The organism is Oerskovia jenensis (assembly GCF_016907235.1).
In the GTDB taxonomy this organism is placed as follows: Bacteria; Actinomycetota; Actinomycetes; order Actinomycetales; family Cellulomonadaceae; genus Oerskovia; species Oerskovia jenensis.
In genome coordinates this window covers 1,321,958-1,378,134 of sequence record NZ_JAFBBO010000001.1, presented here as the reverse complement: position 1 = coordinate 1,378,134, position 56,177 = coordinate 1,321,958, and the positions used below count along the sequence as shown (strand labels likewise).

The window sequence follows — 56,177 nt, the reverse complement described above, 5'->3', positions numbered from 1 at the left end:
ATCGAGATCGAGGGCAGCGTGGTCGAGGCCCTGCCGAACGCGATGTTCCGCGTGGAGCTGGCCAACGGGCACAAGGTTCTGGCTCACATCTCGGGCAAGATGCGACAGCACTACATCCGGATCCTCCCCGAGGACCGAGTGGTGGTGGAGCTGAGCCCGTACGACCTGTCCCGTGGCCGGATCGTCTACCGCTACAAGTAGTCGTCAAGAATCCACCACTCGAAACAACTGCTGCCGCAGGCTTGGGTTCGCCCGCGCGTGCGTGCGGCGGCGGAGGAACAGACTGATGAAGGTCAAGCCCAGCGTCAAGAAGATCTGCGACAAGTGCAAGGTGATCCGCCGGCACGGTCGCGTCATGGTGATCTGCGAGAACCTGCGCCACAAGCAGCGCCAGGGCTGAGTCCCCGGCGCTTCGGCGCACGGTGATCCAGGTCCGCGAGAGCGGACCGATCGCCGGCACCCTCGGGTGCCAACCAGCGCACCACCACGAACCTCACGGTCGGGCCGCACAGGCCCACTGAGGGGAACCCCCGGCTCGGAGGCCGGGGCCCGCAGCTCCGCGGGAAGATGGTGCGGTAGACCTCCGAACGAAGTAACAGGAGCCGGAAGGCACATGGCACGTCTTGTCGGCGTCGACCTCCCCCGCGAGAAGCGGCTCGAGATCGCGCTCACCTACATCTACGGCGTCGGCCGTACCCGCGCCCAGCAGACGCTGGCCGCCACCGGGATCTCCCCGGACGTTCGCGTGAAGGACCTCGGTGACACCGAGCTCGTCGCGCTGCGTGACTACCTCGAGGGCAACTACAAGCTCGAGGGTGACCTCCGCCGTGAGGTGGCTGCTGACATTCGCCGCAAGGTCGAGATCGGCTGCTACGAGGGCCTGCGTCACCGCCGTGGCCTGCCCGTCCGCGGGCAGCGCACCAAGACCAACGCGCGTACCCGCAAGGGACCCAAGCGCACCGTGGCCGGCAAGAAGAAGGCCCGCTAAGCAGTAGTCCGTGGAACGCGTGCAGCGCGCCTGAGCCTCGAGCTCACCCGCGCGGCGCACGCCGACCCGGTCCGAACACCTCAGACCAGGAGAAGATCCAGAAATGCCTCCCAAGACTCGCGCCACCGCGGCCCGCAAGCCGCGCCGCAAGGACAAGAAGAACGTCCCCCACGGCCAGGCGCACATCAAGAGCACGTTCAACAACACGATCGTGTCGATCACCGACCCGACCGGTGCCGTCATCGCCTGGGCCTCGGCCGGGCACGTCGGCTTCAAGGGCTCCCGCAAGTCGACGCCGTTCGCTGCGCAGCTCGCTGCTGAGTCCGCGGCCCGCCGCGCCCAGGAGCACGGCGTCAAGAAGGTCGACGTCTTCGTCAAGGGCCCCGGCTCCGGCCGTGAGACCGCGATCCGCTCGCTCACCGCGACGGGCCTCGAGGTCGGCTCGATCCAGGACGTGACGCCCCAGGCTCACAACGGCTGCCGCCCCCCGAAGCGTCGCCGCGTCTGATCCTCTGCTCCGCTCGTCGTCGCGCTGCCCCCGGCTCTGCCGGCCGGCGCGGCGGCGGGCGCAGCACCCTGGGCGGGTGGACAGAGTCCCGCCCAGGAGCACGCGTTGCCCGTGATGCGTCATATAGCGGACGCACACCGAAAGGAACACACCAGTGCTGATCGCACAGCGCCCCACCCTGACCGAAGAGGTCATCTCGGAGAACCGTTCGCGCTTCTCCATCGAGCCGCTCGAGCCTGGCTTCGGCTACACCCTCGGCAACTCGCTTCGTCGCACCCTGCTCTCGTCCATCCCGGGCGCTGCAGTGACCTCGATCCGCATCGACGGTGTCCTCCACGAGTTCACCACCGTTGCCGGTGTCAAGGAAGACGTCACCGAGATCATCCTCAACATCAAGAACCTCGTGGTCTCCTCGGAGAACGACGAGCCGGTCGTGATGTACCTGCGCAAGCAGGGTGCTGGCGCGGTCACCGCCGCGGACATCGTGCCGCCGGCGGGCGTGGAGGTCCACAACCCGGACCTGCACATCGCCACCCTCAACGACAAGGGCAAGCTCGAGATCGAGCTCACGGTCGAGCGTGGACGTGGCTACGTCTCCGCCAACCAGAACAAGTCCTTCGACGCCGAGATCGGCCGTGTTCCCGTCGACTCGATCTACTCGCCGGTCCTCAAGGTCACATACAAGGTCGAGGCGACCCGTGTCGAGCAGCGCACCGACTTCGACAAGCTGATCGTCGACGTCGAGACGAAGCAGGCGATCTCCCCGCGCGACGCGCTGGCCTCGGCCGGCAAGACGCTCGTCGAGCTCTTCGGCCTCGCCCGTGAGCTGAACGTCGAGGCCGAGGGCATCGAGATCGGCCCGTCCCCGACGGACGCCGCGCTCGCTGCGGACCTCGCGCTCCCGATCGAGGAGCTCAACCTCACGATCCGCTCGTACAACTGCCTCAAGCGCGAGGGCATCCACCAGGTCGGCGAGCTCGTCGCTCGCAGCGAGGCAGACCTGCTGGACATCCGGAACTTCGGTGCGAAGTCCATCAACGAGGTCAAGGAGAAGCTCGCCGAGCTCGGCCTGAACCTCAAGGACTCGCCGCTGGACTTCGACCCCTCGACGGCGGACTACTACGAGGCCGACGAGGACGAGGCGACGTTCTCCGACGGGCAGCAGCAGTTCTGACCTTCCGTGCGAGCGGCCCGGCCGCACGCGCGATCCACTTCTAAGGAGCAAGATCAATGCCTACCCCCACCAAGGGTCCGCGGCTCGGCGGTGGCCCGGCTCACGAGCGTCTCATCCTCGCGAACCTGTCCACGCAGCTCTTCGAGCACGGCCGCATCACGACCACCGAGACCAAGGCCAAGCGCCTGCGCCCGGTGGCCGAGCGCCTCATCACGTTCGCGAAGCGCGGTGACCTGGCGGCTCGTCGTCGCGTCATGACCGTGGTCCGCGACAAGTCCGTCGTGCACACGCTGTTCACCGAGATCGCCCCGCAGATGGCGGAGCGCAACGGTGGCTACACGCGCATCACGAAGGTCGGCAACCGCAAGGGCGACAACGCCCCCATGGCCGTCATCGAGCTCGTGACCGAGCCCGTGAGCCCCAAGCAGGCCGTCGTCCGCGAGGCCGAGAAGGCTGCGAAGAAGGCCAGCAAGCCCAAGGCCGCCAAGGTCGAGGACGCTCCTGTCGAGGACGCCCCGATCGAGGACGCGCCCGTCGTCGAGGACGCTCCCGTCGTGGAGGACGCCCCCGTCGAGGACGCCAAGGACTCGAAGGAGAAGTGACCCCCACCCGGCTCTGCCGGACGGGCATCTCCTGAAGGGCCCGGCACCATCTGGTGCCGGGCCCTTCGCCGTACCCGACGGCGTCGCGTCCGTACCCGACGGCGTCGCGTCCGTGGCCGTGCGGGCTGCCGCGCGCTGTGCGTCGGTCGGGAGCCGCGTCGCCGGGGGAGCCGCGGCCGCCACGGAGCGGTCGCCGCGCGGCCGGGTGGCCACGGCCGGGGTGGACCGTCCGCGGTGCCGTAACGCGCTGGCTGGCCGAGGGAGCCACGGGCGGGCGCTCGGCGCGGCCCGTGCCGCGGCACGGGCGTCCCGCCCCTAGATTGGTCGGTATGGGTCTGCCGGTGCTCTTCGTCCACGGTTCGCGCACGTCCCGCACGATGTGGCGGGCGCAGCTCGAGGCCATGGACCGTGCCGGCCTCGCCGCGGCCGCCGTGGACCTGCCGGGGCACGGTGCACGGACGGGCGAGGCGTTCACGCTCGACGGCGCGGTGGCGACCGTCGCCGGGGCTGTGGACGACCTGGGAGGTCGGGCGCTCGTCGTCGGGCTCTCGCTGGGCGGGTACGTGGGGATCGAGCACCGCGCACGCTTCCCCGAGCAGGTCGCGGGTCTCGTCGCGGCGAGCTGCTGCACGGTCCCGGCCTCCCGGCTGCGCGGGGCGTGGCGGGTCGCTGCTGACCGCATCGAGAAGCTGCCGGACAACGGCGCTGCGCTCAACCAGGCCCTGGTCAACAGGACCTTGCCCGGGGCGGGGATCGAGGACATCGGTGCGGGCGGGTTCGCGCTGACGGCCATGACGGCGATCCTGGACGAGGTGGGACGCACGGACCCGTTGGCGGCGCTGTCGACGACCGACTCGCCCGTGTGGTTCCTCAACGGACGCTGGGACCACTTCCGGTTCGGGGAGCGCGCGTACCTCGCCGCCGCGCGCGCGGGTGGGGCGCGTGCGGAGCTCGTCGTGGTCCCGGGTGCCAAGCACCTCGTGAGTCTCGATCGACCGGTCGCGTTCAACCGGGCGGTCCTCGGGGCGCACACGTTCCTCGCGGAGGCCGGGGAGGACTGGTGACAGGTCAGGCGAGCGGCAGGTCCCACGCCCTCGCGCCGCCCACGAGCGCGGCCGAGTTGGGGACGATCACGACGTCGTCGCCCAGGCGTTCGAGCGCGGACGGAGTGATCTGGCGCGAGTTGCCTCCGCCCAGGTAGAGGCGGTCCCACCAGAAGACGGGGCGCAGGCCGTCGACGAGCGCCACGACGCGTCGTGACCACAGCCCGTTCCCGAGCCGACGGCGCTCGACCTCGCCGATGTACTCGTCGTACGTGGTCGCGCGTCGCACGGGGGCGTGCGACCACTCGAGGTGGGGGGCGAGCCGTCCGCCGTGGAACAGTGCCGAGCCCAGGCCTGTCCCGAGGGTGAGCACGAGCTCGAGACCCGACGCGGCGATGACTCCGGCGCCGTGGACCTCGGCGTCGTTCAGCACGAGCGCGGGCATCCCGAGCCGCTCGCTCACGGCCGCCTGGACGTCGAAGCTGGCCCACTGCTCGGCCAGGGCCGGGTCGACCCGGCTGCGCGGCCCCGAGCGCGTGATGTAGTGCGGGGTGTGCACGACGACGCCGCGCCGGATCATGCCCGGCATGCCGACCGTGACCCGGACCGCGGGGGGCAGGCGGTCGGCGATCTGCGCGATGACGTCGACCAGGAGCGAGGGGGGCAGCGGGTAGGGCGTCGGTACCCGCACCGCGGTCGCGTGCGCGGTCCCGGCGGCGTCGAGCACGTTGGCCTTGATGCCACCCCCGCCGCAGTCCACCGCGAGGGTGCGGAGCTCGGGGGAGTCGGGGCCGGTGGAGCGTTCGGGCATGTCTGCACACTAACGGGCGCTAGCGTAGGTGCACGTGACGAACGATCTGCCTGTCCGCGTCCGCCTGGACCTCGCCTACCAGGGCACGGCCTTCGCCGGGTGGGCCCGCCAGCCGGGCCTGCGGACGGTCGAGGGCGCCCTCGAGGACGGTCTGGGACAGATCCTGCGGGGCGAACCTCCACGCCTGACGGTCGCGGGCCGGACCGACGCGGGAGTCCACGCACGCGGCCAGGTGGCGCACGTCGACCTGCCCCGGGCCGCGTGGGACGCGATGCCGGGACGCTCGGACCGGTCCCCGGGAGAGGCGCTCGTCGCGCGTCTCGGGGGAGTCCTGCCCGGCGACGTCGTGGTCCACCGCGCGTCCCGCTCCCCGGCCGGGTTCGACGCGCGCTTCTCGGCGCTGTACCGCAGCTACACGTTCCGCATCGTCGACGACCCGGCCCTGCGTGACCCCCTGCGCCGCGAGTGGGTCCTGTGGAACCGTAAGCCGCTCGACGCGGACGCGATGCACGAGGCGCTCCAGCCGCTGCTCGGCGTCCGGGACTTCGCGGCGTTCTGCAAGCCGCGGCCGGGGGCGACCACGATCCGCGAGCTCCAGCACCTGTCCTGGGAGCGCGCGGCCGACGGACCCGACGAGGGGCTCGTCGTCGCGCACGTCCGCGCGGACGCCTTCTGCCACAACATGGTCCGTGCGCTGGTCGGGGCGTCGGTCGCCGTGGGGGAGGGGCGTCGTCCCGTCTCGTGGCCGGCCGAGGTCCTGGCGGCGAGGCGCCGGGACGCGGGGGCCGGCGTCGTCCCGCCGCACGGCCTGGTCCTCGAGGACGTCACGTACCCGCCCGACGACGAGCTCGCGGCCCGGGCCGAGCGCGTCCGCGCCGTCCGCATGGACGAGGACGTGTGGGACGCCGCGACCGGGGGCGCGCCGGAGGTCCCCCGGTCGTAGCGCCTACGGCTCCTCGACGATGTGGATCGCGGCCTCTTCGGCGCTCGCCGCCGCACCGTCGATCCCGGCGTCGTCGGCGTAGGTGTCGTTGACGCGGCCGTCGAGCGCGTCGGGGTCCGCGACGAGGCGCCCCGAGCGTGTCGTGTCGGGCCGGTCGAGCGGGTCGGTCTCCCAGTCCTCGGGCTCCTCGTCGGCGAGGCGCTGGTCGAGCGACTCGCCGTCCTCCTCGAGCCGTTCGGGGTGCGCGTACGTCAGGGGCGCGCGCTCGGGCGGCGCGTACCCCTCGTCGAGCACGTCGTCGACGCCGCGGTCGACCAGGGTGTCGTCGCGCTGGAGCTGGTCGGAGTCGCCCTCGGTGCCGAGGGCGGGGTCTGTCCGGGTGGCTGGTGTGTCGTCGCTCATCCCTCCACACTGTCACCGCGGGGGCGTTCTCGCAGCCCGCGCGTACCGCCCGTGCCTGGGGAGCCCCGCGCTTCCCGACGGCGGAGCGCACCCCGGTCGGTGGGGCGTGCTCGGGTGCGTCCTGGGTCGGGCGGGGTCGGGCGAGAGGGACCGGCGGGGCGGCGCCCCCGCGCCCTCGGGTGGTCGAGGGCGCGGGCGTCGGCGAAAGGAATCGTCAAGCAGGCCCTCGGGCAGGGAGGATGTGCCCGTGGGTCACATCGACATCAGCGACATCAGCTACTTCCTGCCCGACGGGCGTCCCCTCCTCGCCGGGGCGACCCTGCGCGTCGCGGACGGGGCCAAGGTCGCGCTCGTCGGGCCCAACGGCGCCGGCAAGACGACGCTCCTGCGCATCGTCGCGGGTGACCTCTCCCCGCACGGAGGCACGGTGGGACGCAGCGGCGGCCTCGGCGTGATGCGCCAGTTCGTGGGCCGCATCGACGACGAGCGCACGGTCCGTGACCTGCTCGTCGACCTCGCGCAGCCCTCGATCCGCGATGCCGCGCGCGAGCTCGCGGCGGCCGAGCTGGACATCATGACGGTCGACGACACCCCCTCCCAGATGCGCTACGCGCAGGCGCTGGCCGACTGGGCCGACGCGCGCGGGTACGAGGCCGAGGCCGAGTGGGACAAGGTCACCGACGAGGTCCTGTCGATCCCGTTCGAGCAGGCGCAGTTCCGCGAGGTCCGCACGCTCTCGGGCGGTGAGCAGAAGCGCCTGGTCCTCACGGCCCTGTTCCGGGGCCCCGAGGAGGTGCTCCTGCTCGACGAGCCCGACAACTACCTCGACGTGCCGACCAAGCGGTGGCTCGAGGAGAAGCTCGCGGCCTCGCCCAAGACCGTGCTGTTCATCAGCCACGACCGCGAGCTCCTGGCCCGCACCGCGACCCAGGTCGCGACGGTCGAGCCCACAGCCGCGGGCGGGACGATCTGGGTGCACGGCGGCGGGTTCGGCACGTACGCGGAGGCGCGGGCCGACCGTCGCAGCCGGCTCGAGGAGCTCCTGCGCCGCTGGGACGAGGAGCACGCCAAGCTCAAGGACCTCGTCAACACCCTCAAGAACAAGGCGGCCTTCAACGACGGGCTCGCGAGCCGTTACCAGGCCGCCCAGACGCGCCTGCGCAAGTTCGAGGAGGCCGGGCCGCCGCAGGTCCTCGCGCACGAGCAGAACGTCAAGGTCCGCCTCACGGGCGGGCGCACGGCCAAGCGGGCCGTGACGTGCGAGCAGCTCGAGCTCACCGGACTCATGGCGCCCTTCGACCTCGAGGTCTTCTTCGGCGAGCGCGTCGCCATCCTGGGGTCCAACGGCTCGGGCAAGTCGCACTTCATGCGCCTGCTGGCGCGGGGTGGGTCGGACCCGGACGTCGAGCACCGGCCGGTCCTCGACGGTGCCGGGGACGCGTCGGGCTCGGGCGACGGCGCGGTCGTCCCGCCCGTGGCCCACACCGGCCGTGCCGTGCTGGGCTCACGGGTGCGCCCGGGGTGGTTCGCGCAGAACCACGCCCACCCCGAGTTCGAGGGCCGCACCCTCCTCGAGATCCTGCACCGCGGCGACGGCGCCCGTGACGGCATGGGCCGCGAGCCCGCGAGCAAGGCGCTCGACCGCTACGAGCTCGTCGGTCAGGCCGAGCAGCGTTTCGAGACCCTCTCCGGTGGGCAGCAGGCACGTTTCCAGATCCTGCTGCTCGAGCTCGGGGGAGCGACGCTGCTGCTGCTCGACGAGCCCACCGACAACCTCGACCTGCACTCGGCCGAGGCGCTCGAGTCGGGTCTCGCGGCGTTCGAGGGGACGGTCCTCGCGGTCACGCACGACCGGTGGTTCGCCCGCGGCTTCGACCGTTTCGTGGTGTTCGGCTCGGACGGTCGGGTCGTCGAGACCCCCGAGCCGGTCTGGGACGTCGAGCGCGTCAAGCGCCAGCGCTGACCCACGAGGTGCTCGGCACCCGGGGCGGGCAGTCGGCGGTGAGGAAGACCACACGCGCGGCGGCGGGCCGTTAGCACGACCTGCGTGCCGCCGTCGGGCTCCTAAAATGGAGCAATGGCCGTCCCCAAGATCGTCCTCTTCTACGCCTTCACACCGCTCGCCGACCCGCGCGCGGTGCAGCTGTGGCAACGCTCCCTCGGGGAGCAATGGGGGCTGACGGGACGCGTCATCGTCTCCGAGCACGGCATCAACGCGACGCTGGGCGGGACGGTCGAGAACCTCAAGCAGTACGTCAAGACCACCAGGCAGTACCCGGGGTTCGCGGGGATCGACGTCAAGTGGTCGGACGGCACGGGGCGCGACTTCCCGCGACTGTCGGTCAAGGTGCGCCCCGAGCTCGTGAGCTTCGGTGCGCTCGGCGAGCTCGCGGTCGACGAGGACGGCGTGGTCGACGGCGGTGCCCGCCTCGACCCGCAGGCACTGCACGAGCTCGTGGCCGAGCGCGGCGACGACGTCGTGTTCTTCGACGGGCGCAACGCGTTCGAGGCCGCGATCGGCAAGTTCCGTGGTGCGGTCGTCCCCGACGTCGCGACCACGCGGGACTTCGTCGCCGAGCTCGACTCGGGCGCGTACGACGACCTCAAGGGGCGACCCGTCGTGACCTACTGCACGGGCGGCGTGCGCTGCGAGGTCCTGTCCTCGCTCATGCTCTCGCGGGGCTTCGAGGAGGTCTACCAGCTCGACGGCGGGATCGTGCGCTACGGCGAGACGTTCGGCGACCAGGGCCTCTGGGAAGGCTCGCTCTACGTGTTCGACGAGCGCATGCACGTCGAGTTCGGGACCGAGACCGTGCCGCTCGGCGAGTGCGGCGAGTGCGGGGCCGCGACCGCGAAGTACGAGAACTGCGTGGACCCCGGCTGCCAGACGCTGCGCCTGTTCTGCGCCGACTGCGCGGGGGTCGCGCGCACGCTCCAGTGCGACGCATGTGCCGACCTGCGCCCGGGCGCGTATCCTCGTCCTCGGGAAGGCGCGTCGATCGGCCTCTCCCACGACAACCACCGGGCAACCGCCTGAATCGGCGTCTGGCGCTCGTGCGTGCGCCGTCGGACACGCTGCTGACACCGAGGGCCACATCACCCTCGGTGTGACGCACCATGTTTTGACCCTGCACGGGCCGTCCAGGTAGTCTGTTGAGTCGTTGTGCTTCCCCTTCGGTATCTCGTCGCTTGTGCGCCCACTCGCTCCGCGACCTGGACACCCGTCAGCCGAAGGCCGAACGACTTGTCGGACGCAGGCTCCTGCGCCGAAGACATCGAAGACACGAAACGAAGGCTACGACCGTGCGTACGTACACCCCGAAGCCCGGCGACGTCCAGCGTGACTGGTACGTCATCGACGCGACCGACGTCGTCCTGGGCCGTCTCGCCACCCACGTGGCGACCCTGCTCCGTGGCAAGCACAAGGCCACCTTTGCTCCGCACGTCGACGGCGGTGACTTCGTCATCGTCATCAACGCCGGCAAGGTCGCCCTGACCGGCAACAAGCGCGAGCAGAAGCTTGCCTACACCCACTCCGGTTACCCGGGTGGTCTTCGGGCGGTCGCGTACAGCGACCTGCTGGAGAAGCACCCCGAGCGTGCTGTGGAGAAGGCCGTCCGCGGCATGATCCCCAAGACCTCGCTCGGCCGCGCACAGTTCGGCAAGCTCAAGGTCTACGCAGGCTCTGAGCACCCGCACTCCGCGCAGCAGCCGAAGACTTTCGAGATCACCCAGGTCGCGCAGTAGGCTCCGCCTGCTCGTAGACGAGAACTTAGGACGCGAGGACACACCAGTGGCCGAGACCACCGTCGACATCGACGTGCTGGACGAAGAGACTCCCAGCAACTACACCTCTGAGAGCGCAGCCCCCACGGGCCGTGGCCAGAGCATCACCGCCCCCGCGCAGGCCCTGGGCCGTCGCAAGGAGGCCATCGCCCGCGTGCGCCTGGTGCCCGGCACCGGCCAGTGGAAGATCAACGGCCGCACCCTCGAGGGGTACTTCCCCAACAAGGTGCACCAGCAGCTCGTCAACTCCCCGCTGAAGCTGGTCGACGTCGAGGGTCGCTTCGACGTCATCGCCCGCATCAACGGTGGTGGCACGTCCGGCCAGGCCGGCGCGCTGCGCCTCGGCATCGCCCGTGCGCTCAACGAGATCGACGCCGAGCACAACCGTCCGGCACTCAAGAAGGCCGGCTTCCTGACTCGCGACGCACGCGTCGTCGAGCGCAAGAAGGCCGGGCTCAAGAAGGCCCGTAAGGCTCCGCAGTACTCCAAGCGCTGATCCCAGCGCTTGCGCACGACGGCCCCGGTGGACACAGTCCACCGGGGCCGTCGTCTTTTGTCAGGGATGCTGACGAGCGACCGGACCGGTCTGCTCGCAGCGGGGGCGGCGCAGGCCCTTCGGCCTGTACCGTCCCGTTGAGGGAGGAAAACTCATGGGACGACTGTTCGGCACCGACGGGGTGCGAGGGCTGGCGAACAGGGACGTCACGGCCGAGCTCGCGCTCGGCCTGGGCGTGGCTGCTGCGAACGTGCTGGGACGCACCGGACAACCCGACGGGCACCGCCCGCGCGCCGTGATCGGGCGAGACCCTCGTGCCTCGGGCGAGTTCCTGGGTGCCGCGGTGACCGCGGGGCTCGCGAGCGCGGGCGTCAACGTGCTCGACGTCGGTGTCCTGCCGACCCCGGCGGTCGCGTTTCTCACGAGCACCCTCGACGTCGACTTCGGCGTCATGATCTCGGCCTCGCACAACCCGATGGCCGACAACGGCATCAAGTTCCTCGCGCGCGGCGGCATCAAGCTCGAGGACTCGCTCGAGGACGAGATGGAGCGCCAGCTCCACGCCGAGTGGGAGCGACCGCTCGGGGCAGAGGTCGGCCGCGTGCGCCGCGACACCGGGAGCGCGGGGGCCGACTACGTCGAGCACCTCATCTCGAGCATCGGCGCCACGGGGGACGCGCTCCCGCTCTCCGGCCTGCGGATCGCGGTCGACTGCGCGAACGGTGCCGCGAGCGACGTCGGCCCGGCCGCGCTGCGCGCCGCGGGCGCCGACGTCGTCGTGATGAACGCGAGCCCCGACGGGCGCAACATCAACGAGAAGTGCGGGTCCAACCACCCCGAGCAGCTCCAGGCCGTGGTCGTGGCCTCCGAGGCCGACTTCGGTGTCGCGTTCGACGGCGACGCGGACCGCTGCATCGCGGTCGACCACCGTGGCGTGCTCGTGGACGGCGACCAGATCATGGGCGTGCTCGCGCTCGCCGAGAAGGACAAGGGGCGGCTCGCCGACGACACGCTCGTCGTGACCGTCATGAGCAACCTCGGGCTCATCCTCGCCATGCGCGACGCCGGGATCCGGACGGTCCAGACGGGCGTCGGCGACCGGTACGTGCTCGAGGAGATGCGCGCCAAGGGGTACACGCTCGGCGGCGAGCAGTCGGGCCACATCATCCTGTCGCAGTTCGCGACGACGGGCGACGGAGTGCTGACCGCGCTCCAGCTCGCGGCACGCATCCAGGAGTCCGGGGCCAAGCTGGCCGACCTCGCGGGCGCCGTGCCCAAGCTGCCCCAGACGCTGCTCAACGTGCGCGGCGTGGACAAGGCGCGGACCGCGACCGACGAGGTGCTCCAGGAGGCCGTCGCGGCCGCCGAGGAGCGCCTCGGGGAGACCGGGCGCGTCGTCCTGCGCTCCTCGGGCACCGAGCCGCTCGTGCGGGTCATGGTCGAGGCCGCGACCCAGGCCACGGCCGACGCCGTGGCCGAGTCGCTCGCGGGTGTCGTCCGGGACCGGCTGGCCCTGTGACGGCGCAACCTGCCGCTGCCGGGACGGGAGCCGGGTTCGCCGGGCCCGTCGACGAGTCGCTGAGGGACCAGGTCGCCGCGCACCTCGCACGGCACGAGGACGGCGTGCTCCCCATCGTGCAGGCCGGGCACCCCGTCCTGCGTCGTCCGGCCGCGCCCTACACCGGGCAGCTCGGAGACCTCTTCCCCCGGCTCGTCGAGGCGATGCGCACGACCATGCACGCGGCCCCCGGCGTCGGGCTCGCAGCGCCCCAGATCGGGCTCGGGCTCGCCGTCGCCGTGATCCAGGACGCGGGCGTCACCGACCCCGAGGACGCGGACCTGCGGGAGCGGCGTCCCGTGCCGTTCCGGGTGCTCGTCAACCCCTCCTACACGCAGGTGGACGACGAGCAGCGGGCCTTCTTCGAGGGGTGCCTGAGCGTGAGCGGGTGGCAGGCGGTCGTCGCCAGGCACCGGTCCGTGCGCCTCACGGGGCAGGACGAGCACGGTGCGCCCGTCGACGACGTCCTGACCGGATGGCCCGCGCGGATCGTCCAGCACGAGACCGACCACCTGGCGGGCGAGCTGTACCTCGACCACGCCGAGCTGCGGTCGCTCGCCTCGAACGACAGCATGCTGCGGTTCTGGGGCGGCACCCCGGACCCCACCGAGGCGTCCGAGGCGCTGGGCTTCCGGCTGCCCTGAGCGCCCTGAGAGTCCTGCGGTCGCGCCGTTCCGTCGGTCCCGCGGTCCCGCGGGACGGGCAGATCGACCGGATCGACCGGATCGCCGGAACACATCGTCCGGAGGACGTCACGGCATCCCTGCGGGGGACCTCCCTCTGGGTGGATCTCCTTCCGGAGGATGACGTACCGGGCCGCGCGGTCCGGCAGAATCGTCCTCGGAAGGTGGGGGTCGACATCAGGGCAGACTGGGGGGGTTTCCCCGATGGTGTCGGGCCTCCGTATCCGTAGGCTGGTCACAGGCGTCGAACCGACGTCCGTGACCAGCCTGGTCCGCCCCGCCAGCCGACGAACAGAGGACCCGTGATCGAGGCCGTTTCGACCTTCTTGGAGAACCTGGAGATCTGGGTCCTCGCACTCGCGGCGTCCGCATGGATCTACCCCGCCCTGTACGCCTTCGCGACGATCGACGGCTTCTTCCCGCCGATCCCGAGCGAGTCGGTCGTCATCACGCTCGCCGTCGCGGCCAGCGCGTCGGGGAACCCGAACCTCGTGCTCGTCCTGGTCATCGCTGCCGCAGGCGCCTGGACGGGCGACCAGATCGCCTACTCGTTGGGCCGTGGGATCGGGACCGAACGCATCCGCTTCCTGCGCACCGTGCGCGGACGCAAGGCCGTCGCCTGGGCCGACCAGGCGCTCAAGGCGCGCGGCGCAGCCTTCATCCTGGCGGCGCGCTACGTCCCCATCGGCCGTGTCGCGGTCAACATGACCGCGGGCGCCGTGGGCTATCCTCGCCGCCGCTTCATGGCGTACTCGGGCCTGGCGGCCGTCACCTGGGCCCTCTACTCGGTGCTCATCGGTCTCGTCGCAGCGCAGTGGCTCGGGCACCAGCCGCTCCTCGCGATGGTGATCGGCGTCTTCATGGGCGTCCTGTCCGGCGTGGTCGTCGACCGCGTCATGAACAGCATGGCGCGCAGGCGTCGAGCCCGAGAGGCGGCGCGGGAGGCCGGCCACGACACCGCCGGGGCGACCCCGATCCACGGTGAGCCGACAGACTCGACGACCGCGACGTCGTCGGGCGTCGAGGGCGACCAGGGCGCGGTCCGCCGCGCCTCCTGACCTGCGGCCCGCCCGCCCCGATCAGACCTTGCGCAGACGTGCCCGCTGGACCGAGTGGTCCGAGCCCTTCGTGAGCACGAGCGTCGCGCGACCCCGCGTCGGCAGGATGTTCTCCTCGAGGTTCGGCGCGTTGATCGAGTCCCAGATCGACTTGGCCTTCTCGATGGCCTCCTCGTCCGTGAGGGTCGCGTAGCGCTTGAAGTACGACTCGGGGCGCGCGAACGCGGTCCGGCGCAGCGACAGGAACCGGTCCACGTACCACTGCCGGATGTTGCGCGTGCGCGCGTCGACGTAGATCGAGAAGTCGAAGAAGTCGCTCACCGCCACGGCCTGGTCGTCGGACGGGCCCGGTCGGGCAGGCTGGAGGACGTTGAGGCCCTCCACGATCAGGACGTCCGGTCTGCGGACGACGGTCTCGGCCCCCGGGACGATGTCGTAGGTCAGGTGGTCGTAGACCGGGCTGCGGACCTCGGGCACGCCTGCCTTCACCCGGGACAGGAAGCGGATCAGGGCGCGACGGTCGTACGACTCGGGGAACCCCTTGCGCTCCATGAGCCCGCGGCGTGCGAGCTCGGCGTTCGGGTAGAGGAATCCGTCCGTCGTGATGAGCTCGACCCGGGGCGTCTCCGGCCAGCGCGCGAGCATCTCGCGCAGGATGCGCGACGTCGTCGACTTGCCGACCGCGACCGATCCCGCGACCCCGATCACGTACGGCGTGCGGGTCGAGTTCTCGCGCAGGAACGTCGAGGTGGCCTCGTGCAGCCCGCTCGTGGCCGTCACGTACAGGTTGAGCAGCCGCGAGATGGGGCGGTAGATCGCGTCCACCTCCGCCAGGTCGATGGGGTCACCCAGCCCGCGGAGCTTGACGACGTCGGCATCCGTCAGCGGCAGCGGCGTCGACTCGGAGAGCCTGCTCCACGCCGCACGATCCAGGTCGACGTACGGGGACGCCGTCGAGAGATCCGGTAGGCGTCCGGAACCGGACGCGGAGTCCTGGTCGGTCGCGGGAACACCCTCGAGCGGAGTGACGGGCAGGTCGGAGGAAGGAACCACTCGCACGATTCTGCCGGACGTCCGGCCCGATCATGAACACGAAGAGGCTGGACCGCTAACAAAGAACCGCGAGATGTCGCGGCTGCGACGCCCCCTGGGCGTCGGGCTAGACTCCGAGACCATGTGTGGAATCGTGGGTTACGCAGGCCCCCTTGAAGCGTCGGGGCGACCCCTCGACGTCGTCCTCGAAGGACTCGGCAGGCTCGAGTACCGCGGCTACGACTCGGCCGGGGTCGCGCTCGTCGCGCCCGACCAGGCGGGGGTCGCGACGGCCAAGAAGTCCGGAAAGCTCGTCAAGCTCGTCGACGAGCTCCAGGCCCACCCCCTGCCCGCGGCCTCCGCGGCGATCGGGCACACCCGGTGGGCGACGCACGGCGCGCCCAACGACACCAACGCGCACCCGCACGTAGCGGACGACGGCCGCCTCGCCGTGATCCACAACGGGATCGTCGAGAACTTTGCCGTCCTCAAGGAGGAGCTTCTCGCCGACGGCGCGACCTTCCTCTCCGAGACCGACACCGAGGTCGCGGCCCAGCTCCTCGCCCGCGCGTACCGACGCACCGGGGACCTGACCGAGGCGATGGCCTACGTCGCGCGCCAGCTCGAAGGCACGTTCACCCTGCTCGCCGTCCACGCGGACGCCCCGACCACCGTCGTCGGCGCCCGGCACGACTCCCCGCTCGTCGTCGGGCTCGGGGACGGCGAGAACTTCCTCGGCTCCGACGTCGCCGCGTTCATCGCGTCGACCAAGGACGCGCTCGAGCTCGGCCAGGACCAGATCGTGACCATCACCCCGGACAGCGTCGAGGTCGTCGACTTCCACGGCAAGCCCGCCGAGGCCACCCGCTTCACGGTCGACTGGGACGCCGCCGCAGCCGAGAAGGGTGGCTTCTCGTCCTTCATGGACAAGGAGATCCACGACCAGCCGCACGCGGTCGCCGACACCCTGCTCGGACGCACCGACGCCGACGGGCGGCTCGTCCTCGACGACCTGCGCATCGACGAGGCGGTGCTGCGCACCGTCGACAAGATCATCGTCGTGGCCTGCGGCACGGCCGCCTACTCGGGGCACGTCGCCAAGTACGCGATCGAGCACTGGTGCCGCATCCCCGTCGAGGTCGAGCTCGCGCACGAGTTCCGCTACCGCGACCCGATCGTCGACGAGAAGACGCTCGTCGTCGCCGTCACGCAGTCGGGCGAGACCATGGACACCCTCATGGCCGTGCGCCACGCGCGCGAGCAGGGCGCCAAGGTCATCTCGATCGTCAACACGCACGGGTCGACCATCCCGCGCGAGTCCGACGCCGTCCTGTACACGCACGCAGGACCCGAGATCGCCGTCGCCTCGACCAAGGCGTTCCTCTCGCAGATCACCGCCGCCTACCTCCTGGGCCTCTACCTCGCCCAGCTGCGCGGGAACAAGTTCCCCGACGAGATCCGCGAGATCCTCGACGACCTGCGCGAGATGCCGCGCAAGATCCAGACGGTCATCGAGCGGGGCGAGTACGTCAGCGCCGTGGCCCGCTCCATGAAGGACGCGACGTCGGTGCTCTTCCTGGGGCGCCACGTCGGGTTCCCCGTCGCGCTCGAGGGAGCGCTCAAGCTCAAGGAGCTCGCCTACATCCACGCCGAGGGCTTCGCCGCGGGCGAGCTCAAGCACGGGCCCATCGCGCTCATCGACGAGGGGCAGCCGGTCTTCGTCGTCGTGCCGTCCCCGCGCGGTCGCGACTCGCTGCACTCGAAGGTCGTCTCCAACATCCAGGAGATCCGCGCCCGCGGCGCACGCACCCTCGTGATCGCCGAGGACGGCGACGACGCGGTGCTGCCCTACGCCGACGAGATCTTCTGGATCCCGCAGTCGCCGACCCTCATGTCGCCGCTGCTCGCGGTCGTCCCGCTGCAGATCTTCGCCATGGCTCTCGCCACGGCCAAGGGGCTCGACGTCGACCAGCCGCGCAACCTCGCGAAGTCGGTCACGGTCGAGTAGCCGACCACCCCGCACATCCCGGAAGCCCGCCGTCCCCTCGGACGGTGGGCTTCCGTCGTCGGGGGCCGGGGGCCGGGGGCCGGGGGCCGGGGGCCGTCGTCGGGGCCGGGGCCCGGGGCCGTGGACTGCGAGCAGCCGGCGAGCGCCCCGTGCCGGCCGTGGACCGGCGCGGGCCGGGCCGCGTGCCGGGCCACGCCGCGGCCCGAACCCCAGGGCGCATAGGGTGAGCGCATGATCATCGGGGTGGGTATCGACGTGGTCGACGTCGCGCGGTTCATGGACACGCTCGAGCGGACGCCGCGTCTGCGCGAGAAGCTCTTCACCCCGGCCGAGCGGGACCTGCCGGCCTCGTCCCTCGCGGCCCGGTTCGCAGCCAAGGAGGCGATCGCGAAGGCGCTCGGTGCGCCTGGCGGCATGCGCTGGCAGGACGCGACGGTCCACCGGGTCGTCGGGGGAGCGCCCCAGGTCGAGATCACCGGGACGGTCCAGGCGCGGGCGACCGAGCTGGGGATCGCGACGTTCCACCTGTCGATCTCGCACGACGCCGGGATCGCGTCGGCCATGGTGGTCGCGGAGGGCTGAGGGCCGTGAGCGGCCGTCGAGCACGAGGTTGCGGTCGTTCTCGACCTCAGAACGACCGCAACCTCGTGCTCGGCACCGGCACCGGCACCGGCTCCGGGACCGGCTCCCCGGACCGCCGAGCGGTCAGCCCTGCAGGGCCGGGATGACCTCGCGCTCGAACAGCTCGAGCCCGCTGCGGTCGTACGCGGCCTCCGCGAAGTACGTGATCGCGTACGTCATGCCCGCGCCCTCGAGCTTCTGGAGGTTCTCGACGATCTGCTCGGGGGTTCCCACGAGCGGTCCCGAGCGGAAGTCGGCCACGGTCTCCTCGGCCTTCGCCGGGACGGTCTTGGCGTAGTGCTCGCCGATCCAGCGCAGGCGGTCCTCGACGTCGGCCTCGGTCGCCCCGATGACCACGTTGTAGTTGGACGAGCGCGTGATCTCCTCGAACGGGCGCCCGATCGCCTCGCAGTGCCCGCGCAGCACCTCCGACTTGTGCGTGAAGCCCTCGAGCCGGCCGTCGAAGTTCGTGTACTGCGCGTGCTGGGCCGCGATGCGCAGCGTCTTCTTCTCGCCGCCGCCCGCGATCCACAGCGGGATGCTGGGAGCACCGGCGCCGTCGGGCCCGACCCCGTCGAGGACCTGGAGCGGCTGCGGGTGGCACAGCGCGCCGTCGACCTGGAAGTACGTGCCGTCGAGCGTCGCCGAGCCCGTGCGCCACATCTGCTCCATGACCTGCACGCCCTCGTCGAGCGCGCCCAGGCGCGCACCGGCACCCGGGAAGCCGTAGCCGTAGGCGCGCCACTCGTGCTCGTACCAGCCGGCGCCGATGCCCATCTCGGTGCGGCCGCCGCTCACGATGTCGACCGTCGCGGCGACCTTCGCGAGGTAGGCGGGGTTGCGGTACGCGATGCACGTGCACATCTGGCCCAGGCGCACGCGCTCGGTCGAGGCGGCGAACGCGGCCATGAGCGTCCACGCCTCGTGCGTGGCCTCGCCCGTGGGCTCGGGCACGGTGTGGAAGTGGTCGTAGACCCACGCCGACTCCCACGCGTGGCGCGCGCCCGGGAGGCGCTCGCCGGCCAGCGCGGTGTCCGCGTGGCGCGCGAGGGACCGCATGGTCTCCCACTGCTCGGAAGGGTCGATGCCGACGAGGTCCTGACGCCAGCCTTGCGGGATGAAGAGTCCGAATCGCATGGTCGCCAATCTAGCCCGGCCCGGCCCGGGGGGTCGGGGACCGTCCGCACGCGTCGACCGGGACTGCGCTCCTGCCCCGGCCTGCGCGCGCGGACGGCGGGTCCTAGTAGTCGAACCGATCGACCGAGGCGATGCGGAAGACCGCGTCGGGCGGAAGGTCCTCGTAGAAGTCGGCGGTCACCGCTGCCGACTGGCCCGGGCCGAGGTTCTCGGCGTAGGCGCTCGCGGTGCCGAGCTGGGAAGTTCCGTCGGGGCTCTCGGCGACGATCTCCACGGAGTAGGTCATCTGCACCGTGCTGCTGTTCGTCACCGTGAGCGCGAGCGTCACGCCGCCGTACTCCTGGGCGACCGGAGCCCCGAGCGCGACGTCCCCGCTGAGGTCCTTGAAGCCGACGTCCTCGACCGCGGCGACCTCGAGCACCGGTGCGGTCATGCCGCCGCCCATCACGGTGTCGTACGTCGTCGCGCCCTCGACGATCGCGTGGACCTTCAGGACGTCGCCCACGGTGACGTCGGCCAGGATCGAGCGGTCGCCGGAGAGCAGCGTGTTGACGTCGAGCTCGAAGGGGGACGACGGCTGCTCGGCTCCGGTGCCGGCGCGGAACGAGTCCGAACCGGTGGCGGCGTCGAACTGTGTGACCTCGGCGTAGAGGACGATCTTGTCGCCGACGTAGGCCTCCGGGTCCTTGGCGATCTGCGCCCAGGCGGCCGCGTCGACCGCCGTGAACGACGTGAGGTCCACGTCCTGCGTCGACCCGCCCTCGGGCGACGTGCCGACCGTGGAGCGGTCGGGGCTCGCGGCCTCCGGGGAGTCGTCCAGGATCGCGATCAGGAGCAGGACGCCGGAGACGGTGCCGACGAGCGCGAGCGCGATGCCCCAGATCGACCGCGCCCTCCCCACGGCGGGGGTCGACCGGCCCGCGCGACGCAGTCCGACGATCCCCAGCACGATCGCGGCGATCCCGGGGAGGAAGAACAGGTTCGCCAGGGCCGCGACGATCCCGGCGGTCAGGCTCAGGGTCGCGGGGGTGTTCTTGGTGGGAGGGACCCACCCGCCCGGTGAGGGCGCTGCGCCCTGCCCGGTCCAGCCGTACGGCGCGGCGGTCGCGGAGGGGTCGTGGCCGGAGGGCCACGCCGCCGCGCGTCCGGCGTCGTGGGCCATCGCCTCGGCCGAGGTGGGGACCCCCTGGACGGGGCCCTGCGGCGGGGGAGGCGACGAGGCGGGGACCCAGGTCCCGTCGGGAGCCAGGCGCCAACCGTTGACCACGTCGCCGACGCGGTAGGAGTTCTGCGGGGAATCGGTCACGGCAACCTGCTCACGGAGAGGGACGAAAGTGCCAGAACCGTACTGGCTGGACCGAGACCGGTGGGTCGAATCTCAGGACGCGGCCGGGTGAATTCCGGACGGGCGGACCGCGGGCTCTCTCAGCGCCCCGCGCCCGCGCGGGGCAGGATGGCCCCATGATCGAAGCGTTCACCGCCGCCCAGGTCCGCGCCGCCGAGGAGCCGCTGCTCGCCCGAGGGGCCCCGCTCATGGAGCGTGCGGCGTTCGCTCTCGCGACGGTCGTGGTGCAGGACCTGCGGCGGGGGCGCCGCGGCGGGTCCGACGGCGGTGCGCCTGCCCGGCGTCTGGCAGGAGCCCGAGCGGTGCTGCTCGTGGGCTCGGGCAACAACGGGGGCGACGCCCTGTTCGCGGGGGCGTACCTGGCCAGGCGGGGCGTCGCGGTCCAGGCGGTCTGCACGAGCGGGCGCCCGCACGCCGACGGGCTGAGCGCGCTGCGTCGCGCGGGCGGGCGGGTGCTCGATCTCACGGCCCCGGCCGAGCTCGCCCGCTGGTCGCACGTCGTGGACACGGTCCTCGCGGCCGACGTGGTCCTCGACGGACTGGTCGGGATCGGGGCGACCGGGGCGCTGCGGGGGGTGGCGGGCGACCTGGTCGCGGCGCTCGCGGACGAGCTCGCGGGGCGGGCCGCACGGGCTGGGTCGAGGGCCGGGCTCCCGTGGGTCGTCGCGGTCGACACCCCGAGCGGCATCGGCGTCGACGACGGCTCCGTCCCCGGGCCCGTCCTGCCCGCCGACCGGACCGTCACCTTCGGTGCGCACAAGCCCGGTCTGCTGCTGCCCCCCGCGACCCACCTCGCGGGGGTCGTGACGCTCGTCGACCTCGACCTCGACCTCGGGCTGGCGGGCGTGGGCGGTGCGGGCAGCGGCCCGATCGAGCCCGTCGGCCCCGTCGGCGCGGCGGTGCGGCGCCTCGAACGTGCCGACGTGGCCCGGCTGTGGCCCGTCCCCGGGTCGACCGACCAGAAGTACACGCGCGGGGTCCTGGGGGTCGTCGCGGGCACGCCCACGTTCCCGGGTGCGGCGGTCCTCGCCGTCTCGGCGGCGGTCCGGGCGGGCGTGGGGATGGTCCGCTACCGGGGGCCCGACGACGTCGCGCGCGTCGTCGTCTCGGCCCGCCCCGAGGCCGTGCCCGCCGAGGGCAGGGTGCAGGCGTGGGCGCTCGGGTCGGGAGTCCCGGCAGCGGAGGAACGAGCGGCCCTGCGGGACGGGGGTGGCGTGCGGAGCGCCGAGGCGGGGCAGCACGAGCGGATCAGGTACGCGCTCGCGGTCGCGTGCGGGGTGCTGGCCGAGGACGTGGCCGGGCCGAGGGTCCCGGCCGTGGTCGACGCGGGCGCCTTGTCGCTGCTCCCGGAGCGCTGCCCGCCGTCGGTGGTCCTGACTCCCCACGCGGGCGAGCTCGCGGGGCTCCTGCGTGCCCGGGGTGACGAGGTCGACCGGGAGGACGTCGAGGCCCGACCGCTGCGGTGGGCGCGCAGAGCGCACGACCTCACGGGCGCGACGGTCCTGCTCAAGGGATCGGCGACGGTCGTGGTGGGGCCGGAGGTGACGTGGTCGCAGGCGGACGGCCCCGCGTGGCTGGCCACCGCCGGGTCGGGGGACGTCCTCACGGGGCTCCTGGGGGCCCTCCTGGCCGCGCACGGCGAGCGCGTGGTGCACGAGCCCGGGGCGGCCGCCGAGCTCGCCGCAGCGGCCGCGCTGGTCCACGGGCTGGCGGGCACCCGTGCGAACCCGGGAGGCCCGGTCGCGGCGCTGGACGTGGCCGAGGCGCTGCCAGGGGTGGTCGCGGCCCTGCTCCACGAGGGCGACGGCACCCGCCACCGACGGTGACCCACCCGCCGAGGGGACGAGACGAGGGACCGAGGGTGACAGATGCCGATCGAGGGTGACCAGGTCGTGGTCGAGGGGGACGTCAGGGCTGCCCTCGTGGCGCGATGTCGGTCGCTCGTCGCGACGGCCCGGCACACGCAGGGGTCGCAGGGCCGCGTGAGGGTGCTCGTCGGGATCGCCGGGGCACCCGGAGCGGGCAAGTCGACGCTCGCCGCCGACGTCCTGGCGGAGCTCGTGGGCGGGACGGTACCGGGTGGCGCCGACGCCGGAGCGGTCGAGGAGGCGCCGGACGTGCGCGACCACCGCCCGCCTCCGGTCGGGTCGACCGGGGTGCGCGCCGTCGTCGTGCCCATGGACGGGTTCCACCTCGCGGACGTCGAGCTCGCACGCCTCGGGCGCCGGGACCGCAAGGGAGCGCCCGACACGTTCGACGCGCACGGCTTCGTGGCCCTTCTCGAACGGCTCCGGGCGCCACGCCGGGGAGTCACGGTCTACGCCCCCGCGTTCGACCGCGAGATCGAGGAGCCCGTGGCCGGCTCGATACCGGTGGGGCCGGAGGTCGAGCTCGTCCTGACCGAGGGCAACTACCTCCTGCTCGGCGACGGGCACGACGACGGGCGCTGGAGCCCGGTCCGGGACCTTCTCGACGAGACGTGGTTCGTCGACCTTCCCGACGCGACCCGCGTCGAACGCCTCGTCGCACGGCACGTCCGTCACGGCAGGCCGCCCGCCGTGGCGCGCGAGTGGGTGCTCGGCCCGGACGAGACCAACGCCCGGCTGGTGGCCTCGACGCGGGGCCGGGCCGACGTCGTCGTGCGTGCGTGAGCGCCTCGCCGTCCGGAGCGGACCGTCGTGGGGCAGCGGCTACCGTGGTGGCGTGCCGCCCCCCACGACCTCTCACGTCCCGCCGCGCCGTCGGCGTGCCCCGTCCCAGCCGCTGCCCGTGCGGGACGGGCTCAACGCCACGCGCGTCGTCCTGCCCGCGAACGGGGACGGGGGCGAGGGGTCCCCGCGCTGGGAGACCGTGCTGGACCATCTCGTCCATCGCTTCCCCGACGACGAGCCGCGCCTGCGCGAGAAGGTCGCCGCGGGCGAGGTCGTCGACCACCTGGGTCGGCCGGTCACGGCGCAGACCCCTTTCGCGCAGCACGCGCGCGTGTTCCTCTACCGGGACCCGCCCGTCGAGACGCGCGTGCCTTTCGAGATCGAGATCCTGTACCGGGACGACGACCTCGTCGTGGTCGACAAGCCGCACTTCCTCGCGAGCATCCCCCGGGGGGCGTTCATCGCCGAGTCGGCGCTCGTGCGGTTGCGCCGAGACCTCGACCTGCCCGAGCTCTCGCCCGCGCACCGGCTCGACAGGGTCACGGCCGGGGTGCTCGTCCTGACCGTACGACCCGAGGTCCGCGGCCCGTACCAGACGCTCTTCGCCGAGCGCCGCGTGACCAAGGTCTACGAGGCCGTGGCTCGTGTCGACCCTGCGCTCGACCTCCCGCGCGTCGTGCGCAGCCGCATCCACAAGGAGCGCGGCGTCATGCGCGCCTTCGAGGTTCCCGGCGAGCCGAACTCCGAGAGCCTCGTCGAGCTCGTGGACACCCGGGAGGCCGTGGCCGGCACGCTCGGCCTCTACCGCCTGACGCCGCACACCGGCAAGACCCACCAGCTCCGGCTGCACATGAACTCGCTCGGCCTGCCGATCCTGCACGACAACTTCTACCCGACGTTCTACGACGTGCGCCCCGACGACTTCGGCCGCCCGCTCCAGCTCGTCTCTCGCTCGATCGAGTTCGTCGACCCGCTCAGCGGCGAGGCACGACGGTTCGAGACGACGCGGCCCCTCCAGGAGTGGTCCTAGGCCCGACGGCGTCACCGTCGTCGGGAGCGCCCGTCTCCTCCGGGGCGGGGACCGCTCACCCCCGGCCGGGCGTTCCGGTGAGAGAATCGGTGACCGTGAGCCCCTTCAGCGACCCCAGGCACGGATCCGCGGACGACTTCACCCCCCTCACGGCGGCCGGTGCCGTGCATCCCGCCGACTACTACCCGGCGCGTGCCGTGATCGACCTGGACGCGATCCGCTCGAACGTCGAGTCGCTCGCGTCCCGTGCGAGCACCGCGCAGGTCATGGCCGTCGTCAAGGCCGACGCGTACGGCCACGGCCTGCTGCCCAGCGCGCGTGCGGCGCTCGCGGGCGGTGCGACGTGGCTCGGCACGGCCCAGGTCTCGGAGGCGCTCGCACTGCGCGCCGCGGGGATCGGCCCGGACCGGGCGCGGGTCCTCACGTGGCTCTACGCCCCCGGGGCGCCGCTGCGGGCACTGGTCGAGGCGGAGATCGACGTCTCGGTCGCCGCGCCCTGGGCCCTCGACGAGGTCGCTGCGGCGGGTCGCGCGGCCGGCCGCCCGGCGCGCGTGCACCTCAAGATCGACACGGGGCTCGGTCGCAACGGGATCGTGCCCGACCAGCTCCCGGCCGTGCTCGACGCGGCCCGGCGCGCGGAGTCGGAAGGGGTCCTGAGCGTCGTCGGGATCTGGTCGCACTTCGCGTTCGCGGACGAGCCCGAGCACCCGACCGTCCTGCACCAGGCCGAGGTCTTCGACGACGCGGTCCGCACGGCCGAGGCCGCGGGGGTGCGGCTCGAGGTGCGTCACCTCGCGAACTCGGCCGCGACGCTCACGAACCCCCGCGTCCACTACGACCTGGTCCGCCCGGGTCTGGCCGTCTACGGGCTCTCGCCGGTCCCGCAGCTCGGGACGCCCGACGACTTCGGTCTGACCCCGGCCATGACGCTCGAGGCCGAGCTCGCGACGGTCAAGCACGTCCCGGAGGGACAGGGCGTGTCCTACGCGCACGCCTACACGACGTCGCACGCGACGATCCTCGGTGTGGTCCCGCTCGGCTATGCCGACGGCATCCCACGGCACGCGTCGGGTGCCCTGCCCGAGCGGCCCGGTGGGCCCGTGCTGGTCGGCGGGCCGATCGACGAGACGGGCGGGATCGACGGCACGGGCCGCGTCCTGCACGTCGCGGGGCGGGTCTGCATGGACCAGTTCGTGCTCGACCTGGGCCCGTACGCCGCCGAGCGGGCGGGCGACGTCGTGACGCTGTTCGGCCCCGGTGCGGGCCTCGCGCGCGGCGGGGCCCCGACCGCGGAGGACTGGGCGCTGGCCGCCGGCACCATCAGCTACGAGATCACGACGCGGCTGGGAGCCCGCGTGCCGCGCGTCTATCGGGACGGCGGCGACGCGTCGGGCCCGACGGCGGAGCCCACCACGGGCGGTGACGCCGCTCTCGGCGGGCCCGCCCCGGCGCGGGCGGACCGCGCACAGGACCACACGCTGCGTGACCGCACGCACGACGACCAGGAGTGGCTGTCATGACCGACCTGACCTTCGACCTGCCCGACGCGGACGCGACCCGCGCGTTCGGCCTGGCCCTGGCGCGCGAGCTGCGCGCGGGCGACCTCGTGATGCTCACGGGTGACCTGGGCGCGGGCAAGACGACCCTGACGCAGGGCATCGGCGCGGGGCTGGGGGTGCGGGGCCAGGTCGCGTCGCCGACCTTCATCATCGCGCGCGTCCACCCGCCGCTCGCGGACGGCCCGTACCTGGTCCACGTCGACGCCTACCGCCTCGGTTCGCTCGACGAGGTCGAGGCCCTCGACCTCGACGCGAGCCTCGACGAGTCGGTCACGGTCGTCGAGTGGGGGCAGGACCTCGTGGAGTCGCTCGCGGAGGACCGCCTGGAGATCACGATCGAGCGTCCGCGCGGCGGCGTCGACACGTCCGCCACGGCGGGGACGTCCCGGTCCGGCGAGACCGACGGCGAGCCGGTCGACCCCGACGACGAGACCGAGTCGCCCGAGGCCGGCGTCCGGCACGTGACCGTGCGCGCCCTGGGTGACCGGTGGGCCGACGTCGACCGGCTCGCGGACGGGCTGCGCACGGCGGTCGAGGCGGAGCACGCCGCAGCGGACCCGGCCGCCGGCGGGCCGGCCGACCAGGACCTGGCCGCGAACCGGCCTGCGGAAAAGTAGGCTGGGACCGTGGCAGTTCTCGCGCTCGATACGTCAGCCGCCGTCGCGGTCGCCCTCGTCGGGGACGGCGGTGAACGGCTCGCTGTGCGCTCGGCGGACGAGCGCCGTCGGCACGCCGAGACCCTCGCCCCGCTCATCAGCGAGGTGCTCGCCGAGGCCGGGGTGGACCGGACCGCGCTGACCGCGGTCGTCGCGGGCACGGGCCCGGCCCCGTTCACGGGCCTGCGGGTCGGTCTGGTCACGGCGCGCACGCTCGCGCTCTCGCTGGGCATCCCGGCGCTCGGGGTCTCCGGGCTCGACGCGATCGCGGCGCAGGCCGTGAGCGACCTGGGCCTGACGCCGGGCGACGAGGTCCTCGCGACGGCCGACGCCCGGCGCCGCGAGGTGTATTGGGCGCGCTACCGCGTGGTCGCGCACGAGGGGCCGCACGCGACGCCCGTCGTCGAGCTCGTGGCCGGTCCGGACGTGGGTCCGGCCGCGGGACTGGCCGACCAGGTCGCGGGCGCCGTGGTCGTGGGGGAGGGGGCGTCGCTCTACCCGGAGCACCTGCCGCTCGCCGAGGACGCCCCGCTCGTCCCCGACGCGGTCGTGCTGGCGCGGCTCGCGATCGCGCGCCGCGACGCGGACGTCGAGCAGCCCACCGAGCCGCTGTACCTGCGCCGCCCCGACGTCCAGGAGCCCGCGGCCCGCAAGCGCGCGACCGACGCGCCCGTGACCGGCCCGAAGGCGAGCGGGGCGTGAGCGCGCACTACGAGGTCAAGCTGCGGCCGCTGCGCGCGGCGGACCTGCCGCGCGTCGTGCGCCTCGAGCAGGAGCTGTTCGGCCCGAGCGCCTGGACGTACGGGATGCTGGCCGACGAGCTCGGTGCGCTGGGCCGCTGGTACGTCGCGGCCGAGCCCGTGCGCATCTATGCGGCGGGCCCGCAGGAGCTCGTCGGCTATGCGGGGCTGTGGTTCGACGGCGACGTCACGCAGATCATGACGATCGGGGTGGACCCGCAGTACCACCACCTGGGCATCGGGTCGGTGCTCCTGACGGCGCTGATCGACCGGTCGCGTCAGGTCGGGGCGAGCGCGGTCCTGCTCGAGGTCGCGGTCGACAACGACGCGGCGCTGGCCATGTACGGCAAGTTCGGGTTCGAGCAGCTCGGCATCCGCAAGCGGTACTACCAGCCCGAGGACGTCGACGCCTACACCATGCGCCTCGAGCTGTCCGACGACTCCGCCGAGCCCGCTCCCGCGGCCGGCGAGGGTGACGTCCTGCCCGACGAGCCGGGCGTCGCGTGAGCGCTCGCGACGCGGTGCTCGTCTCGGCGCGGGCGCTGCACGACGAGATCGCCGCGGGCGCGGGCGACCTGGTCCTGCTCGACGTCCGCTGGGCGCTCGGCGTGACCGACGGCCACGAGCAGTACCTCGCGGGGCACCTGCCGGGCGCGGTGTTCGTGGACCTCGAGGCCGAGCTCGCCGCGCCGGCGTCACCCGCGCGTGGGCGGCACCCCCTGCCGGACCTCGCCGACCTCCAGGCGGCGGCTCGTCGCTGGGGCGTGCGCGCGGGGTCGCGCGTGGTCGCGTACGACGCCGTGGGGGCCACGTCGGCCGCGCGCGCGTGGTGGCTGCTGCGCTGGGCGGGCCTCGCGGACGTCCGCCTGCTCGACGGCGGCCTGGGCGCGTGGACGGGCGAGGGCTTCGCCGTCGAGACGGGGGAGGTGGCGACGGCCCCAGGGGACGTCGTGCTGTCCCAGGGCGCGCTCCCCACGCTCACGCCCGACGACGCGGCCCACCTGGCGTCGTCGGGCGACGGGCTGCTCCTGGACGCCCGGGCAGGCGAACGCTTCCGGGGCGAGGTCGAGCCCGTGGACCCGCGTGCGGGGCACGTACCGGGCGCGGTGAGCGCGCCGACGACCGGCAACCTGGGACCCGACGGGCGCTTCCTCGACGAGGCGGCGCTCCGCGAGCGTTTCGCGGGACTGGGCGTGGAGGGCGCCGCGAGCCGTCAGGTCGGCGTGTACTGCGGCTCGGGCGTCACGGCCGCGCACGAGGTCGCGGCCCTCGCGACGATCGGCGTCGACGCCGCGCTGTACGCGGGATCGTGGTCGCAGTGGTCGAACGACGAGACCCGCCCGGTGGCCACGGGGGCCTGACCGGACGGGTCTGGGGGTCGTGCTGAGGGTGGCCGCGACGAGCGGGGCGTCAGAGCACGGGTGACGCCGTGCCGCGCGGCGCCTCGGGGGTCCCAGCGCCTTCGACGGTCCTGTGCGCTGCGAACCTCAGAGGGTCTCAGAGAGTCTCGGAGGCCTGGTCGAACGTGAGGCGCGTCTGGCGCGGGTAGGTCGCGCCCTCGCCGGCCGGGGTGCCGACGTTGATGACGACGAGCGACTTCCAGCCGTTCTCGCCGAAGAACTCGGCGTCGATGCCTGCGGCGTCGAACCCGCCCATGGGTCCGACGTGCAGACCGGCGGCGCGCAGGCCCACGATGAAGTAGCCGACCTGGATCAGCGCGGACGTGCGGGACATGCCCGCGCGGGTCTCGACGCCGGCCGCCTCGAGGTTCTCCTTGGCGCCTTCCATGTGCGGGGCGAGGACCGGGAGGTACTCGTGGAAGTTGGTGTCGGCCGCGGCGACGATCGTGAGCGGCGCGGCGAGGGTCTTGGCCTTGTTGCCGTCGGCCATGTGCTCGACGAGGCGCGCACGGGCCTCGGGGTCGCGGACCACGAGGAGGCGCAGCGGCACGGTGTTCATGGCGGTCGGGCCCCAGCGGACCAGGTCGTAGGCGGCCTGGATCTTCTCGTCGGGGACGGCCTCGTCCTCGAACGCGTGGACGGTGCGGGCCTCGCGGAACAGGAGGTCGGCGGTCGAGGCGTCGATCTCGAGGAGGTCGTCGAAGGCGGCGTCGATGGGGGTGAAGGTCTCTGTGCTCATGCCTCGGTCAACAGTTGAAGGATCAATCACCCTTCCCGGTGGGCGCCGTGACGTGCGACACACCGACTCCGACGGTCTCGGTCGAGGGCCCGTCACGGCCCGTCCTCGTCGCGCCACCCGGACGAGCGGTGCGCTCGACGACCGTCGCCACGCGACTACCCTGGGAACCATGGTTTCTGGCGGTTCCACTGACAACTCCGGCGCGCCCCTGGTCCTCGGGATCGAGACGTCCTGCGACGAGACGGGCGTCGCGCTCGTGCGCGGTCGCGAGCTCCTCGTCGACGCGGTCGCGAGCTCGATGGACGAGCACGCCCGCTACGGCGGCATCATCCCCGAGGTCGCCTCGCGCGCCCACCTCGAGGCGATGATCCCCACGATCCAGCGCGCGCTGGGCGAGGCCGACGTCGACCTGTCCGAGATCGACGCGATCGCCGTGACGGCCGGACCCGGCCTCGTGGGACCGCTCACGATCGGCGCCTCGGCGGCCAAGGCCCTGTCGATCGGTCTGAACAAGCCGCTCTACGGGGTCAACCACGTGATCGGCCACGCCGCCGTGGACGAGCTCGTCCACGGTGAGTTCCCCGACCGCGTCATGGCGCTCGTGGTCTCCGGCGGGCACTCGTCGCTGCTCATGGTCGACGACTTCGCGACCGACGTGACCGAGCTCGGCTCGACGCTCGACGACGCCGCGGGCGAGGCCTTCGACAAGGTCGGGCGCCTGCTCGGCCTGCCCTACCCGGGCGGCCCGCACGTCGACCGCCTCGCCCGCGAGGGCGACCCCACGGCGATCCGGTTCCCGCGTGGCCTCACGGCCCGCAAGGACCAGGAGAAGCACGCCTACGACTTCTCGTTCTCGGGGCTCAAGACCGCGGTGGCCCGGTGGGTCGAGGCCCGCGTCGACAGCGGCCTCGAGGTACCGCTCAACGACGTCGCCGCGTCCTTCGCCGAGGCCGTCGCCGACGTCCTCACGGCCAAGACCATCGCTGCGTGCCAGCGGCACGGCGTCGAGACCCTCGTGATCGGTGGAGGGTTCAGCGCCAACTCGCAGCTGCGCGACATGGCGGCCGAGCGCTGCGCCGAGGCCGGGATCGACCTGCGCATCCCGCCCATCCGCTACTGCACCGACAACGGTGCGATGATCGCCGCGCTCGGGTCGGCCGTCGTGCGGGCCGGTGTGGCGCCGTCGGGCCTGGACATCCCCGTCGACTCCTCGATGCCGCTCACGACCGTCTCGGTCTGAGCCGGGGCGAGCAGCGCTCGAGAACGGGATCGAGGTCGCCGTCTCCTCGACGACGACCTCGATCCCGTTCTCGTCGCGCGGCCCGCGGCCGTGCGGCCCGCGACAGCGGGCAGCGGCTCAGCGGGCCGGGCGCAGCAGGAACGTGAACTCGTCGGCGTCCGGCGCGACGTGGTGCCCGTCCTCGTCCTGGACCTCGACCGTCTCCAGGCCGGCCGCCGTGGCGAGGGCCCGGAACCCGTCCTGCGTGTACCAGTGGATCGTCCAGAGCCGCTCCTCGACGGTGCTCGCCCCGTCGAGGACCCGCTCGTAGCGCAGCGCGCTGCGCTGGGTCCGCGCGAGCTCGTCGCGCTCCTCGGCCACGACCCCGACCCGCAGGAGGGCGCCGTCCTCACGCGTCGTCTCACGAGAGACCCCCACGACCTCGGGGGGCGTGGGGGACGGGACGAAGAGCGGGACGAGCGCGGTCCCGTCGTCGGTCAGGTGGGAGCGGATGCCCCGCAGGGCCGCGAGCGCGGTGTCGTCGTCGGGCAGGAGACAGAACGTGGGCCCTGCGAGGTAGATCGAGCGGTACGTGTGCGGCAGGTCGAGGGACTCCATGCGCTGGTGGTGGACCGTGACGTCGAGCCCCTGGACGGCTGCGAGCGAGCGGCAGCGTTCGAGCATGTCGGCCGACGAGTCCACCCCCTCGACGTCGAGCCCCAGCGAGCGCAGGACCAGGAGCGGGTCCCCGTCGCCGCAGCCGAGCTCCAGCGCGGGCTCGCCCGAGTCGAGCACGAAGCGTGCGTAGCGCTCCGGATCCTCGTAGCCCGACTTCAGGGGAGCGTAGAGCTCGGCGACGATGCCCGTGTAGAAGTCCGCAGGATCCATGCGTCCCATGGTCTCAGCAGGGGCAACGCAATATCCGGACCGGCGCGCGGGGCGCTGCGGGACCTCCTGGACACGGGCGTGGCCGGCGACCCGAGCGGGCGCCGTGGCGACCTGCGGTGCCCGCGCCCCGCCGTCGGGCCCCGTCAGAGCGGGCGGCCCGCCCGCATCTCCGCGACGAGCGCCCGCACGACGGCGTCGAGCTCGCCGCCGTTGCGCCGCGCCACGGCCCGCTGCCGCTGGTAGGAGGCGCCCCGGCGCAGGATGAGGCGTACGTCGTCGAGCTCGGCGAGGCACCCGAGACGCGCGGCGACCGGCTCGAGCTCGACGAGCAGCTTGCTCACGGCCTCGGTCACGAGCTCCTCGTTGCCCGCACGGTCGAGGATGATGATCGCGTCCATGCCGTACCGCGCCGAGCGCCACTTGTTCTCCTGCGCGAACCAGGCCGGGATCGTGGGGAGCTCCTTGCCCTGGTCGAGCAGCGTCGACAGGTGCTCGACCAGGCAGTGGTTGAGCGCCGCGAGCGCGAGGACCTCGGTCAGGTTGGTCGCGCCGTCGCAGATGCGCGTCTCGAGCGTCCCGAAGCGTGGGGACGGCCGCAGGTCCCAGCGGACCTCGTCGAACTGGTCGATCACGCCCGTGTGCATCATGTCGCCCACGTAGCCCTCGAGCTGTTCCCACGTCTCGAACTGGAAGCCCAGTCCCGCGGTCGGGAGCTGCTGGAACATGAGCGCGCGGTTCGACGCGTAGCCCGTGTCCTTGCCGCCCCAGAAGGGCGACGACGCCGAGAGCGACTGCAGGTGCGCGAAGTAGCCGAGCATCGCGCGCGAGATCGGCAGCACCTTGGCGCGGTCCTCGATCCCGACGTGCACGTGCACGCCGTAGATGAGCATCTGCCGCCCCCACCACTGCGTGCGGTCGATGAGGGTCGCGTAGCGCTCCTTGTCCGTGACCTTCTGCTGGGCCCAGCGTGCGAAGGGGTGCGTGCCCGCGCTCATGAGCTCGACGCGCAGCGGGTCGGTCAGGACGCGGATCTCCTCGATCGCGGCCTCGAGGTCGCGGCCGGCGTCGCCGACCGTGCGGCACACGCCGCTCACGACCTCGACGGTGTTGAGGAGCAGCTCCTGGCGGATGTGCGGGTGCTGCGAGCCGTCGGCGGGCTCGACCGCGTCGAGCACGGTCTGGGCGACCTGGCGCAGGTCGCCCGAGTCCTTGTCGACGAGCGCGAGCTCCCACTCGATGCCGACGGACGAGCGTTCGGACCGGGCGAAGGGAAGGTGCACCGATCAGCCCCTTTCTCCAGGCGTGGGGGAGTCGAGCACGCTCGTGCCGTCGGGCCGGGTCAACGGCTCGACGACCAGGACCTGCTGCGATCCGCCGATCCTGGTCAGGACGACGGTCGCCTCCGCGGTGCCGCGCAGGTCGAGCTGCTTGCGGAGCTGTTCCGGCACGACGGCCGTGCCCCGCTTCTTGATGGTCAGCCGCCCGACGCCCCGCTCTCGCAGGTACGCCTTGAGCTTCTTGAGGCTGAAGGGCATGACGTCCAGGACGCGGTACCCGGTGGCAAGGTCAGCACTGTCCGCGCTGCCCACGACCGTGCGCGGCGCGGGGTGGTCGGTCGTGACGTACGCGATGGTCCGGTCGAGCAGCCGCCCGCCGAGCTCGGCGGCGGCGTGGGCCACGAGCCCGGCGCGGATGATCGCGCCGTCGGGCTCGTACAGGTAGTGCCCGACGGCGCCCACGTCCGGTACGGGCTCGTCGTCGCCCTGGTCGTGGCGCAGGGTGCGTGACGTCGTGCGCCGGTTGCCCTCGGCGTCGGTCGTGCTGCGCAGCACGAGGGCCGTGCGCCCCGGCCCGTCCGGGGCGAGGGGGCCGAACCACAGCGCGGCCTCCACGACGTCGCCGTCGACCGAGACCCACTGGGTCTCGGCGTCGGTGGGCAGGCCCGCGTGCGGGATGCCGGGCCCCACCTTGATCCCGACCGCGGGCACGACCGAGCGCAACGCCCAGACGTCGTCGAGCGGGGGAGCGTAGGAGCGCGGGTCGAAGATGCGCGTGCCCGAGCGGGTGCGCCGGGCCGGGTCGGCGAACACGCCGTCGACGCCCTCGGCGACCAGGTCGATGCTCAGGCCGTCCGTGTGGCGGACCTCGGCCTCGGGGAAGTGACGCAGGTTGACCGTCGCGATCGAGGCCGTGACCTCGTCGATGTCGGTCGCGAGGACCTGCAGCCCCGTCCCGGCGAAGGTCATGGAGTCCGCGCCGATGCCGCACGTCAGGTCGGCCACCTTGGTGACGCCGGCCGCGTGGTAGCGCTGCGCGTGGTGGGCCGCGACCACGAGCCGGGTCGCCTGCTCGAGACCGTCCTGGGTGAAGAGCATGCCGTCCGCGAACGCGTCGAACTTGAGGTGGGCCTTGGCGCGCAGGCGGGACTGGGTCAGGGCCGCCGCGGCGAGCTCGGGGTCGACGCCCTGGGCGCGCAGGCCGGTCGCGAGCACCATGGCCTGGCGCTCGTCGTAGGGCGGGAGCGCGCTCAGGAGCGACCATCCCGCCGGGCTGAGCAGCTTGGTCAGTGCCGACGCGTCCATGCGTCGATCTTTCCACGCCCGGCGCGCGTTGGCACTCGCCTTGACCGAGTGCTAATGCGGACCTAGATTGAGCGTAGGTCGTTCGCACCCTCGGGTGAGGGCGACGAGAGCGACTCCCGCCGGTCCGGCACCCGCGACGACGGACGGCAGGCTGCGCTCGACACCTACCCGTTGCAGTTCTCACAGCGAAACGGAGGTCCGACGTGTCGGTCCCCATCAAGCCGCTCGAGGACCGGATCGTCGTGAAGGCCCTCGAGGCCGAGACCACGACCGCATCCGGCCTGGTCATTCCGGACACCGCCAAGGAGAAGCCCCAGGAGGGCGAGGTCCTGGCAGTTGGTCCGGGTCGTATCGACGACAACGGCAACCGCGTCCCGTTGGACGTCGTCGTCGGCGACAAGGTCATCTACAGCAAGTACGGCGGCACCGAGGTCAAGTACGGGGGCCAGGAGTACCTGGTGCTCTCCGCGCGCGACATCCTCGCCGTGGTCGTCTCCTGATCCTCTGATCACAGGCTGACGTCCAGCAGCTCTGCTGGTGACGAAGGGCCCCGCAACCTGTCGGTTGCGGGGCCCTTCGTCCTGTCCGGTGCCGGCTGATCTCGAGGTCGGCGCGGGCGCCGGGACGTGTGGCTGCGTTGCTGCGGCGCGGGGCCGTGCGCTGCTCGCGGGCGCGAGCGGGGCTCCCGGCCTTCGCGGTGCGGACCGTCGCACGGTCCGCGGTGCGGTCGGTCAGCCGGTCTTCGCGGCGCCGGCCAGGATGGCGGCGCGCTCGTCCTCGCTGAGGCCGCCCCAGACCCCGTAGGGCTCGCGGACCTTGAGGGACTGCTCACGGCACTGCAGCATGACGGGGCACGAGGCGCAGATCGCCTTGGCGGCCTCGGCACGTCGTCGTCGGGTCGAGCCTCGCTCGCCCTCCGGGTGGAAGAAGAGGGTGTCGTCCTGGTCGCGGCACGAGCCCTGGTACTGCCATTCCCACAGTTCCATGACCGGTCCGGGGAGCCTCGAGATCTCTGTCATGCAGGACAACCTACAAGCGTTGCAGAAGTTGTTCAAGTGGCTGACGTGAGGAAGTTCGTGAACCGGTTCTTGGCGGTCTGCATCGATTTGCGTCCGAGGTGGCGCGAACCGCACTCGTTTCAGAGGTGGTTCAGCCGATTCGGGCATCACGGACTGAGACACGCCGCGTCCGAAGTGGCGAGCGACTGAACCGGTCGGCAGAATCGGGTGCATGACTTCACTCCGGTCCGCCCCGAACCCCGGCGGGCCCCGACGGAAGGCGACCGAGGCACCCGCTCTCGCCGTCGCGGCCGTCGCCAAGAGGCTGGGCGTCGCCCCGGCCACCCTCCGCACCTGGGACCGTCGCTACGGTCTCGGGCCCTCTGAGCACACCGCCGGTTCGCACCGGCGCTACACCGCCGACGACGTCGCGCGCCTCGTCATCATGCGTCGCCTGACGCTCGAAGGGGTCGCGCCCGTCGACGCCGCGCGAGCCGCCCTCGACGCCGACGAGGCCGAGCTGGCCCTCGAGAGCGAGATCGGGGACGGCGACGCGGACGACGGCGATCATGCCGACGGTGCGGACGAACCCGAGGAAGAGGGCTCCGAGCAGGAGCCCGGCGCCTCGGCCCCTCCGGCCGACAGCGCGCCCGGCGGGGTGCGGCTCCTGCGCTCGGTGCCACGATCGGCCGACGACGAGCCCGTGCGGCTCGGTGCGCCGCGCCCGACGAGCGTGTCCGACGTCGTGGACGCCGCCATCGCGTTCGACCAGAAGAAGTGCGACCAGCTCCTGCGCATCGCCCCCGGCGCCGACCCCGGGCACTGGTGGTCGACGCTCGTGGAGCCCGCGCTGCACCGCATCGCCGAGCGGACGTTCCTCGCGTCCCCGGGAGAGATGCCCGAGGTCGTGTTCTCCAACGCGACCCTGGCCGCCCTGCGCGAGTACACGCACGCGTCCGAGGAGGCGCTCGTCGCGGGAGGCGGCCCGCCGCCCAACCACCCGAGCCGCATGCGCCGGATCGTCCTGATCTTCGCCGCGCCGGGAGAGCAGGTGCCGCTCGCGGCGCACGCACTCGCCGCGGCGCTCGGCGCCCAGGGGGCCATGGCGCGCATCGTCACGGGCTCGGCCACGGCGCACCGTTCGCTCGAGCTCGTCACCATGGTCCGCCCTGCGGCCATCGCGGTGGTGACCATGCAGCCCCGGCCGGTGCTCGACGTCGTGCACACGCTCCACGAGGCCAACCCGGACCTGCCCATCTTCGTCGGGCTCGCGAACGACGAGGCCGCGGCGAGCCTGCCGTACGCCTCGACCGTCCAGCGCGTGCGCAGCTTCACGGGACTGCTCCACGAGGCGCTCGCCGTCGTGCGGTGACCTGCGCCACGCGCAGCCCGTCCGGCAGCCTGCCGGCCGTCCCCCGGCCGTCCCCCGGCCGTCACCCGGCCGTCCCCCGGCCGTCCCAGTGGCGGGACGGCCGGGAATATGCCGGAGGCCCTGAGCGTAGAATCTTGATGTGACCGACTCTCTCGCAGCCCCCGCACACGACCCCTTCGGCTTCACCGGACTGACGTACGACGACGTCCTCCTGCTCCCGAACGAGACGGACGTCATCCCGAGCGAGGTCGACACGACCGCGCGGCTGACGCGCGAGATCACCATGTCCGCACCGCTGCTCTCGGCCGCGATGGACACCGTGACCGAGTCGCGCATGGCGATCGCGATGGCCCGCCAGGGCGGGATCGGCATCATCCACCGCAACCTGTCGATCGAGGCGCAGGCCAAGGAGGTCGACCTCGTCAAGCGGTCCGAGTCCGGCATGATCACCGACCCGGTCACGGTCGGTCCCGAGGCCACGCTCGCCGAGCTCGACGCGCTGTGCGGCCAGTACCGGGTGTCCGGGCTGCCCGTCGTCGAGGCGGACGGCAAGCTCGTCGGCATCATCACGAACCGGGACCTGCGGTTCGTCAACCCCGCGGACTTCGCCGAGCGTCGCGTGTTCGAGATCATGACGCCCATGCCCCTCGTGACGGCGCCGATCGGCATCGCGCGCGACGACGCCGCCGCGCTCCTGGCCAAGCACAAGATCGAGAAGCTCCCGCTCATCGACGCCGAGGGGCGCCTGGGCGGCCTCATCACGGTCAAGGACTTCGTCAAGACCGAGCAGTACCCCGGCGCCACCAAGGACGGCGAGGGCCGTCTGCGCGTGGGGGCGGCGATCGGGTTCTTCGGTGACGCCTGGACGCGTGCGACCGCGCTCGCCGAGGCCGGCGTCGACGTCCTGGTCGCGGACACCGCGAACGGCCACGCGCGCCTCCTGCTCGACATGATCCGCAAGCTCAAGGCGGACCCGGCGTTCAAGGACGTCCAGGTCGTCGGCGGCAACGTCGCGACCCGTGCAGGCGCCCAGGCGCTGGTCGACGCCGGCGCGGACGGGGTCAAGGTCGGAGTCGGCCCCGGCTCGATCTGCACGACCCGCGTCGTCGCGGGCGTCGGCGTCCCGCAGGTGACCGCGATCTACGAGGCCTCGCTCGCGTGCCGTCCGGCCGGCGTCCCGGTCATCGGGGACGGTGGCCTCCAGTACTCGGGCGACATCGCCAAGGCGCTCGTCGCGGGCGCGGACACCGTCATGCTCGGCTCGCTCCTCGCAGGCTGCGACGAGAGCCCCGGCGACCTCGTGTTCGTCAACGGCAAGCAGTTCAAGCTCTACCGCGGCATGGGCTCGATCGGCGCCATGGCCTCGCGCGGCAAGAAGGCCTCGTACTCCAAGGACCGCTACTTCCAGGCCGACGTCGCGAGCGACGACAAGATCGTGCCCGAGGGCATCGAGGGGCAGGTGCCCTACCGCGGCCCGCTCGGTGCGGTCGCGCACCAGCTCGTCGGCGGCCTGCACCAGTCGATGTTCTACGTCGGCGCGCACACCATCCCGCAGCTCCAGGAGCGCGGCAAGTTCGTGCGCATCACGCCGGCCGGGCTCAAGGAGTCGCACCCGCACGACATCCAGATGACGGTCGAGGCCCCCAACTACACGGGGCGCTGACCGCACGGGCCTCCAGGCCGGCCCCGCGCCGCTCCACGCGGCCCGGTCCTGCCCCGGGACCCGACGAGACGGACGACAGGACGGGCGCGACCCCCACGAGGGTCGCGCCCGTCCTGTCGTCCGTCTTGTCGAGCTCAGTCGCGGAAGGTCTCGATCCGCGCGCCGAGCTCGATGAGCCGCTCCTGGAGCTGCTCGTATCCGCGCGAGATGATGTCGACGTTGCGCAGCACCGAGGTGCCCTTCGCCGCGAGCATCGCGAGCAGGATCACGACGGCGGGCCGCAGCGCGGGCGGGCAGCTCACCTCGGCGCCCGACCAGTGGGTCGGGCCCGTGATGTCGAGCCGGTGCGAGTCGAGCAGCCGGACGTCGGCGCCGAGGCGCGTGAGGTCGCTCAGGTGGATGGCCCGGCCCTCGTACACCCAGTCGTGGATGAGGGTGTGCCCGCTCGCGCACGCCGCGATGACGGCGAAGAACGGGAGGTTGTCGATGTTGAGCCCCGGGAACGGCATGGGGTGGATCTTGTCGATGGGTGCGTGCAGCTCGCTCGGGTGGACCGTGACGTCGACCAGACGGGTGCGTCCGTTGAGCGCCAGGTACTCGGGAGAGAGCGAGTAGCGCAGTCCCATCTCGGACAGGGTCGCGAGCTCGATCTCCATGAACTCGATGGGTACGCGCGCGACCGTGATCTCCGAGCCCGTGACGATCCCGGCGGTCAGGAGGCTCATGGCCTCGACCGGGTCCTCCGAGACCGCGTACTCCACGTCGGCGTCGATGTCGGTGCGACCGTGGATGCGCAGCGTCGTGGTGCCGATGCCCTCGATGCGCACGCCCAGGAGCTCGAGGTAGAAGCAGAGGTCCTGGACCATGTAGTTGGGGCTCGCGTTGCGGATCGTGGTCACGCCGTCGCGCGAGGCGGCGGCCATGATCGCGTTCTCGGTGACGGTGTCGCCACGCTCGGTGAGGACGACGCTCAGGTCGTGGGTGCCGGGGGCTGCGACGATCGCCTCGTAGTTGCCCGAGGCCGCGGTGACCGACAGCCCGAACGGGCGCAGCGCGATCATGTGGGGCTCGACGGTCCGCGTGCCCAGGTCGCAGCCGCCCGCGTAGGGGAGGGAGAACTCGTCCTGGAGACCGAGCAGGGGACCGAGGAACATGATGATCGAGCGGGTGCGGCGCGCGGCGTCGACGTCGATCGACGCGAGGTCGAGCTGCGCGGGCACGACGATCTCGAGGTCACGACCGTCGGCGGACCAGACCGCCTGGACGCCGATGCTCCGCAGGACGTCGACGATGCGGTCGACCTCCACGATGCGCGCGACGCGGCGCAGGGTGGTGCGGCCACGGTTGAGGAGCGAGGCGCAGAGCAGCGCGACGGCGCCGTTCTTCGACGAGTTGACCTCGATGCGACCGGAGAGCTCGTGGCCGCCGCTGACCCGCAGGTGGGAGTGCTTGGGAGCCCCGAACGAGATGATCTCCGAGTCGAGCGCCGCGCTGATCCGGGCGAGCATGTCGAGGCTCACGTTCTGCGAGCCCTGCTCGATCCGATGGATCGCGCTCTGGCTCGTCCCGAGGCGCTCGGCGAGCTGAGCCTGGGTGAGGCCCTTGTTCTGGCGTGCGCCGCGGATGAGTGCGGCGACCTGTGCGAGGTGCTGGGGTGCTTCGTCGACCATGGTCATGAGCCGACGGTAACTCATCGATGAGATATTGGCGCGGTGATCTTGGGGTGGCGGCCCGATTTCACGGGATCATCACGAGCGGCCCATATGTTCTATGAGGTTTCACGGGCGACGGGCCTGGGGGTGGCCCTGGTCTGTCTGCCGGTCTGTCTGTCAGTCGGAGCGGCTCACGACGGCCACGTGGTGCTGGCCCCCGCGCCGACGTATCCCTGGCCGGCGCGCCAGGTGTTGAAGTTCTCGGCCCAGGCCCGGTGAGCCGTGATCTGCTGGCGGTGCAGCGAGTCGAGGTCCTGCTCGGCGAGCTCGGGGAAGGCGCGGGTCATGGCCTCGAGCACGTCGAGCGTCGCGAGGACGTCGACGTCCGCGGTGTGCAGGTTGCCGCCGTCGGTCACGCCGTAGTGGACGCACAGGTCGCCGAGCTTGCGCTTGCCCTTGCGGAAGCGGTCGAGCGAACGGTCGAGGACGAGCGGGTCGATCACGGGCGTGACCTCGCGGCCCAGGCGCTCGCCCAGCGTCGGCAGTGCGTGGCGCGCGAGCTCGGCGTCGAGCAGCGACAGGTCGAACGCCGCGTTGAACGCGACCACGGGCACGCCGATCGCGAGGTCCGCGGCGATGATCGTCGCGATCTCCTCGAGGGCCGGTCCGGGAGCCACGCCGTGCTGGACCGCGTGCTCGGTCGAGATGCCGTGGATCGCGGCGGCCTCCGCGGGGATGGGGACGCCGGGGTCGACGAGCCAGGTCCGGACCTCGGTGCTGCGCCCCGGGACGCGCCGCACGAGCGCGGCGGTCACGATGCGGTCGTTCGTGACGTCGACCCCGGTGGTCTCGGTGTCGAAGCCCAGCAGCGGTCCGGTCGTCCAGCTCATCGTCGTGCTCCTTGCGGTCGTCCTGTGGGTGGTGGCCCGGCGGTCCTCGCCGTGCGCGACCGTCCCTGGTCTCTGCTGGTGAGCATGCCAGCGGCCACTGACAGCCCTGACAGCCCTGACAGCCCTGACAGCCCTGACAGCCCTGACGGGTGGTGCTGCTGGGACGCCATGGTCCATCGCGTGGCGCGCGAGGGCGTGCCCGTGCCCGGGGCCGGTATCCTCGTCGGGTGAGCAACGAGATCGAGATCGGTCGTGGCAAGCGCGGACGGCGCGCCTTCTCCTTCGACGACATCGCCGTGGTCCCCTCCCGGCGTACGCGTGACCCGGAGGACGTGTCGGTCGGGTGGCAGATCGACGCCTATCACTTCGACCTGCCGATCCTGGCCGCCCCCATGGACTCGGTGATGAGCCCGTCGACCGCGGTCGCCCTGGGCAACGCGGGCGGCCTGGGCGTCCTGGACCTCGAGGGGCTGTGGACGCGCTACGAGAACCCGGAGCCGATCCTCGCGGAGATCGCGACGCTCGACGCCCCGAGCGCGACGCGTCGCATGCAGGAGGTGTACGCCGAGCCCATCAAGGCCGAGCTGATCACCCAGCGCCTCAAGGAGATCCGGGAGTCCGGCGTCACGGTCGCGGGCGCCCTGTCGCCGCAGCGCACGCAGGAGTTCTACAAGACCGTCGTCGACGCCGGGGTGGACCTGTTCGTCATCCGCGGCACCACGGTCTCGGCCGAGCACGTCTCGGGCAACGCGGAGCCGCTCAACCTCAAGCGCTTCATCTACGAGCTCGACGTCCCGGTCATCGTCGGCGGCGCCTCGACCTACACCGCGGCCCTGCACCTCATGCGTACGGGTGCGGCCGGCGTCCTCGTGGGCTTCGGCGGCGGCGCGGCGCACACGACGCGTGTGAGCCTCGGCATCCACGCACCCATGGCGACGGCCGTCGCGGACGTCGCGGCGGCGCGTCGTGACTACCTGGACGAGTCGGGCGGCCGGTACGTGCACGTCATCGCCGACGGTGGCGTGGGGCGCTCGGGCGACCTGGTCAAGGCCGTCGCGTGCGGTGCGGACGCGGTGATGCTCGGCGCCGCCCTGGCGCGTGCCACCGAGGCGCCCGGCAAGGGCTGGCACTGGGGCTCCGAGGCGCACCACCCGCAGCTTCCTCGTGGCGAGCGCGTGAGCGTCGGCACCGCGGGCTCGCTCGACGAGATCCTGTTCGGCCCGGGTCGTCAGGCCGACGGCACGCTCAACCTGGTGGGCGCGCTCAAGCGCGCGATGGCCACGACGGGCTACTCGGACCTCAAGGAGTTCCAGCGCGTCGAGGTCGTCGTCTCGCCGTACCAGCCGCGCTGATGGCTCCGGGCCGCATCCGCGACGGGGTCGGGCTGACGAACGCCCTCGGCGCGGGTGCGCCCACCGGCGGCGAGCCTGGACCCGCGCAGACCGCCCCTGAGGGCGCGGTCGAGCCGGTGCGGGACGGCGCCGTCGGCCCGTTCTCCGTGGGTGGTGTCGACTTCCGGGAGATCACCGACGCCGACGTCGAGCAGGTCGTGGTCCTGTGGGAGGCGTGCGGTCTCGCCCGGCCGTGGAACGACCCCCACCTCGACGTGGCGGACGCCCGGACGGCAGGGTCCTCGACGATCCTCGTCGCGCACGCGGGTGCCCCGGACGCTCCGGCGAGCGGGGCGGGCGCCGTCGTCGCGACGGCGATGGCCGGGTTCGACGGGCACCGCGGCTGGATCTACTACGTCGCCGTGGCGCCCGAGCTGCAGGGTACGGGGCTCGGCCGCGACGCGGTGGTCGCCGCGGAGGCGTGGCTCGCGTCGCAGGGCGTGCGCAAGGTGCGCCTCATGGTGCGCACGACCAACACGCAGGTCCTGGGCTTCTACGAGGGGCTCGGGTACGTCGACGCCGAGTGCACGGTCCTCGGCCGCGACCTCCTCTGAGCCGGCGCAGGTGCCGAGACCCGAGGTCGGTCAGGCAGCAGCTCGTCGCAGCTGCCTGACCGACCTCGGGTCGGCACCCCCGGGGGGATCAGATCGTCGACCAGCCGCCGTCCGACATGAGGAGCACGCCGTTCACGTTGGCCGAGTCCTCGGAGAGCAGCCACGTGATCGAGGCCGCGAGCTGCTCGGCCGTGGCAGGTTCCGGGACGGTCGCCTGCATGATCGGACCGAGGCGCCGGGCGCCGAGCTCGGAGCGGAACGGTGCCTCGATGTTGGTCGCGACCGCGCCCGGAGCCACGGCGTTGACGCGCACGCCGGCCGGGCCGTAGAAGAGCGCGGTGCTCTTGGTCAGGCCCACGACCGCGTGCTTCGAGGTGGCGTAGGGCGTGCCCGAGGCGCCCGCGCGGATGCTGGCCTCGCTCGCGACGTTGACGATCCGGCCGTGACCGGCCTCGACCATCGCGGGCAGCACGGCGCGCATGAGCTTCATGGGTGCGGTCACGTTGATGCGCAGGACGCGCTCCCAGAGGGCGTCGTCGATCTCGGCCGTGGGGACGAACGAGTCCATGATCCCCGCGTTGTTGACGAGTCCCGTGATGCGCCCTTCGCCGGCCTCGACGATGCGCGCGATCACGGCGTCGTCGGACACGTCGCCGACGACGGTCAGGAGCGGGGCCTCGCCGCTCTCGGTGGCGAGGGTCTCGAGGCGGTCGGCGTCGAGGTCGCTCGCGATGACGCGCGCCCCCTCGGCGAGCAGCCGTGTCGCGGTGGCCTTGCCGATGCCGGAACCTGCGCCGGTGACGACGACGGTCGCGCCGGAGAATCGGTTCGGGATGGTCGACGTGCTCATGATGGGGGTCCTTCCGCCGGGTCGAGGTGCCTGGATGTGGCTCCTGGTACCTTTCTAACACTCAGTGCCATAAATATGTTTCGCGAGGAGATGTGATGTCGCAGACACCCGCACGCCGGGGCCGACCTGCCACGGTCGACCCGGCGCGCGTCGCCGCCACGGCTCTACGCCTCTTCACCGAGCGGGGCTTCGGCAACGTCACGATGGACGACGTCGCGAGCGCGTGCGGCGTCGGGCGTCGGACCCTCTTCCGACTCTTCCCGTCCAAGGCCGCGATGGTCTGGGGCGGCTCGGGGGAGGCGCGCGACGCCATCACCGAGGTGCTGGGCGCGAGCAGTCCCGCGAGCCCGGCCGAGGCCCTCGACGTGGTGCGGGTCGCCTTCGTGGCGTCCTCGACCTTCCCGGCCGCAGCGCTCGAGATCACGCGCCAGCGCCTGTCCCTCATCGCGGCCGACGACGAGCTCCTCGCCTGGGGCACGTCGAGCATCGGGACCTCGGCCGCGCTCGTCGGGGAGTTCCTGGCCCGCGCCGAAGGGCAGCTCGAACCGTCGCTGCGCGCGCAGTCGCTCGCGGCCGCATGCTCCGCGGCGAACTTCGCGGCCCTCGTCTGGTGGGCGCAGAGCGCTCCGGATCGCGACCCTGCCGAGGTCGTCGACGAGGCGCTGTCACACCTGCTCGACGGCGCGCGCACCTGGGTGGCGCAGGACCGGGAGTGACCGGGCGGGTTGGACAGGACGGCCACGCTGCCCCCGTCGCCGCGTCCTGCGCCCGGGCGAGACGTACCAAAGGGGATTGTGTGAAGGATGTTCTGCCCGGGGGTACTGCCGCGTAACCTGTCACGCATGGCAAGCGAAACATCGGACGGCAGCCAGGGCGGCAGCGCCGCCATCGACGGCCTTCTCGACCCGGAGCACCCTTCCGCCACCTACGTCCTGGAGCCCGACGTCGTCGCTCCCCTCGTGGCCCGCGTCGTCACCTCCCACACGGCGGGGGAGCACCGTTCGGTCCTGCCGTTCACCGGGGCGCCCCTCGCGTCGATCCCCCTGTCCTCGGTCGAGGACGTCGCGGTCGCTGTCGAGCGCGCGCGCCGGGCGCAGCGCTCCTGGGCGCACACCACGGTCGCCGAGCGCTCCGCGGTGCTCCTGCGCTTCCACGACCTGGTCCTGGAGCGTCAGACCGAGATCCTGGACCTGCTCCAGATGGAGACGGGCAAGTCCCGTCGTAGCGCGTTCGAGGAGGTCGGCGACATCGCCCAGGTCACGCGCCACTACGGCGTGCGGGCCGCGCACTACCTCGCCGAGCGTCGCGTGGGCGGGATGCTGCCCGTCCTGACGCGCGCGAGCGTGCACCGCCGCCCCGTCGGCGTCGTCGGAGCGATCGCCCCCTGGAACTACCCCCTCACGCTCGCCCTCGCCGAGGCCCTGCCCGCCCTGGTCGCGGGCAACGCCGTGGTGGTCAAGCCGGACCCCCAGACGACCTTGACGGCCCTCTGGGCCGCCGAGGTCCTGGAGGAGGCCGGGCTGCCCGGTGACCTCCTGCTCGTCGTGGCCGGCGGTGGGGAGATCGGCGCGGCCCTGACGGGGCTCGTCGACCACATCGCGTTCACGGGCTCGACCGCGACCGGGCGCAAGGTCGCCGCGCAGGCAGGCGAGCGGCTCATCGGCACCACGCTCGAGCTGGGCGGCAAGAACCCGCTGTACGTCGCGGCGGACGCGCACGTCCCGTCCGCGGCCCAGGGTGCCGTACGTGCGTGCTTCTCCAACAGCGGCCAGCTCTGCGTCTCGATCGAGCGGCTGATCCTGCACGAGGACATCGCCGACGAGTTCCTGGACGCGTTCGTCCCGCTCGTGCGCGAGCTCAGGCTCGGCACCGCGCTCGACTACTCGGTCGACATGGGCTCGCTCACGTCCCAGGCGCAGCTCGACCGTGTGGTCGCGCACGTCGACGACGCGCTGTCCCAGGGAGCTCGGGTGCTCGCAGGCGGGGTGCACCGTGCGGACATCGGCCCGTTCTTCTACGCGCCCACGGTGCTCGACCACGTGCCGCCCACGGCCGCGTGCTCACACGAGGAGACGTTCGGCCCGGTCGTCACGGTGACGAGGGTGCCCGACGACGCGGCCGCGATCCGCGTCATGAACGACTCGGACCTGGGGCTCAGCGCGAGCATCTGGACGCAGGACACCGCGCGCGGACGTCGCCTCGCGGCGCAGGTCGAGGCCGGCGCCGTCAACATCAACGACGGGTACGCCGCAGCGTTCGGCTCGGTCGCGGCGCCCATGGGTGGGTTCAAGTCCTCGGGGCAGGGCCGTCGGCACGGGCGCGAGGGGATCGAGGCGCTCACCGAGGCGCAGACGATCGTGGTCCAGCGCGGGGTCTCGCGCGGACTGAGCTTCGACACGCTCTACGCGCAGCCCGCCGACCGGGCCAGCCGCCTGCTCACGACGGCCTTCGGGGTCATGAAGAAGCTGCGGCTGCCGTAGCGGCCGAGAGGGAGTCCAGGACGTCCGTGACCCCGGTCTCGCGCGCGCCCAGGTGCACGGGCTCCCGGCCGGTCACGGCGTCCCACGCCGCCTTGAGCGAGGCCGGCACCTCGCGGACCCGGTACACGACCGCCTTCGCGGGCTCGACGCTCTCGGCGGACACCCCGACACCCACGGCGTCGATCCCGGCCTGCGCGCACGAGAACAGCGCGCGGGGCAGGTGGTAGTCCTGTGTGAGGACCACGGCCTCGGTGACGCCGAAGACCTCACGGGCACGCACGCACGTGTCGTGGGTGTCGAAGCCCGCGAAGTCGCGCACCACGCGATCTGCGGGCACGCCGTGCCCCACGAGCCAGTCGAGCATCGCGGTCGGCTCGTCGTAGTCCTCGCGGGAGTTGTCCCCGCTCACGAGGATCACCTCGACCGTGCCGCGCTCGTACAGCTCACGCGCGGCGTCGAGGCGCCGGGTCAGGTAGGTCGAGGGCGTGCCGTCGGGGCGCAGGCCCGCGCCGAGGACGAGCGCCACGGGGCGCGCGGGGACGTCCTCGACACCGGGCTGCACGCGCAGCCGGCCGCTCACCTGGACCCACGTGACGGGGGCGGCGAGCGCGAGGGCGAGCACGGCGGCCCCGACGACCACGGCGCGCCCGCGGCGGCCGCGCAGCCACGACGGGACCGGTCGGTGGTCCCCGTCGGGACCTGCGGGGCTCTCCGTGGCCGTGCCGGGCCTGCGCGTCGTGCCGGTCGTCGTCTCCCGGGGCGTCGCCCGGTCGGTCCCCTGCTCGCTCATGCGGGCGAGCCTAGTGGCGCCGGTCGCCGCCCGGCGCGAGGCCGCGCGCGACGAGGCCCGCGAGCTCGGTCCGCAGGTTGTGCTCGGCGCGCTCCTGCCAGCGGTCGCGCCCCAGCGGGGTCCGGAAGAGCGAGGGGAGCGCGAGCAGCTGCTCGAGGACCGCGGCACGACCCGCCACGAACTGCTCGTCGGGCACGTGGGCGTACTCCGCGCGGACCTGCCGGACGTAGCGGGCGTACCGGTCGGGCATGCTGCCGAGGATCGCGAGATCGGCGTCGCACACGAGGGCACCCACCACGTCGTCGGGGTCCGGGTCGTGCGTCGCCGTGAGCCGGACGAGGCGCGCGACCTCCGCGACGTCGTCGGACGTGAGGTGCGCCCCGCCCGGGGCGAGCGGTCGGCCTCCGGTGAGCGGCGTCGTCGGGCGGGGGACGAGAGGGGACAGGCGGGCGACCGCGAGCGCGGCCGACGCCTCCTCGTCCTCGCCCGCCACGCCCTCGTGGACCGCGTCGTGGAACCACAGCGCGAGCTGTGCGTGCGACGACGTGCCCGACGGCGCAGGCTCGGCGGGGGAGGGCACGCCCGGCGAGCGGCCCTCCAGGACCGCGAGGGAGTCGAGCACGTGGACCAGGTGCGCGGGCCCGTGATAGGCGCGGTGCGGCTCGTGCCAGCGAGCGACCAGGTCCTCGCCCACCTCGTGCGCGCCCGGGAGCCCTGGCAGCAGGGCGTCCCACCGTGCCAGCAGGGCCGCGGCCTTGGCAGCGCCACGCTCGCTCGCCGGGACGCGCAGACCCGAGGCCCGCAGGCGCACGATGAGCTCGCGCCCCGACACGTCGCTCGCCCCGGCGGCGACGCAGTCCGCATGGCGCTCGGCCGGGACGTCGTAGTGGTCGAGGTCGAACGCGCGCCGCCCCAGCCCCAGCCGCTGCGCGAAGTCGTGCAGCTCGTCGAGCGAGGAGTCCGAGACGAGGTGGGACCAGAGGGTGCCGTGGGCCGGCCAGGTCGGCGGGTCGATGAGAAGAGCCACGCCTCGACCCTAGAGGGTCGAGGCGTGGCTCGGGGCGTGCGCGGGCAGTGCCGTGCCCGCGCACGGTGGCGTCGCGCGGTGCTCGGTGCGCGACGACGTGCGGGGGAGGTCAGGACTCCTGGGGGGCCTCGGTCTCCTGCGGCGCCTCGGGCGCGGAGGTGGGTGCCGACGCCGCCGGCGGGAACGTGACGGGCTTGCCGGCCTTCTCGGTCTCCTCCACGATCTCCACGCTCAGGCGGGCGATCGCGAGCTCCTCCATGGTCGGCACGACCATGACCAGCGTGCTCGTCCAGTCGGGCGAGATGACGCGCGGCTCCTTGCTGCGGACCGCGTTGCGCTCCGGGTCGACCGCGATGCCCAGGCCCGCGAGGCCCTCGACGACCTGGGCGCGCACGATGTCGTCGTTCTCGCCCACGCCGGCCGTGAACGCGATGACGTCGATGCGGCCCAGCACGGCCATGTACGCGCCGATGTACTTGCGCAGGCGGTGGATGTACACGTCGAGCGCGAGCTTCGCGTCCTCGTCGCCCGCGGCGATCAGCTCGTGCAGGGCGCGGAAGTCGTTCTCGCCCGCGAGCCCCTTGATGCCCGAGCGCTTGTTGAACAGGTCGTCGAGCTCGTCGATCGACATGTTCGCGTTGCGGGCGAGGTGGAAGATCACCGCGGGGTCGATGTCCCCGGTGCGGGTCCCCATGACCAGGCCCTCGAGCGGGGTCAGGCCCATCGACGTGTCGACCGCGACACCGCCGCGCACGGCCGAGGCCGACGCGCCGTTGCCGAGGTGCAGCACGATGATGTTGAGGTCCTGCAGGCGGCGGCCCAGGACGCGCGCGACCTTGCCCGACACGTAGTGGTGGCTCGTGCCGTGGAAGCCGTACCGGCGCACGCCGTACTTCTTCGCGGTCTCCTTCTCCAGGGCGTACGTCGAGGCGGCCTCGGGCAGCGACGAGAAGAACGCCGTGTCGAACACCGCGACGTGCGGGACGTCCGGCAGGAGCTCGCGGGCGACCGAGATGCCCGTGACGTTCGCCGGGTTGTGCAGCGGCGCGAGGGGCGCCAGGTCCAGGATCTGGCGCTCGACCTCGTCGTCCACGAGCACGGGACGGGAGAACAGGGCACCGCCGTGGACGACGCGGTGACCCACCGCGTAGACGTTGGCGTCCGCGAGCCGCGGCCCGACCTCGTCGAACAGCGAGAGCGCGATGCGCAGCGCCTCGGCGTGGTCGCGGACGGGCTCCTCGCGCGTGGTCGTGTTGCCCGCGAAACGGTGCTTGATGACGCCGTTCGACTCACCGATGCGCTCGATGGTCCCGGCGGCGATGGCCTCGCCGCCGACCGGGTTGACGAGCTGGTACTTGAGCGAGGACGACCCCGAGTTCATCACGAGGACCGAGCCGTGCGCCCCGTACGCCGAGTACGGGTTCGAGCGCTCGTGCTCCGGGAGGACGGTCATGCGGGTGCTCCGTTCGTGCCGGGCTCGGTCGAGCCCGCCTGTGCCTGGATGGCCGTGATGGCCACGGTGTTGACGATGTCCTGGACCAGGGCACCGCGCGAGAGGTCGTTCACGGGCTTGTTGAGGCCCTGGAGGACCGGGCCCACCGCGATGGCGCCCGCCGAGCGCTGGACCGCCTTGTAGGTGTTGTTGCCCGTGTTGAGGTCGGGGAAGATGAAGACCGTCGCCTTGCCCGCGACGTCCGAGCCCGGCATCTTGGACGCCGCCACGGACGCGTCGACCGCGGCGTCGTACTGGATGGGGCCCTCGACGAACAGGTCGGGGCGGCGGCTGCGGACCAGCTCGGTCGCCGAACGCACCTTGTCCACGTCCACGCCCGAGCCCGACTCGCCCGTCGAGTAGGACAGCATCGCCACGCGCTGGTCGATCCCGAACTGGAGCGCGGTCGCGGCCGACGAGATCGCGATGTCGGCGAGCTGCGTGTCGGTCGGGTCCGGGTTGACGGCGCAGTCGCCGTAGACCAGGACACGGTCCTCGAGGCACATGAGGAACACCGAGGACACGACCGAGACACCCGGCACGGTCTTGATGATCTCGAACGACGGCTTGATGGTGTGCGCGGTCGTGTGCCGGGCCCCCGAGACCATGCCGTCGGCCAGGCCCAGGTGGACCATCATGGTGCCGAAGTACGACACGTCCGGGACGATCTCCCGGGCGCGCTCGACCGTCATGCCCTTGTGGGCCCGCAGCTTCGTGTACTCCTCGGCGAAGCGCTCGACGAGCTCGGGGTCGTGCGGGTCGATCACGGTCGCCGCGTCGATGTCCAGGCCGAGCTCGGTCGCGCGCGTACGGATCGACTGCTCGTCGCCCAGGATCGTCAGGTCCGCGACCTGACGGCCCAGCAGGGTCGAGGCCGCGCGCAGGATGCGGTCGTCGTCGCCCTCGGGCAGCACGATGTTCTTGCGGTCCGCGCGAGCCCGCGAGAGCAGCTCGTACTCGAACATGAGCGGCGTGACGACCTCGGGGCGGGGCACCTCGAGCCCCGCGAGGAGCGCGGCGCCGTCGACGTTCTGCTCGAACAGCGCGAGCGCCGTGTCGACCTTGCGCTGCGACTCCTTGGACACCCGGCCCTTGACCCGCGACGCGGCGCTCGCCGAGCGGAACGTCCCGAGGTCCGTGCGGATGATCGGCAGGCTCGGGTCGAGAGCCTCGACCAGGCGACCGGTCGAGTCCGTCGGGTAGAACCCGCCGTTGAGGACGATGCCCGCGAGCGACGGGAAGTTGCGCGCCTGGTGAGCGGCGAGCAGGCCGATGAGGATGTCGCTGCGGTCCCCGGGCGTGATGACCACGGCGCCGTCGACGAGCTTCTCGAGCAGGTGCTCGAGCGACATGGCCCCGACCAGCAGGTCGAGGACCTCGCGGCCCAGCAGCTCGGGGTCGCCGAGCGCGAGGTGACCGCCCACGGCCTCCATGATCGCGGCCACGGTCGGCGCGTTGAGGAAGGGGTCCTCCGGGATGGCCCACCCGGTCAGCGAGCCCGACGACGGGTGGGCCCCCGGGACCTCCGGGGTGATCGCGCTGAGCTGGGCACGCACGGCGTCGATGCTCTCGGGGCGGCACCGGTTGGCGACGACCGCGATCGGCTGGGCGTGGTTCGAGCGCAGCTCGTTGACGCTGACCTCGGTCAGGTTCGCGATGGCCTCGGGCGTGCGGTCACGTCCCGAGACGACCAGGAGCACCGGGGCGCCCAGGTTGGCCGCGATGCGCGCGTTGAACGCGAGCTCGGTCGGTCCCGCGACGTCCGTGTAGTCGGTCCCGACGATCACCACGAAGTCGCACTGCTTGGCGACCTCGTGGTACCGGGCGACGATCTGGGCCAGGGCGGCCTCGGGGTCGGCGTGGACGTCGTCGTACGTGACGCCCATGGCCTCCTCGTAGGTCAGGTCGACGCCGTCGTGCGCGAGCAGCAGCTCGAGCACGTAGTCACGGTCCGCGGAGCCGGGTGCGGCGGCGGAACCTTCCCCGTCGACGGGGGCGGTGGCCCCCGCGACGGAGCTCGGGGCGGTCCTCGTCACGGGCCGGAAGACCCCGACCCGCTGGACCCGGCGGGTCAGCAGGTCGAGGACGCCCAGTGCGATCGTGGACTTCCCCGTCTCGCCCTCGGGTGAGGCGAGGTAGATGGATCGGGCGGTGCTGGTCACTCGTTGTCGCCTCCGGTAGCGGCGGCCGCGTCGTACGACGGGCCGCTCCCTTCTGTCGCGGTGTCGCCCGCGTCGGGCCACACCCAGTCACGGACCGAGGGGATGTCCTCGCCGTGCTCTCTCGTGTACTGCCGCGCCTCGAGCCGGGCGTCGACCATCTTCTGGCGCAGACCGGCGGCCTTCGAGCGCAGCGAGGGCACGCGGTCGATGACGTCGATCACCAGGTGGAACCGGTCGAGGTCGTTGAGCATGACCATGTCGAACGGCGTGGTGGTCGTGCCCTCCTCCTTGTAGCCGCGCACGTGGATGTTCTCGTGCCCGTTGCGGCGGTAGGTCAGGCGGTGGATGAGCCACGGGTAGCCGTGGTAGGCGAAGACCACGGGCTTGTCCGTGGTGAAGAGCGTGTCGAAGTCGCGGTCGGAGAGCCCGTGCGGGTGCTCCTTCTCGTCCTGCAGGCGCATGAGGTCCACGACGTTGACGACGCGCACCTTGAGCTCGGGCAGGTGCTGACGCAGCAGGTCGGCCGCGGCGAGCGTCTCCAGGGTCGGGACGTCGCCCGCACAGCCGAGCACCACGTCGGGGTCCTCGCCCGGGACCTCGGTGCCGGCCCACTCCCAGATCCCCAGCCCTCGCGTGCAGTGCGCGATCGCCTGGTCCATGGTGAGGAAGTTCGGTGCCGGCTGCTTGCCCGCGACCACGACGTTCACGTACTGGCGCGAGCGCAGGACGTGGTCGTACGTCGAGAGCAGGGTGTTGGCGTCCGGCGGCAGGTAGACGCGGACGATCTCGGCCTTCTTGTTCACGACGTGGTCGATGAAGCCCGGGTCCTGGTGGCTGAAGCCGTTGTGGTCCTGGCGCCACACGTGGCTCGAGAGCAGGTAGTTGAGGCTCGCGATCGGGCGGCGCCACGGGATGTCGTTGGTGATCTTGAGCCACTTGGCGTGCTGGTTGAACATCGAGTCGATGATGTGGATGAACGCCTCGTAGCACGAGAACAGGCCGTGGCGGCCCGTCAGCAGGTAGCCCTCGAGCCACCCCTGGCACTGGTGCTCGGAGAGCATCTCCATGACGCGACCCGCGCGCGCGAGGTGCTCGTCGACGTCGGGCCCGAAGAAGTCCGCGTTCCACTGCTTGTCCGTGACCTCGTACACCGCCTGGAGGCGGTTCGACGCGGTCTCGTCGGGGCCGAAGATCCGGAAGTTGTCCGGGTTGAGGCGCACGACGTCCGTGAGCCACTGGCCCAGGACCCGGGTCGCCTCGGACAGACCCCCACCGGGCGAGCTGACCTCGACCGCGTAGTCGCGGAAGTCGGGCAGGCGCAGGTCCTTGAGCAGCAGGCCGCCGTTGGTGTGCGGGTTGTCGCTCATGCGCAGCGTGCCGCGTGGTGCCAGGCGGGCGATGTCCGCGTCGAGGTGGCCCTTGTCGTCGAACAGCTCGTGGACGCGGTAGGAGTCGAGCCAGTCCTTGAGGTCCTGCAGGTGCTCGGGGGTGTCGCGCGCGCTCGCGAGCGGCACCTGGTGCGAGCGCCACGAGTCCTCGGTCTTCTTGCCGTCGATCGACTTGGGTCCCGTCCACCCCTTGGGCGTGCGGAAGACGATCATGGGCCAGGCCGGGCGCTCGTCGTCGCCCGCCGCGGCGTCGGCCTTGATCTGGGCGATGTGGTTGAGCACCTCGTCGAGCAGGACCGCGAAGCGGCGGTGGACCTCGTCGTGGTCCTCGTCGTCGAACCCGCCCGTGAAGAAGTACGGGGTGTGGCCGTAGCCGATCATGAGGTCGCGCAGCTCGTCGTCGCTGATGCGCGCGAGGATCGTCGGGTTCGCGATCTTGTACCCGTTGAGGTGCAGGATCGGCAGGACGACGCCGTCGTTGACCGGGTTGACGAACTTGTTCGAGTGCCAGCTCGTGGCCAGGGGGCCTGTCTCGGCCTCGCCGTCGCCCACGACCGCGGCGACCAGCAGGTCCGGGTTGTCGAACGCGGCACCGTACGCGTGCGAGAGGGCGTAGCCGAGCTCGCCGCCCTCGTGGATCGAGCCGGGCGTCTCGGGGGCGACGTGCGAGGGGATCCCGCCCGGGAACGAGAACTGGCGGAACAGGCGCCGCAGGCCCTCGGTGTCCTGGGTGATGTCCGAGTAGACCTCGGAGTACGTGCCCTCGAGGTAGGAGTTCGCGACGAGTCCTGGGCCGCCGTGGCCGGGGCCCGTGATGTAGATGGTCGACTGCTCGCGCTCGACGATCGCACGGTTCAGGTGCGCGTAGAGGAAGTTCAGGCCGGGCGTCGTGCCCCAGTGCCCGAGCAGGCGTGGCTTGACGTCGTCCCGGGTGAGCGGCTCACGCAGCAGGGGGTTCGCCAGCAGGTAGATCTGGCCGACCGAGAGGTAGTTGGCGGCCCGCCACCACCCGTCGACGCGGGCGAGCGTCTCCTCGGAGAGGGGGGCGACCTCGGCGGATCGCCAAGGGCTTCCTTCTGTCGGACGCGAGGTGGTCGTAGTCATCGCACGCTCCAGCTGTACCGGGGAATGGTGGCACCTTCATACAACCTCATTCATGGGGGCAACGCATGGTTTCGACGGCCCCGCGGGATGTGAGGTGCGTCCGGTCGAGCAGAAAAGGACGAAGGTCCCGACGGGGTCGCCTGGAGGTCCCGGACGGGCGGTGCGGGCCGCCGGGAGTGGGCTGGGTCACGTCGAGGGTCGAGGATTCTCTCGGGTCACCCCGGCCCGGCTACCGTGGAGTCGTGTCCGACCAGGCCCCCTCTCGCCCCGGCTTCTGGGCTGTCGCCCGCAGCCCCCGCATGATCGGCTTCCTGCTGCTCTTCCTCCTGGCGGCGGGCGTGTGCGGCCGCCTCGGGGTGTGGCAGCTCGACCGTGCCTACGAGCGGGCCGAGCTCGCCGAGCAGCACGAGGTCGCCGAGGCCGAGGCAGCGGGCCCCGAGGGGCTCGGCGTGCTGCTTCCCCCGCAGTCGACCTTCCCGGGGGAGCTCGTGGGCCGTCAGGCCTGGGTCGAGGGCGAGTACGAGCCCGAGGGGCAGCTCCTGGTCGCGGGACGCGCGCTCGACGGTCGCACGGGCTACCTGGTCCTGACGCCCCTGCGCGTGAGCGACGACGGCACGGGGGGAGCGTCGTGGGCCGACCTGTCCGGCCCGCCCGTGGTCCCGGTCGTCCGTGGCTGGGTCCCGACGGCGGACGGCCCGGCCCTCGAGGTCCCGTCCGGAGAGGTGCGGCTCACCGCGTACCTGCAGGCCTCCGAGGCCGCAGGGACGGGCGGGCTGCCCGAGGGGCAGACCGACTCGATCTCCTCGGCGGCGCTCGCCAACGCGTGGGGCAACCCGATCTACGGCGGGTACCTCGTGCTCATGGAGTCGGACCCGGCGCAGGTCTCGGCGGCCGACGGCGGCCCTCACCTCCTGCCCCGGCCGACCATCGAGGGCGGCAACGGGGTCAACGTCCAGAACGCGTTCTACGCGCTCCAGTGGTGGATCTTCGGGCTGTTCGCCGTGGCGCTCTGGGTCCGTCTCGTGCGCGACGAGGCCGCAGGCGGTCGCAAGCGCTCGGACGGCGTCGGCGGCGGGATCGCGGGACTGCCCGACCTGCCGCCCTCGCCGCGCGGCGAGGGCCCCGGGACCGGTGGGACCGCGCAGGACGGTGGGACCGGGCAGGGCGGTGGGACCGCGCAGGCCGGTGGGACCGGGCAGGCCGGCGCGACCGGCGGGTCCGGCGCGACCGGCGGGTCCGGCGCGACCGGCGGGGCCGCGTCGAGCGGCGACCCGGTCAGCCGTCCGACGGTGTGAGCTCGAGCAGCATCTCGACGGTCCCCGCGTCCTCGACCTGGACGAAGCCGAGGTTCGGCGCGGCGACACCGTAGTCGGAGAACGTCACGGGGATCGAGCCGCTGACCTGCGCCCCGCCGCCCGTGGTCCGGGCCTCGAGCGTCGCGGTCACCTCGTGCGAGACGCCCTTGATCGTGAGCGTGCCGGACGCCTGGACCGTCGCGCTGCCGGTCGCCAGACCGGAGAGGTCGACGGGAGCCGTGAGGACGAAGGTCGCGGTCGGGTGCTCGCCGGTGTCGAGGATGCGCAGGAACTGCCGGTCGCGGCCCGAGTCGTCGGTCTCGATGGTCGTCATGTCGACCTCGATGCTCGCCGCGGTGAGGACGCCGCCCTCGACGGTGACCTCGCCGCGCACGTCGCTCGTGCGGCCGACCACGGTCACGTCCTGCCCGGAGAGCACCTCGTCGACGCGGTAGCCCGCCTGGGACTCGATGTCCACGGCGTAGACGCCGTCCTGGACGCCGTCGACGGACGCGCCCGACGAGCCCGAGGCGGCCGAGGCGTCGTCGCTGGGCGCTGCCGAGCCGATCGACAGGGGAGCGGCCTCGGTGCCGGCCTGCGAGCGGGCATAGACCCACGTCCCTCCGAGCAGGAGCAGCGCGCACAGCATCGCGATCCCGACGGTCAGCGCGATCGTCTTCTTCATGGCCCCTCGCATCCTCGTTGAACGTTCAACCAATCCTGAGGGCTCTTCCTGGGGAATGCCTGGAAGCAGGGCGTCATGTCTGCTGTGCATCCGGGTGTGTGCCGAGGACCTCGTCGTCCCGGCGGGTCGTCGGGCTGCGCCGGGACACGTCGGGACGGCGCGAGCGTACCGGCAGGTCAGGGCGTCGCGGGACAGCGTTCAGGGCGTGGCCGGTGTCCGGCCACGCCCTGAATGGTCCCCCGCGAGGGGACGGGCTACTCCTGCTGCCAGGAGCTCCACAGGCGCGCGTAGTCCCCGCCCGCCGCGACCAGCTCGTCGTGCGGCCCGATCTCGGTGATGCGCCCGCCGTCCACGACGGCGACCCGGTCGGCGTCGTGCGCGGTGTGCAGGCGGTGCGCGATCGCGACGACCGTGCGTCCCTCGAGGACCGCGTTGAGCGAACGCTCGAGGTGCCGGGCCGCGCGCGGGTCCAGGAGGGACGTCGCCTCGTCGAGGATCAGGGTGTGCGGGTCGAGCAGCACGAGCCGCGCGAGGGCGACCTGCTGGGCCTGCGCAGGCGTGAGCACGTGCCCACCCGAGCCGACCTCGGTCGCGAGCCCGTCGGGCAGCGCCTCGACCCAGTCCCGGGCGTCGACCGCGGTCAGCGCGGCGCGCAGCGCGTCGTCGTCGGCGTGCTCGTCGGCCAGGCGGAGGTTGTCCGCGAGCGAGCCGACGAACACGTGGTG

The 56,177-nt window shown here is 72.5% G+C and carries 55 protein-coding genes (2 of these 55 running past the window's edge); 35 read left to right on the top strand and 20 right to left on the bottom strand.

Annotated features, from left to right (window positions below):
* From infA to JOD49_RS06135, 7 genes are all read left to right on the top strand, one after another.
* Positions 1 to 201, top strand: partial view of a translation initiation factor IF-1 gene (infA, locus tag JOD49_RS06165; RefSeq protein ID WP_012867920.1) — the 3' portion only. It extends 21 nt beyond the left edge of the window; only the last 201 of its 222 coding nucleotides appear in the window; its start codon lies off the left edge, out of view; the stop codon is at positions 199 to 201.
* An 85-nt stretch (positions 202 to 286) separates the two neighbouring features.
* On the top strand, positions 287 to 400 hold the full coding sequence (gene rpmJ / locus JOD49_RS06160) for a 50S ribosomal protein L36 (protein WP_009740505.1): 114 nt from the start codon (positions 287 to 289) through the stop codon (positions 398 to 400).
* Positions 401 to 613: 213 nt separating this feature from the next.
* Entirely contained in the window at positions 614 to 988 is a 375-nt protein-coding gene (rpsM, locus tag JOD49_RS06155; protein ID WP_030151919.1) for a 30S ribosomal protein S13, read from the top strand.
* A 103-nt stretch (positions 989 to 1,091) separates the two neighbouring features.
* Positions 1,092 to 1,496, top strand: coding sequence for a 30S ribosomal protein S11 (gene rpsK / locus JOD49_RS06150; RefSeq protein ID WP_030151918.1), 405 nt, complete (start codon positions 1,092 to 1,094; stop codon positions 1,494 to 1,496).
* A gap of 154 nt (positions 1,497 to 1,650) precedes the next feature.
* Positions 1,651 to 2,670 carry a DNA-directed RNA polymerase subunit alpha gene (locus JOD49_RS06145; RefSeq protein WP_030151917.1) on the top strand — a complete coding sequence of 340 codons (1,020 nt, stop codon included), beginning with the start codon at positions 1,651 to 1,653 and terminating at the stop codon, positions 2,668 to 2,670.
* Positions 2,671 to 2,726: 56 nt separating this feature from the next.
* Positions 2,727 to 3,272 carry a 50S ribosomal protein L17 gene (rplQ, locus tag JOD49_RS06140; RefSeq protein WP_138825537.1) on the top strand — a complete coding sequence of 182 codons (546 nt, stop codon included), beginning with the start codon at positions 2,727 to 2,729 and terminating at the stop codon, positions 3,270 to 3,272.
* Positions 3,273 to 3,601: 329 nt separating this feature from the next.
* Positions 3,602 to 4,336 carry an alpha/beta fold hydrolase gene (locus JOD49_RS06135; RefSeq protein ID WP_205306410.1) on the top strand — a complete coding sequence of 245 codons (735 nt, stop codon included), beginning with the start codon at positions 3,602 to 3,604 and terminating at the stop codon, positions 4,334 to 4,336.
* 4 nt (positions 4,337 to 4,340) lie between these two features.
* Here the strand turns inward: JOD49_RS06135 and JOD49_RS06130 are convergent, their stop codons facing one another.
* A complete protein-coding gene (locus tag JOD49_RS06130) occupies positions 4,341 to 5,126 on the bottom strand; it encodes an ROK family protein (protein ID WP_205306409.1) in 786 nt (261 codons plus the stop codon).
* Positions 5,127 to 5,160: 34 nt separating this feature from the next.
* Between JOD49_RS06130 and truA the strand changes: the two genes are divergently transcribed.
* The gene (gene truA, locus JOD49_RS06125) at positions 5,161 to 6,069 is read left to right on the top strand and encodes a tRNA pseudouridine(38-40) synthase TruA (protein WP_372441236.1); all 909 of its coding nucleotides are present in this window, start codon (positions 5,161 to 5,163) and stop codon (positions 6,067 to 6,069) included.
* Positions 6,070 to 6,072: 3 nt separating this feature from the next.
* On the opposite strand, the gene JOD49_RS06120 is transcribed toward truA, so the two are convergent.
* The gene (locus JOD49_RS06120; RefSeq protein WP_191791511.1) at positions 6,073 to 6,471 is read right to left on the bottom strand and encodes a DUF5709 domain-containing protein; all 399 of its coding nucleotides are present in this window, start codon (positions 6,469 to 6,471) and stop codon (positions 6,073 to 6,075) included.
* A gap of 247 nt (positions 6,472 to 6,718) precedes the next feature.
* Between JOD49_RS06120 and JOD49_RS06115 the strand changes: the two genes are divergently transcribed.
* The 7 genes from JOD49_RS06115 (at position 6,719) to JOD49_RS06085 (ending at position 14,052) form a co-directional block, all read left to right on the top strand.
* Positions 6,719 to 8,434 (top strand): ABC-F family ATP-binding cassette domain-containing protein, encoded by a 1,716-nt coding sequence (locus tag JOD49_RS06115; protein WP_205306407.1) that lies wholly within the window; start codon positions 6,719 to 6,721, stop codon positions 8,432 to 8,434.
* A 114-nt stretch (positions 8,435 to 8,548) separates the two neighbouring features.
* Positions 8,549 to 9,508, top strand: a complete 960-nt coding sequence (trhO, locus tag JOD49_RS06110) for an oxygen-dependent tRNA uridine(34) hydroxylase TrhO (protein WP_205306406.1) — start codon at positions 8,549 to 8,551, stop codon at positions 9,506 to 9,508.
* A gap of 266 nt (positions 9,509 to 9,774) precedes the next feature.
* Positions 9,775 to 10,218 (top strand): 50S ribosomal protein L13, encoded by a 444-nt coding sequence (gene rplM, locus JOD49_RS06105; RefSeq protein WP_205306405.1) that lies wholly within the window; start codon positions 9,775 to 9,777, stop codon positions 10,216 to 10,218.
* Positions 10,219 to 10,264: 46 nt separating this feature from the next.
* On the top strand, positions 10,265 to 10,753 hold the full coding sequence (rpsI, locus tag JOD49_RS06100) for a 30S ribosomal protein S9 (RefSeq protein WP_138825522.1): 489 nt from the start codon (positions 10,265 to 10,267) through the stop codon (positions 10,751 to 10,753).
* Between the two features lie 154 nt (positions 10,754 to 10,907).
* Positions 10,908 to 12,272 carry a phosphoglucosamine mutase gene (glmM, locus tag JOD49_RS06095; protein WP_205306404.1) on the top strand — a complete coding sequence of 455 codons (1,365 nt, stop codon included), beginning with the start codon at positions 10,908 to 10,910 and terminating at the stop codon, positions 12,270 to 12,272.
* Complete coding sequence (locus tag JOD49_RS06090) at positions 12,269 to 12,955, top strand: peptide deformylase (protein ID WP_205306403.1); 687 nt, start codon at positions 12,269 to 12,271, stop codon at positions 12,953 to 12,955. The genes glmM and JOD49_RS06090 overlap by 4 nt, the downstream gene beginning before the upstream one ends.
* A gap of 341 nt (positions 12,956 to 13,296) precedes the next feature.
* Positions 13,297 to 14,052, top strand: a complete 756-nt coding sequence (locus JOD49_RS06085; RefSeq protein WP_205306402.1) for a DedA family protein — start codon at positions 13,297 to 13,299, stop codon at positions 14,050 to 14,052.
* A 21-nt stretch (positions 14,053 to 14,073) separates the two neighbouring features.
* Here the strand turns inward: JOD49_RS06085 and coaA are convergent, their stop codons facing one another.
* Positions 14,074 to 15,105 (bottom strand): type I pantothenate kinase, encoded by a 1,032-nt coding sequence (gene coaA, locus JOD49_RS06080; protein WP_307822417.1) that lies wholly within the window; start codon positions 15,103 to 15,105, stop codon positions 14,074 to 14,076.
* Between the two features lie 121 nt (positions 15,106 to 15,226).
* Between coaA and glmS the strand changes: the two genes are divergently transcribed.
* Both glmS and JOD49_RS06070 read left to right on the top strand, forming a co-directional pair.
* Complete coding sequence (gene glmS / locus JOD49_RS06075) at positions 15,227 to 17,092, top strand: glutamine--fructose-6-phosphate transaminase (isomerizing) (protein ID WP_205306401.1); 1,866 nt, start codon at positions 15,227 to 15,229, stop codon at positions 17,090 to 17,092.
* A gap of 231 nt (positions 17,093 to 17,323) precedes the next feature.
* Positions 17,324 to 17,674, top strand: coding sequence for a holo-ACP synthase (locus JOD49_RS06070; protein ID WP_138825510.1), 351 nt, complete (start codon positions 17,324 to 17,326; stop codon positions 17,672 to 17,674).
* Positions 17,675 to 17,797: 123 nt separating this feature from the next.
* On the opposite strand, the gene JOD49_RS06065 is transcribed toward JOD49_RS06070, so the two are convergent.
* Together JOD49_RS06065 and JOD49_RS06060 are read right to left on the bottom strand one after the other, a co-directional pair.
* Entirely contained in the window at positions 17,798 to 18,850 is a 1,053-nt protein-coding gene (locus JOD49_RS06065) for a TIGR03560 family F420-dependent LLM class oxidoreductase (RefSeq protein WP_205306400.1), read from the bottom strand.
* A gap of 103 nt (positions 18,851 to 18,953) precedes the next feature.
* On the bottom strand, positions 18,954 to 20,156 hold the full coding sequence (locus JOD49_RS06060) for a DUF4190 domain-containing protein (protein ID WP_205306399.1): 1,203 nt from the start codon (positions 20,154 to 20,156) through the stop codon (positions 18,954 to 18,956).
* Between the two features lie 155 nt (positions 20,157 to 20,311).
* Here JOD49_RS06060 and JOD49_RS06055 point away from each other — a divergent pair, with 155 nt between their 5' ends.
* From JOD49_RS06055 to JOD49_RS06020, 8 genes are all read left to right on the top strand, one after another.
* The gene (locus JOD49_RS06055; RefSeq protein WP_205306398.1) at positions 20,312 to 22,021 is read left to right on the top strand and encodes a bifunctional ADP-dependent NAD(P)H-hydrate dehydratase/NAD(P)H-hydrate epimerase; all 1,710 of its coding nucleotides are present in this window, start codon (positions 20,312 to 20,314) and stop codon (positions 22,019 to 22,021) included.
* A gap of 42 nt (positions 22,022 to 22,063) precedes the next feature.
* Positions 22,064 to 22,846 carry a nucleoside/nucleotide kinase family protein gene (locus tag JOD49_RS06050; protein WP_205306397.1) on the top strand — a complete coding sequence of 261 codons (783 nt, stop codon included), beginning with the start codon at positions 22,064 to 22,066 and terminating at the stop codon, positions 22,844 to 22,846.
* Between the two features lie 52 nt (positions 22,847 to 22,898).
* Positions 22,899 to 23,876: a pseudouridine synthase gene (locus JOD49_RS06045; RefSeq protein WP_307822416.1), complete on the top strand. Its 978-nt coding sequence runs from the start codon at positions 22,899 to 22,901 to the stop codon at positions 23,874 to 23,876.
* A gap of 164 nt (positions 23,877 to 24,040) precedes the next feature.
* Positions 24,041 to 25,396 carry an alanine racemase gene (gene alr / locus JOD49_RS06040; RefSeq protein ID WP_205308839.1) on the top strand — a complete coding sequence of 452 codons (1,356 nt, stop codon included), beginning with the start codon at positions 24,041 to 24,043 and terminating at the stop codon, positions 25,394 to 25,396.
* Complete coding sequence (gene tsaE / locus JOD49_RS06035) at positions 25,393 to 26,052, top strand: tRNA (adenosine(37)-N6)-threonylcarbamoyltransferase complex ATPase subunit type 1 TsaE (RefSeq protein ID WP_205306396.1); 660 nt, start codon at positions 25,393 to 25,395, stop codon at positions 26,050 to 26,052. The genes alr and tsaE overlap by 4 nt, the downstream gene beginning before the upstream one ends.
* Positions 26,053 to 26,061: 9 nt before the next feature.
* Positions 26,062 to 26,793, top strand: a complete 732-nt coding sequence (gene tsaB, locus JOD49_RS06030; RefSeq protein ID WP_205306395.1) for a tRNA (adenosine(37)-N6)-threonylcarbamoyltransferase complex dimerization subunit type 1 TsaB — start codon at positions 26,062 to 26,064, stop codon at positions 26,791 to 26,793.
* Complete coding sequence (gene rimI / locus JOD49_RS06025) at positions 26,790 to 27,338, top strand: ribosomal protein S18-alanine N-acetyltransferase (protein ID WP_205306394.1); 549 nt, start codon at positions 26,790 to 26,792, stop codon at positions 27,336 to 27,338. Before tsaB ends, rimI begins: the two co-directional genes overlap by 4 nt.
* Complete coding sequence (locus JOD49_RS06020) at positions 27,335 to 28,192, top strand: sulfurtransferase (RefSeq protein WP_205306393.1); 858 nt, start codon at positions 27,335 to 27,337, stop codon at positions 28,190 to 28,192. The genes rimI and JOD49_RS06020 overlap by 4 nt, the downstream gene beginning before the upstream one ends.
* A gap of 136 nt (positions 28,193 to 28,328) precedes the next feature.
* Here the strand turns inward: JOD49_RS06020 and JOD49_RS06015 are convergent, their stop codons facing one another.
* A complete protein-coding gene (locus JOD49_RS06015) occupies positions 28,329 to 28,970 on the bottom strand; it encodes a malonic semialdehyde reductase (protein WP_205306392.1) in 642 nt (213 codons plus the stop codon).
* 169 nt (positions 28,971 to 29,139) lie between these two features.
* Between JOD49_RS06015 and tsaD the strand changes: the two genes are divergently transcribed.
* On the top strand, positions 29,140 to 30,210 hold the full coding sequence (gene tsaD / locus JOD49_RS06010; RefSeq protein ID WP_205306391.1) for a tRNA (adenosine(37)-N6)-threonylcarbamoyltransferase complex transferase subunit TsaD: 1,071 nt from the start codon (positions 29,140 to 29,142) through the stop codon (positions 30,208 to 30,210).
* Between the two features lie 117 nt (positions 30,211 to 30,327).
* Here tsaD and JOD49_RS06005 read toward each other — a convergent pair whose 3' ends face one another.
* From JOD49_RS06005 to JOD49_RS05995, 3 genes are all read right to left on the bottom strand, one after another.
* A complete protein-coding gene (locus JOD49_RS06005; RefSeq protein WP_205306390.1) occupies positions 30,328 to 31,077 on the bottom strand; it encodes a class I SAM-dependent methyltransferase in 750 nt (249 codons plus the stop codon).
* A gap of 143 nt (positions 31,078 to 31,220) precedes the next feature.
* On the bottom strand, positions 31,221 to 32,357 hold the full coding sequence (locus JOD49_RS06000) for a glutamate--cysteine ligase (RefSeq protein WP_205306389.1): 1,137 nt from the start codon (positions 32,355 to 32,357) through the stop codon (positions 31,221 to 31,223).
* Between the two features lie 3 nt (positions 32,358 to 32,360).
* Positions 32,361 to 33,659 carry a class I SAM-dependent methyltransferase gene (locus JOD49_RS05995; protein ID WP_205306388.1) on the bottom strand — a complete coding sequence of 433 codons (1,299 nt, stop codon included), beginning with the start codon at positions 33,657 to 33,659 and terminating at the stop codon, positions 32,361 to 32,363.
* A gap of 203 nt (positions 33,660 to 33,862) precedes the next feature.
* On the opposite strand from JOD49_RS05995, the gene groES reads away from it, so the two are divergent.
* Entirely contained in the window at positions 33,863 to 34,159 is a 297-nt protein-coding gene (gene groES, locus JOD49_RS05990; RefSeq protein WP_030151887.1) for a co-chaperone GroES, read from the top strand.
* A 231-nt stretch (positions 34,160 to 34,390) separates the two neighbouring features.
* Here the strand turns inward: groES and JOD49_RS05985 are convergent, their stop codons facing one another.
* Positions 34,391 to 34,678 (bottom strand): WhiB family transcriptional regulator, encoded by a 288-nt coding sequence (locus JOD49_RS05985; protein WP_205306387.1) that lies wholly within the window; start codon positions 34,676 to 34,678, stop codon positions 34,391 to 34,393.
* A 211-nt stretch (positions 34,679 to 34,889) separates the two neighbouring features.
* On the opposite strand from JOD49_RS05985, the gene JOD49_RS05980 reads away from it, so the two are divergent.
* Both JOD49_RS05980 and guaB read left to right on the top strand, forming a co-directional pair.
* Positions 34,890 to 36,029, top strand: a complete 1,140-nt coding sequence (locus JOD49_RS05980) for a MerR family transcriptional regulator (protein WP_205306386.1) — start codon at positions 34,890 to 34,892, stop codon at positions 36,027 to 36,029.
* A 139-nt stretch (positions 36,030 to 36,168) separates the two neighbouring features.
* Positions 36,169 to 37,692, top strand: a complete 1,524-nt coding sequence (gene guaB, locus JOD49_RS05975; RefSeq protein WP_205306385.1) for an IMP dehydrogenase — start codon at positions 36,169 to 36,171, stop codon at positions 37,690 to 37,692.
* Positions 37,693 to 37,826: 134 nt separating this feature from the next.
* Here the strand turns inward: guaB and JOD49_RS05970 are convergent, their stop codons facing one another.
* Positions 37,827 to 39,362 (bottom strand): UDP-N-acetylglucosamine 1-carboxyvinyltransferase, encoded by a 1,536-nt coding sequence (locus tag JOD49_RS05970; protein WP_372441356.1) that lies wholly within the window; start codon positions 39,360 to 39,362, stop codon positions 37,827 to 37,829.
* Between the two features lie 173 nt (positions 39,363 to 39,535).
* A complete protein-coding gene (locus JOD49_RS05965) occupies positions 39,536 to 40,234 on the bottom strand; it encodes an exonuclease domain-containing protein (RefSeq protein ID WP_205306383.1) in 699 nt (232 codons plus the stop codon).
* An 84-nt stretch (positions 40,235 to 40,318) separates the two neighbouring features.
* On the opposite strand from JOD49_RS05965, the gene JOD49_RS05960 reads away from it, so the two are divergent.
* From JOD49_RS05960 to JOD49_RS05950, 3 genes are read left to right on the top strand one after another with little or no spacing between them, the layout of a single operon-like run.
* Positions 40,319 to 40,465 (top strand): hypothetical protein, encoded by a 147-nt coding sequence (locus JOD49_RS05960; RefSeq protein ID WP_205306382.1) that lies wholly within the window; start codon positions 40,319 to 40,321, stop codon positions 40,463 to 40,465.
* Entirely contained in the window at positions 40,462 to 41,586 is a 1,125-nt protein-coding gene (locus JOD49_RS05955) for a GuaB3 family IMP dehydrogenase-related protein (RefSeq protein WP_205306381.1), read from the top strand. The genes JOD49_RS05960 and JOD49_RS05955 overlap by 4 nt, the downstream gene beginning before the upstream one ends.
* Positions 41,586 to 42,179, top strand: a complete 594-nt coding sequence (locus JOD49_RS05950) for a GNAT family acetyltransferase (RefSeq protein WP_205306380.1) — start codon at positions 41,586 to 41,588, stop codon at positions 42,177 to 42,179. The genes JOD49_RS05955 and JOD49_RS05950 overlap by 1 nt, the downstream gene beginning before the upstream one ends.
* A gap of 88 nt (positions 42,180 to 42,267) precedes the next feature.
* Here JOD49_RS05950 and JOD49_RS05945 read toward each other — a convergent pair whose 3' ends face one another.
* Entirely contained in the window at positions 42,268 to 43,029 is a 762-nt protein-coding gene (locus JOD49_RS05945; RefSeq protein WP_205306379.1) for an SDR family NAD(P)-dependent oxidoreductase, read from the bottom strand.
* Between the two features lie 95 nt (positions 43,030 to 43,124).
* Here JOD49_RS05945 and JOD49_RS05940 point away from each other — a divergent pair, with 95 nt between their 5' ends.
* Positions 43,125 to 43,745: a TetR family transcriptional regulator gene (locus JOD49_RS05940; protein WP_205306378.1), complete on the top strand. Its 621-nt coding sequence runs from the start codon at positions 43,125 to 43,127 to the stop codon at positions 43,743 to 43,745.
* Positions 43,746 to 43,871: 126 nt separating this feature from the next.
* Positions 43,872 to 45,509 (top strand): succinic semialdehyde dehydrogenase, encoded by a 1,638-nt coding sequence (locus JOD49_RS05935; RefSeq protein WP_205306377.1) that lies wholly within the window; start codon positions 43,872 to 43,874, stop codon positions 45,507 to 45,509.
* Here the strand turns inward: JOD49_RS05935 and JOD49_RS05930 are convergent.
* From JOD49_RS05930 to JOD49_RS05910, 5 genes are all read right to left on the bottom strand, one after another.
* A complete protein-coding gene (locus JOD49_RS05930; protein ID WP_205306376.1) occupies positions 45,484 to 46,299 on the bottom strand; it encodes a SanA/YdcF family protein in 816 nt (271 codons plus the stop codon). The genes JOD49_RS05935 and JOD49_RS05930 overlap by 26 nt on opposite strands.
* 10 nt (positions 46,300 to 46,309) lie before the next feature.
* A complete protein-coding gene (locus tag JOD49_RS05925; RefSeq protein ID WP_205306375.1) occupies positions 46,310 to 47,326 on the bottom strand; it encodes a DUF4031 domain-containing protein in 1,017 nt (338 codons plus the stop codon).
* A gap of 109 nt (positions 47,327 to 47,435) precedes the next feature.
* Entirely contained in the window at positions 47,436 to 48,779 is a 1,344-nt protein-coding gene (locus tag JOD49_RS05920) for an acetate/propionate family kinase (RefSeq protein ID WP_205306374.1), read from the bottom strand.
* Positions 48,776 to 50,980 (bottom strand): phosphate acetyltransferase, encoded by a 2,205-nt coding sequence (pta, locus tag JOD49_RS05915; protein ID WP_205306373.1) that lies wholly within the window; start codon positions 50,978 to 50,980, stop codon positions 48,776 to 48,778. Before pta ends, JOD49_RS05920 begins: the two co-directional genes overlap by 4 nt.
* Positions 50,977 to 53,472 carry a phosphoketolase family protein gene (locus JOD49_RS05910; RefSeq protein WP_205306372.1) on the bottom strand — a complete coding sequence of 832 codons (2,496 nt, stop codon included), beginning with the start codon at positions 53,470 to 53,472 and terminating at the stop codon, positions 50,977 to 50,979. The genes pta and JOD49_RS05910 overlap by 4 nt, the downstream gene beginning before the upstream one ends.
* 242 nt (positions 53,473 to 53,714) lie before the next feature.
* On the opposite strand from JOD49_RS05910, the gene JOD49_RS05905 reads away from it, so the two are divergent.
* Positions 53,715 to 54,767, top strand: coding sequence for an SURF1 family protein (locus JOD49_RS05905; protein WP_307822415.1), 1,053 nt, complete (start codon positions 53,715 to 53,717; stop codon positions 54,765 to 54,767).
* Here the strand turns inward: JOD49_RS05905 and JOD49_RS05900 are convergent.
* Positions 54,748 to 55,452 (bottom strand): YceI family protein, encoded by a 705-nt coding sequence (locus tag JOD49_RS05900; RefSeq protein WP_205306371.1) that lies wholly within the window; start codon positions 55,450 to 55,452, stop codon positions 54,748 to 54,750. The genes JOD49_RS05905 and JOD49_RS05900 overlap by 20 nt on opposite strands.
* Before the next feature lie 254 nt (positions 55,453 to 55,706).
* Positions 55,707 to 56,177, bottom strand: the 3' portion of a protein-coding gene (locus tag JOD49_RS05895) for an ABC transporter ATP-binding protein (protein WP_205306370.1). 1,263 nt of this gene lie beyond the right edge of the window; only the last 471 of its 1,734 coding nucleotides appear in the window; its start codon lies beyond the right edge, outside the window — the gene reads right to left on this strand; it ends in the stop codon at positions 55,707 to 55,709.

Coding starts and splice junctions, on each gene's coding strand:
- tsaE (WP_205306396.1), top strand. CDS start 25,393: ATGACCGACCTGACCTTCGACCTGCCCGACGCGGACGCGACCCGCGCG.
- JOD49_RS05900 (WP_205306371.1), bottom strand. CDS start 55,452: ATGAAGAAGACGATCGCGCTGACCGTCGGGATCGCGATGCTGTGCGCG.
- JOD49_RS06135 (WP_205306410.1), top strand. CDS start 3,602: ATGGGTCTGCCGGTGCTCTTCGTCCACGGTTCGCGCACGTCCCGCACG.
- JOD49_RS06065 (WP_205306400.1), bottom strand. CDS start 18,850: ATGCGATTCGGACTCTTCATCCCGCAAGGCTGGCGTCAGGACCTCGTC.
- JOD49_RS06130 (WP_205306409.1), bottom strand. CDS start 5,126: ATGCCCGAACGCTCCACCGGCCCCGACTCCCCCGAGCTCCGCACCCTC.
- tsaD (WP_205306391.1), top strand. CDS start 29,140: ATGGTTTCTGGCGGTTCCACTGACAACTCCGGCGCGCCCCTGGTCCTC.
- glmS (WP_205306401.1), top strand. CDS start 15,227: ATGTGTGGAATCGTGGGTTACGCAGGCCCCCTTGAAGCGTCGGGGCGA.
- trhO (WP_205306406.1), top strand. CDS start 8,549: ATGGCCGTCCCCAAGATCGTCCTCTTCTACGCCTTCACACCGCTCGCC.
- JOD49_RS05910 (WP_205306372.1), bottom strand. CDS start 53,472: ATGACTACGACCACCTCGCGTCCGACAGAAGGAAGCCCTTGGCGATCC.
- JOD49_RS05965 (WP_205306383.1), bottom strand. CDS start 40,234: ATGAGCTGGACGACCGGACCGCTGCTGGGCTTCGACACCGAGACCACC.
- JOD49_RS06050 (WP_205306397.1), top strand. CDS start 22,064: ATGCCGATCGAGGGTGACCAGGTCGTGGTCGAGGGGGACGTCAGGGCT.
- JOD49_RS06015 (WP_205306392.1), bottom strand. CDS start 28,970: ATGAGCACAGAGACCTTCACCCCCATCGACGCCGCCTTCGACGACCTC.
- JOD49_RS05985 (WP_205306387.1), bottom strand. CDS start 34,678: ATGACAGAGATCTCGAGGCTCCCCGGACCGGTCATGGAACTGTGGGAA.
- rplQ (WP_138825537.1), top strand. CDS start 2,727: ATGCCTACCCCCACCAAGGGTCCGCGGCTCGGCGGTGGCCCGGCTCAC.
- JOD49_RS05980 (WP_205306386.1), top strand. CDS start 34,890: ATGACTTCACTCCGGTCCGCCCCGAACCCCGGCGGGCCCCGACGGAAG.
- JOD49_RS05995 (WP_205306388.1), bottom strand. CDS start 33,659: ATGGACGCGTCGGCACTGACCAAGCTGCTCAGCCCGGCGGGATGGTCG.
- JOD49_RS06120 (WP_191791511.1), bottom strand. CDS start 6,471: ATGAGCGACGACACACCAGCCACCCGGACAGACCCCGCCCTCGGCACC.
- rpmJ (WP_009740505.1), top strand. CDS start 287: ATGAAGGTCAAGCCCAGCGTCAAGAAGATCTGCGACAAGTGCAAGGTG.
- JOD49_RS05960 (WP_205306382.1), top strand. CDS start 40,319: ATGCCAGCGGCCACTGACAGCCCTGACAGCCCTGACAGCCCTGACAGC.
- JOD49_RS05970 (WP_372441356.1), bottom strand. CDS start 39,362: ATGGTCGACGAAGCACCCCAGCACCTCGCACAGGTCGCCGCACTCATC.
- JOD49_RS06055 (WP_205306398.1), top strand. CDS start 20,312: ATGATCGAAGCGTTCACCGCCGCCCAGGTCCGCGCCGCCGAGGAGCCG.
- JOD49_RS05940 (WP_205306378.1), top strand. CDS start 43,125: ATGTCGCAGACACCCGCACGCCGGGGCCGACCTGCCACGGTCGACCCG.
- JOD49_RS06005 (WP_205306390.1), bottom strand. CDS start 31,077: ATGGATCCTGCGGACTTCTACACGGGCATCGTCGCCGAGCTCTACGCT.
- JOD49_RS05930 (WP_205306376.1), bottom strand. CDS start 46,299: ATGAGCGAGCAGGGGACCGACCGGGCGACGCCCCGGGAGACGACGACC.
- JOD49_RS06070 (WP_138825510.1), top strand. CDS start 17,324: ATGATCATCGGGGTGGGTATCGACGTGGTCGACGTCGCGCGGTTCATG.
- rpsK (WP_030151918.1), top strand. CDS start 1,092: ATGCCTCCCAAGACTCGCGCCACCGCGGCCCGCAAGCCGCGCCGCAAG.
- JOD49_RS05920 (WP_205306374.1), bottom strand. CDS start 48,779: ATGACCGTCCTCCCGGAGCACGAGCGCTCGAACCCGTACTCGGCGTAC.
- JOD49_RS05945 (WP_205306379.1), bottom strand. CDS start 43,029: ATGAGCACGTCGACCATCCCGAACCGATTCTCCGGCGCGACCGTCGTC.
- JOD49_RS05950 (WP_205306380.1), top strand. CDS start 41,586: ATGGCTCCGGGCCGCATCCGCGACGGGGTCGGGCTGACGAACGCCCTC.
- rpsM (WP_030151919.1), top strand. CDS start 614: ATGGCACGTCTTGTCGGCGTCGACCTCCCCCGCGAGAAGCGGCTCGAG.
- glmM (WP_205306404.1), top strand. CDS start 10,908: ATGGGACGACTGTTCGGCACCGACGGGGTGCGAGGGCTGGCGAACAGG.
- JOD49_RS05935 (WP_205306377.1), top strand. CDS start 43,872: ATGGCAAGCGAAACATCGGACGGCAGCCAGGGCGGCAGCGCCGCCATC.